Source organism: Rhodoluna sp. (assembly GCF_024639375.1).
In the GTDB taxonomy this organism is placed as follows: Bacteria; Actinomycetota; Actinomycetes; order Actinomycetales; family Microbacteriaceae; genus Rhodoluna.
Map to the genome: position 1 here is coordinate 1 of NZ_JAHEIM010000005.1, position 46751 is coordinate 46751.

Here is a 46751-nt window from a genome sequence, read left to right on the forward strand (position 1 = left end):
CCGCTCAGCCACTCCACCATGCTTTGCGAGGCTTACGCCCTACTGCGAGCGGATGACGAGATTCGAACTCGCGACCCCAACCTTGGCAAGGTTGTGCTCTACCAACTGAGCCACATCCGCATGTTCTGCAAAACAGAACTTGGCTACTCTAACCGAAATTATCGACCTTCGCAAACTTATCCGCAGGCGCGTTATCCCTTCCAACTCCAACGTGGATCAACCTCTGAGTACGCGTTCTCGCCATGCAAGGTGTTGTCGACTCCAGCAATTTCATCGGTGCTGGTCACTCTAAATCCGATGGTTTTTTGAATACCCCAGCCGATGGCATAAGAGATTACGAAGGCGTAGACCAACACTGCGGTGGCACCAATTAGCTGCTTCAGTAACTGATCGCCACCAAAACCAAATAGCAATCCAACGTTGTCACCAAGCAAGCCAATGTATAGCGTGCCCACAATGCCACCCACCAGGTGAATGCCAACCACGTCTAGTGAGTCATCGAAGCCCCAGCGATATTTGAGTTCAATCGCCATGGCACAAACCACACCAACGATTAGGCCCAGCAGCAGCGCCCAAATCGGCTCCAAATATGCACAGGATGGCGTAATCGCCACGAGGCCTGCGATGGCTCCAGAGCCGGCGCCTACCGAGGTTGGCTTGCCGTGAACGAGCTTCTCGTAGACGACCCAACTGATCATCGCGCCAACCGGAGCAGCGAGAGTGTTGATGAACGCAAGCGAGGCAATGCCATCCGCGGCAAGTTCAGAACCCGCGTTAAAGCCGAACCAACCAAACCAAAGAATTGCTGCGCCAATAAGTGTGAGCGGCACATTATGTGGAGCGTGCATTCCCTTGGTAAAACCAAAGCGTTTGCCGAGCACAAGGGCCAGGGCCAAAGCAGAGGCGCCAGAGGCAATTTCAACCACGGTTCCGCCAGCAAAATCGAGCACGCCAACTTCGTGAACCAACCAACCACCGGCAACAATTTTTCCATTTACAACTTGAAAGTTAAAGACCCAACTGGCCACTGGAAAATAAACCAACGTCGCCCAAATCGCAGCAAAAATCATCCATGATCCGAAACGAGCGCGGTCTGCAATTGCACCTGAAATCAGCGCCACGGTGATGACCGCAAAAGTTCCTTGGAATCCGGCAAAAGCGAGACCGAAGCCATCCCCAGCTTTAGCGAGTGCAACCACATCGGTTAGGAACAACTTGTTTAGATCGATGCCAACCACGCCATCAATACCTAAGAAATTTCCTTGACCCGATGAGTGAAACGTCATGGCATAACCAAAGACAACCCACATCATGCCAACTAGGCCGAGTGAACCGAAACTCATCATCATCATTGATACGACGCTTGACGCACGCACCAAGCCGCCATAAAAAAACGCCAAACCCGGCGTCATAAAGAGAACTAACGCCGAGCAGATGATTAAGAACATCGTGGTGTTTTGATGAACCATGAATTGCCTTTCTTTTGAACGCACCAAAAGGAGAGGCCCTTACGGACCTCTCCCCTTGGCTAATACTTTTTTAGTTAGCCGCGGTCTGCACCGAATGCATAAGCCTCTTCACCGTGAACTACGGTGTCGATGCCTGCAATTTCGTCTTGAGCCTTGACTCGGAATCCAATTGTCTTTTCAACAATGAAACCAATGATCAAAGCCATTACGAAGCTGTAAACCAGAACCGCAACTGCACCAAGTGCCTGCATTGCGAATTGGTGCCAGCCGAAACCAAACGCTGCACCCACACCGTTTCCGAAGATACCGATGTAAAGGGTTCCAACGATTCCACCAACTAGGTGGATGCCAACTACGTCAAGTGAGTCATCGAAGCCAAGTGCAAACTTCAAGTCAATCGCAAGTGCACACAACATACCGGCAACAAGGCCAAGCACGATTGCCCAAACTGGATCTAGTGACGCACAGGCTGGGGTAATCGCTACCAAACCAGCTACGGCACCAGAACCGGCACCAATTGAAGTTGCCTTGCCGTGCTTGATCTTCTCAACCAGAATCCAACCGAGCATCGCTGCTGCAGGTGCGGCCAGCGTGTTGATGAACGCGATTGACGCAATGCCATCAGCTGCAAGTTCTGAACCCGCGTTGAAGCCGAACCAACCGAACCAAAGCAGTGCAACACCTAGCAAAGTAAGTGGCACGTTGTGAGGCTGGGTGATGCCCTTGCTGAAGCCGAAGCGCTTGCCAAGAACAATAGCTAGAGCTAGACCCGCGGCACCTGCGTTGATGTGAACCGCGGTTCCACCAGCGAAGTCGATAACGCCAAGGCCGTAAACGATCCAGCCGCCATCGACAACTTTGCCGTCGGCAAGGGTGAAGTTGAACACCCAGTTTGCAACCGGGAAGTAAACGATGGTTGCCCAGAGGCCTGCGAAAACCATCCAGCCGCCAAACTTGGCACGGTCTGCGATAGCACCCGAAATAAGAGCCACGGTGATGATTGCGAATGTGGCCTGGAAGGCTACGAACGCCATGGTTGGGAACGCACCGGCCGGAGCTGCTGCATCGGCCACCTGAGCCGAAAGGCCTAGGAAGGACGTATCGATACCGAACCAGCCATCGACTCCAACGAAGGTGGATGTGCCACCGTTTGAGAATGAAATGGCATAGCCGTAGAGCACCCAAAGCACTGCGATTAGACCGAGTGATCCGAAGCTGAGCATCATCATGCTGACAACGCTCTTGGCCTTAACCATTCCTCCATAGAAGAATGCAAGGCCGGGGGTCATTAGCAACACAAGGGCTGCTGAAATTAGAACAAAGGCGGTGTTTCCCTGATCCATTTGTTTACCTCTCTCTAAGAAAACAAATCGAAGCCAACCGCGTGTTGGCTATAGAGAGAGTTTGCGGTACCAAAGTTTCAGTTCGACACCCGAAATGTTTCGTGTTTGTAAAACGTTAAAATTGGCCACTATACAGTCATGGCGCCAAGGCGAGATACCGCACGCAGATACTTTTTTCTGAAACCGCCGCCCAGGTACTCCGGCGAGAACACGTCGGTCAGCGAGGTACCGGTGCCACGCATGTGAATTTGAGCCTCGTAGGCGCGGTCTACAAATGCCACAAAACGTAAGGCATCGACCTGGTCGTTGAGTTGGTAAACGTGCTTGAAGGCAACGCGATTGACCCCCTGAAGCAGGCGGCCATAGCGTGAAGGGTGAATGGTCGAAAGGTGCATCAAAAAACGTTCGAAATCATCCACGGTGGTATTTGATACGTCACCCTGCTGCAGCCACTCTTCGAGTTGGGCCTCAGTTAGGGGGCGACTTTCGAAATCCACTGGGCGATGGCGATAGTCCTCGCCGTCGATGCGCAACATGTCGAACCGGTCTGAAATGCCGTGAATTTCGCGCTGAAAATCCGAAGCCGCGAAACGTCCTTCACCAAGTGCGTTGGGCGGAGTGTTGGAAGTTGCGGCGAAACGCACTCCCTTGGCTTCAAGTTCGTTCAACAATCGAGACATCATCATTGTGTCGCCCGGATCATCGAGCTCAAACTCATCGATGCAAATTAGTTCGAATTTTGCCAACGCGGTAACTGCCTGAGCAAAACCCAAAGCACCAATCAAACTTGTGTAAGCGATAAAACTGCCGAAGGCTTTTGGCCCTTTGAAGGCATGCCAAATTGATGCCAGTAAGTGAGTTTTACCAACTCCGAAGCCACCGTCCAGGTAAATGCCGGCAGCAACCGGTGCAGACTTGCCGAAAAGTTTGCGCTCTGTCTTGCCGCTGGCAAATTTCTGTGCCTTGAGCATGGCCTTGGCTTGGCTATCAAACTCAGCGTGCGGTTTATAAGTTTCAAAACTTGCTCCAACAAATTCACGAGGGGGCACTAAGTCGGCCAACAACTCAGAGACGGAACTCTTTGGGTTGTGAGCTATCAGTGAGCCGTATTTGCTGGTGTCGATGGCCAATTGTTACCTTGCGTTTGGGAATGCCTAGTGCGCGAAATAGGCTTATCAGAGATACAAGCAGTCTAATCAACCAGAAAGTGGCGACCCCGCAGATGACTATCGAGTTCGATTCAAATCCGAAATTCGCTGACTACGCCCACCCAGAAGTACTAGTTTCAACCGAATGGCTCGCTGCCAATCTTGGCCGCGAAGGCCTTGTAGTTGTTGAATCTGACGAAGATGTGCTTCTTTACGAAACCGGCCACATTGCCACTTCGGTCAAAATTGACTGGCACACCGACCTAAACGACCCAGTCACCCGCGACTATGTCTCTGACGAAGCTTTCGCCCAGCTGCTCTCAAGCAAAGGAATTTCACGAGACACCACCGTGGTGCTCTATGGCGACAAGAGCAACTGGTGGAGTTCTTATGCACTGTGGGTCTTCAAACTGTTTGGCCACGAAGATGTGCGCCTCTTGGATGGCGGCCGCGACAAGTGGATTGCCGAAGGACGCGAACTTACCAAAGAAGAGCCGACCATTACCCTTGCTGACTACCCAGTGGTAAAGCGCAATGACTCTCAATACCGCGCGTTCCGCGATGACATTTTGAAGCACTTTGGCAACCCAATGATCGATGTTCGTTCAACTGAGGAATACACCGGCGAGCGCACCCACATGCCGGCATATCCCGACGAAGGTGCATTGCGCGGCGGGCACATCCCAAGTGCAAAATCAGTGCCGTGGTCACGCGCGGTTGGCGAAGATCACGCATTTAAATCACGCGCCGAGCTCGAAGCCATTTATCTTGGCGAAGCCGGGCTGAAGCCTGGTGACAACGTGATTGCCTACTGCCGAATTGGTGAGCGTTCGAGCCACACCTGGTTTGCCCTCAACTTCTTGTTGGGCTTCACCAACGTGCGCAACTACGACGGTTCATGGACCGAGTGGGGCAGCTTGGTGGGCGTTCCGATTGTGAAGGGCATCGAGCCAGGCGTGGCTCCTGCAGTGGCTTAATTTTGAGCACAGCAAATAACTCAATCGAAGAGCTGATCGAAGATTTCAATGCAATCGGAATTAAAGATCGCTTGAGTCTTCTTCTCGAGTTTTCCGAGAAACTTCCTGAACTTCCAGAGCGCTACGCAGATCACCCTGACCTGCTTGAACGGGTCGAAGAATGCCAGTCCCCGGTGTTTCTATTTGTCGAGGTTGACGCCAGCGACAAGGTGCACCTGTTTTTCACCGCACCTGCAGAGGCACCAACTACCCGCGGGTTTGCCAGCATTTTGCAAGAAGCTTTGGATGGCCACAGCGCCGACGAGGTTCTTGGCGTAGATGATGATTTTCCTTCACGCATTGGCCTAGCCGAGGCGGTTTCACCACTGCGCATGCGTGGAATGCGAGCCATGCTTGGCAGAATCAAACGCCAGGTGCGCGAAAAGCGAGCATAGCCACTTGACCTCAACCCAGAGCAAATCACCTGTGCAGTTAGCGCCCGGCTGGAACGCAATGTTTGTGACCGATTGGGCTGGCAACTACGTTGATGCCACCGGCAGCTCTGGGCAGATTTCGAACGACGCAGATCGCGAACTATTTTTGCGATTGCGAAAGTCAGCCGATGCAATCGTCACCACTGGCGCAACTGTGCGCAATGAGAAATACACCAAGGTTTCCTATGCACCCATTTACATACTTAGTGCTTCTGGCGATGTTTCAAATACTCAACTAGGCACAGTGTTGCATTTCGCACCGCCAATCTTTGACGAACTTACCGAACGCCTCAAAATTGATGGTCATAAAATTTTCTTTTACGAGGGTGGCCCCCAGCTGTTAAAACACATCGAGCAAACCTCGCAACCAGCCACACTTTGGCTCACCATCGTCGGCGAGGAGCCATCCGAGGCTGACCCAAAAAAGGTGCAGCAGGCTTTGGGTTTTTCAGATGCATGGCAACTCGAAGCAACAGAGCCCGTGGGCAAGAATCTGCTCACCCGCTGGCGCAAGTGCTAAACGGCGTGGCAACTGGGGGCCAGACCCAGCGCCATTTAGCCTTATCTTCGATGATCGAGTTTGAGAACCCAGCAAACGCATCAGCCGAATTTCGGTTGGCGCTCGATTCGCTGCGGTCGGCAACGGTTCGCGAAGAACTGCTGCTCGAGCAAATCGATGCCCCAAGCAAGCTGGCCACCCATGCAATTGCGTTCTCCGCGAATGTTGACGCCGACACAAACGATGTCGCCTCGGATGCTGGAACCGGCCGCTTTGTTTTACTGTGGGAGCCGAACGAACCTGAGGCCTGGAACTCTCGCTTTCGCGTGATTTGTTTCGCCAAGTCTCCACTTGAAACAAACATTGGCGCCGATGAGCAAATATCTGATGTTGCCTGGGCCTGGCTCACCGAGGCACTTGCAAATCGCTCGGCCTCAAACACCGCGGCTGCCGGCACCGCCACCCGAATAATCTCTTCTGGCTATGGCTCGCTGAGCGGCCAAAGCGATCACGCAGAACTTGAAATCAGAGCATCCTGGTCTCCAACCAACACCGATGCCGCCGCCCATCTTGAGGCCTGGCAAGACTTGGTTTGCATCATGTCGGGGTTCCCTAATTTGCCAGCCGGGGTAACTGCGATTGGTTTGAATCAAAACCGATGAGTGAAGAAATTATCGAATTACCTCTTCTGGCAAAACCACGTGTCGAAGTTGTATTTGTAGACACCGCAGAGTCATTGGCTGACGCAGTCGCAACACTGGCAAAACTAAGTGGGCCATTTGCTCTAGACGCCGAACGTGCTTCGGGTTTCAAATATTCTCAGCGAGCATATTTGATTCAGGCCTATCGACTTGGATCACCTATTTATTTGATTGACCCAATTGCCATTTCACCAAATCACGATGTTGCAGCGTTTGCCGAACTAGCGAATTTGCTTGCCACAGACGAGTGGATTTTGCACGCTGCCAGCCAGGACATTCCTTGTTTGCGTGAATTGGGGATCACTCCAACAAAACTTTTCGACACCGAACTTGGCTCACGTATTGCAGGATTAGCGCGCGTGGGTTTGGGTGCTGTGACCGAACAACTTATGGGTGTAAAACTCGCGAAAGAGCACTCTGCTGTTGACTGGAGCACTCGCCCACTTCATGATGACTGGCTAACCTATGCAGCATTGGATGTTGACGTGCTCTTCGAATTGCGTGAACAAATGCTTGCATTGCTTACTGAGAAAAACAAGCTTGATTGGGCTGCCGAAGAATTTGCGGCAGTTGCCAACATGCAACCAAAGCCGCCAAAGATCGATCGCTGGCGAGGCCTCACTGGCATTCACGAAGTCAAAGACACTCGCGGCATGGCAATTGCTCGTGCACTTTGGACTGCCCGCGAAGCGCTCGCCGAAAAACTTGATGTGGCTCCAGGCCGTTTGGTGCCCGACACTTCGTTCACTCACCTTGCAAAGAACCCACCAAAAACCAAACCCGAACTTGCTTCGGATAAGGCTTTCGTTGGTCGCGCAAGCCGCAGCTACCTAGATACCTGGTGGGAAGCCCTGCAGGTGGGTTTGAAGGATCGCGACATGCCGCCGGTGAAGCTACCAATCGTTGGAATTCCAAACCACCGCATTTGGCCAAATAAGTATCCCGAGGCCGATGCTCGACTAAAGGCCGTGCGAGCGGCCCTCACCACTCAAGCAGAAGTGCTTGAACTGCCAATCGAAAATTTGATTACCCCAGATTATGTTCGTCAAATCTGCTGGTTGCCACCGGAGCCATTGACCACTGAAGAAATTGAAAAAGCTCTGGTTGCTGCCGGCGCCAGAAATTGGCAAGCCACGTTAACTGCGCCCGTGATTTATGGGGCGCTGCAAAAATCTACCGACGAACCTCAATAGTTGGGTTTTCGGCCAGCGGTCTTGCGTGTGGCACTTTAGAGCCAACCACTTGCGCAACAATGTCTCGAGCAATTGTTTGAGCCGTTAGTCCAACTCGCTCAAAAATCTCATTGCGGGTAGCGTGTTCCAAGAATTCATCAGGCAAGCCGATTTCGTTCAACGCGGTATCAACCTGAGCTTCGCGCATGTCTTGACGCACTCGAGTGCCAATGCCACCAACCTTGATGCCATCCTCGATGGTCACCACCAAGCGGTGCTGCTTGGCAAGTTCGATTACTGACTTAGGCACAGGCACAACCCAACGCGGGTCAATCACAGTGGCGCCGATGCCCTGCGCTGCCAGCAATTCGGCAACTTGCAAACCAATTGAAGCCATTGGTCCAACGGTTAGCACCAGCACATCCTTAGCCGGTGCATCACGCAACACGTCAACACCGTCAGCGGTTCGGCGCACGGCAACAATTTCACCAGCAGCTGTTCCCTTAGAAAAACGAACCACGGTTGGGGCGTTCTGCACGGCCACCGCTTCGTTTAATTCTTCGCGCAAGCGAGCGGCATCGCGCGGCGCACTGATGCGAATACCAGGAACAATTTGCAACAAGCTCAAATCCCACATGCCGTGGTGACTTGCACCGTCGGGGCCGGTCACGCCGGCGCGATCAAGCACAAAAGTTACGCCAGCTTTGTGCAGTGCAACATCCATCAGAACCTGGTCGAATGCTCGGTTCACAAATGTTGCATACAGCGCAACTACCGGGTGCAACCCACCAAATGCCATACCCGCTGCCGAAGTGACGGCGTGCTGCTCGGCGATGCCCACGTCGAAAACACGATCAGGGTATTTATCAGCGAACTTGTCTAGACCAACTGGGCGCAACATCGCGCCAGTGATGCCAATGATGTCTTTGCGACTATCGGCAATTTTTACAATCTCATCGCCAAAAACATCTGTCCAAGTTTGTGCTGGATTACTGTCTAGAGCCTCGCCTGTTTCTGGATCAATCTTGCCCACGGCGTGGAACTGGTCATCTTCATTAAGAATCGCAGGGTTAAAGCCTTTGCCCTTGGTGGTGATTGCATGCACGATTACCGGGCTCGCATATTTGCGGGCCTGTTGCAAAGCTTGCTCCATTGCCACGATGTCGTGGCCATCGATTGGGCCGATGTATTTAATGTCTAGGTTTGGAAACAATCCACGCGGTGCAAAAGTAGCCAACAAACCCTTGCCGGCGCCTCGAGCTGCAGAGTAAATCAAACGTCCAAGCAGGCCAAACTTATAGAACAACTTCTTGCTCAGTCGGTATAGGCGACGGTAGTTGTGATCGGTGCGAACGCCGTTCAAATATTTTGCGAGACCACCGATGGTTGGGGCGTACGAACGACCGTTGTCGTTGACCACAATTACTAGTCGACGATCGTTGTCATCAGAAATGTTGTTTAGCGCTTCCCAGGTCATTCCACCGGTGAGTGCTCCGTCACCAACAACCGCAACCACGTAGCGATCGATTTGATCGGTGAGTTTGAACGCCTTTGCAATGCCGTCGGCCCAAGAAATTGAAGAAGACGCGTGCGAGCTTTCAACAATGTCGTGCACAGATTCAGATCGCTGCGGATAACCAGCTAGACCATCCTTTTGACGAAGAGTGCTCAGGTCACTTCGGCCAGTGAGCATCTTGTGCACATAGGACTGATGACCGGTGTCAAAAATGATGGCGTCGGTTGGCGAGTGAAACACTCGGTGAATGGCTACCGTGGTTTCAACCACGCCTAGGTTCGGGCCAAGGTGTCCGCCGGTTTTTGCAACCGACCGAACCAAGGATTCGCGAATTTCACCGCAAAGGGTTTTTAGTTGCTCAGCGCTCAGCGAATCGAGGTCCCTCGGACCTTTGATTCCCTCTAGAAGAGTCATGCGATGTTGAACCAGAAATACCCCGAAGGTATTTCTGCCTAATTAACCAAACTGCGAAGCACGTACTGAAGAATTCCACCGTTGCGGTAGTAGTCGGCTTCTCCGGGGGTGTCGATGCGAACAACCGCGTCAAACTCAACCACTGGCTTGCCAGCTGCTGAGTGCGCCGAAGGCTTTGCAACTACGTGCACTGTCTTAGGTGTGGTGCCGTTGTTTAGTTCGTCAACTCCGGTGAAATCAAATTCCTCAGTGCCATCAAGGCCCAGAGAAGCAGCGTTTTGACCAGCCGGGAACTGCAAAGGCAGAACACCCATTCCAATCAAGTTGCTGCGGTGAATGCGCTCAAAGCTCTCGGTGATAACTGCGCGAACACCAAGCAAGCTGGTGCCCTTTGCAGCCCAGTCACGTGATGAACCTGAACCGTATTCCTTGCCACCAAGAATTACCAGTGGAATACCGGCAGCTTGGTAGTTGCTAGATGCGTCATAGATGAATGATTGCGGCGCATCATCCTTGGTGAAGTCGCGAGTGAAACCACCCTCTACCCCATCAAGAAGTTGGTTCTTCAAGCGAATGTTCGCAAAGGTTCCGCGAATCATTACTTCGTGGTTTCCGCGACGTGAGCCGTAGCTGTTGAAGTCAACGCGAGAGATGCCGTGTTCGGTCAAGTACTGACCTGCAGGTGAATCTGCCTTGATTGAACCAGCTGGGCTGATGTGGTCGGTGGTAACTGAGTCACCAAGTTTGGCAAGCACGCGAGCACCGGTGATGTTGCGAACCGCATCCGGGGTCTTCTTCATGCCTTCGAAGTAAGGCGGTTTGCGCACGTAGGTTGACTTTGCATCCCACTCGAAAACGGCACCCTCGGGTGTTGGCAGTGCCTTCCAGCGCTCGTCGCCGTCGAATACCCCAGCGTACTGAGTCTTAAACATTTCTGAGTTGATTGACTCATCGATGGTCTTCTGCACTTCTTCGGCGGTTGGCCAAATGTCGCGAAGGTAAACCGGCTCACCGTCTGAACCTTCACCAAGTGAGTCATTCTCAAAGTCGAAGTCCATGGTGCCGGCAAGTGCATATGCAATTACCAACGGAGGTGAAGCCAAATAGTTCATCTTCACGTCTGGGCTGATGCGACCTTCGAAGTTGCGGTTACCTGAAAGCACCGCAGTTACAGCGAGATCGTTTTGGTTAATGGCTTCAGAAATTTCATCTGACAACGGGCCCGAGTTACCGATGCACGTTGCGCAACCATAACCAACCAAGTTGAAACCAAGAGCGTCAAGGTCCTTAGTCAAACCAGCCTTGTTGTAGTACTCGGTTACAACTTTTGAACCAGGTGCCAACGAAGTCTTAACCCAAGGCTTTGCATTCAAGCCCTTGGCCACTGCCTTGCGAGCAACCAAACCGGCAGCGAGCATTACAGATGGGTTTGATGTGTTGGTGCATGAGGTGATCGAAGCAATTGCAACGTGACCGTTGTCGAGCGCGAACTCCTGGCCCTTCACAGCAGTTGGCTTTGAGACCTGTGCTGAATAGCTTGGGATGATCTGCTCGAAAGCTTCTTTCGCCTTGCTCAAGACAATGCGGTCTTGCGGGCGCTTAGGTCCGGCGATTGAAGGAACAACGGTTGAAAGGTCTAGCTCAAGGTATTCGCTGAAGCGAGGCTCGATGCTTGGGTCGTGCCATAGGCCCTGGGCCTTGGTGTACGCCTCAACCAAATCGATCTGCTCCTGTGAGCGACCGGTGATACGCAAGTAATCCAAAGTGACATCGTCAATTGGGAACATTGCAGCGGTTGAACCAAACTCTGGGCTCATGTTTCCGATGGTTGCACGGTTAGCAAGTGGAACAGATGAAACACCGGCGCCATAGAACTCAACGAACTTGCCAACCACGCCGTGCTTGCGCAACATTTCGGTGATGGTCAAAACAACGTCGGTAGCGGTAACTCCAGTTGCGATTGAACCGGTTAGCTTGAAACCAACAACTTTTGGAATCAACATTGAAACTGGCTGGCCAAGCATTGCTGCCTCGGCCTCGATGCCACCAACACCCCAACCAAGAACACCAAGACCGTTAACCATGGTGGTGTGCGAGTCGGTGCCCACGCAGCTGTCTGGGTAAGCCTGGAGTTCGCCGTTCACTTCGCGTGCCATAACAACGCGAGCTAGGTATTCGATGTTTACCTGGTGCACAATTCCGGTGCCAGGTGGAACAACCTTGAAGTCGTCAAAAGCGGTTTGGCCCCAACGCAAGAACTGGTAGCGCTCGCCGTTGCGGTTATATTCAAACTCAACGTTGCGCTCGAAGGCATCCGCAGAACCGGCAACGTCAATTTGAACAGAGTGGTCAATAACAAGTTCTGCTGGTGCAAGCGGGTTGATGCGCTTTGGGTCGCCGCCAAGTTCGGCAACTGCTTCACGCATGGTGGCAAGGTCAACGACACAAGGCACACCGGTGAAGTCCTGCATGATTACGCGAGCAGGAGTGAATTGAATTTCAACGTCTGGCTCAACGCTTGGATCCCAGTTGACCAATGCGTTGATGTGCTCTGCGGTGATGTTTGCGCCATCTTCGGTGCGAAGCAGGTTCTCCAGAAGAACCTTGAGGCTGTAAGGCAAAGTCTTTGAGTCAACCGAGTCCAGCTTGAAGATTCGGTACTCTTTCGAGCCAACCTTCAGGATGTCGGATGAAGCGAAACTGTTGACTTTAGACATGTGTCTCATTTCCTAACTGGTGGCAACGTTGCCCTACCAAAATACCACTAACGACGGGCCAGAATTATCGCTCTGGTGAGCAACCAGGTGAGCCACAGGCAAAGTGCATAGAGCGGTATTCCCATGGCGATTCTAAAAATGCCGAGCAACTCGGTTTGGTGGGAGAAATACAGTGGCAACTGCACAACTAGTCGCGCAGCAAATAAACCCACCCAAACTCCGGTGGCAGCCTGAAAACGACGCATCTGCGCCTTATCTTTGCGCCAGCTAGAGCCCTCGCCGGTTAGAAATCCAATCAAGACACCGATAATTGGCCAGCGCACAGCCATCGAAATCAACAAAACCGAGCCGTATCCGAGGTTCGTAAAGAAGCCCTGCACAAAGTAATCGGCAGGTTGACCGCCATCACGAAGTGGCAAAAAAGCCGATATGGCAATGCCCACCGCGCCCGCAATGGCATTGGTGAGTGGTTTTTTGCGCACGATCTGCAAAATCAAGAACGCCACGGATGCCGACACCGCAACGATTACGGCGGGCACAACCTGCTTGGTGATCGACAGCACGGTTACGAATAGTGTGGCCGGCAAAATCGACTCAATGATGCCTAGCCAACCACCTACGGCACCAAGCACCGATTGCTTGGTTAGCGAAAGATTGCCTTCATCATCGTGAATTGAAAGGCCAAGTTTTGCAGCTGCCGATTTTGCGCTTGGCTGCTTTGGGGCTGGTTCGTTTTCAGTCACTAGATTGACCTTGGCGGTGCCACTGTGCCACCAGGCAAAGTGAGGGTCAACAAGTCTTTTGGCGGCATTGGCACATCACCACGAACCACGATTACCGAACGGAACAAGTCGTCGATGTCAGCGCCAGCGCGGGCGTCGGTTAGAGCCGCGCCCCCTACTACTCCGCGAAGGAACCACTTTGGGCCATCCACGCCGATGAAGCGAGCCAATCTAAAACCTGATTTGTTGCCATGCTCGTCGAGCAGTGGAATCTTGGCGAGTAGCTCTGGCCCAAGCGAACCAACGCGTTCTTCGACTTCTCCACCCTGAGCCAAAATCGAATCTTTCATCTGGCCACGCACTTCGTGCCAAACGCCATCGGTGCGCGGTGCTGCAAAGGCCTGAAGTTGCAGGGTTGAACCCTGCCAGTCGAGGCTAACTGCAATTAGACGCTGGGTTGCTTCTTCAACTTCGAGGCGCATTTGCATGTCTTCACGAGCGGCAACGCGCAGTGCACCGAAATCGATATAAGGCGAAACGTCCGAGACTTCCGAAATGTCGAAAGGGCCGCCACTGCGACGGTCGGCCGGAGCCGACTTGGTTGCTGCATAAAGGTCATTGCTCATAATTAGTTCTTTCCGGTGGAGCCAAAGCCACCCTGACCGCGATCGCTCTCTGGCAATTTTTCAACCCGGATGAAGTGTGCAACCTCAACCTTTTGAATTACCAACTGCGCAATTCGGTCACCAACTTCAATTTTGAAGTCTTCTTTGGAGCTATTAAAGAGTGTCACGAGAATCTCGCCGCGGTAACCCGCGTCAACCGTGCCTGGCGCGTTGAGCACTGTGATGCCGTGTTTTGCGGCCAAACCTGAACGCGGGTGAACCAATCCAACAAAACCTGCAGGCAATGCAATCGAAACTCCGGTTGGCAAAAGTTTTCTTTCACCAGCGGGCAACACTGCCGCTTCTGTTGAACGAAGGTCGGCACCGGCATCGCCCGGTTGGGCATAAAGCGGCAAAAATTCGTCATGGCAGACGATCAGCACAGGCACTTGGTTGTTCACGGTAAGAGCGTAATCTAGAACGGTGAGCCCAGAGACTAAGAGCACCACCTACCACGAGCGGGTTTTGCCCAGTTTCGCCAGCTTTTTGCCCCTGCTGTTATTGCCACCAACTGGCTGGCTCACCCTGGCAATGATCAATCAAACCCTCGGATTAGTGATTGGTTCCCTGCTGGCAATTGGTGCCGGCACCGCGATGGTGGTCAACTCCCCCGTGATTGACCTGGATGCCCAGCAATTACGTGTTGGCAAGGCTCATATTCCCTTGAAGCAGCTGGGAAAAGCTGAATTTATCGCCAAGCGTGAGGCTTTCGCTGAACGCGGGCCGAAATTAGATATCCGGGCGTTTATTAGATTTCAAATGGGCGTATCAACCATGGTGAAAGTTGCCGTCAAAGATAAAAATGACCCGACGCCATACTGGTTGTTCTCAAGCCATCAGGCCGAATATGTAGCTGCCCTGCTAAATAAGCGGGCCAAATAAACCTTTTTTAGAGGTTTAGCTGTCGCACTCGATGCAAACTTTGCCGTGCTTGCCTTTGCGCGGAGACAGCAAAGAGTGGTGCTTCACGATGAAGCATTCAGAACAGGTGAATTCGTCGTCTTGCGGCGGCAAAACCAAAACATCTAGGTCTTCAGAAACTACGTCTGGAATAGCAAAGCCTTCGCCGTGCTCTTCGTCTACGTCGACAACACCAGATAGCTTGTCAGGAATTCGCTCCTTGATTGCCTCGATCGATTCTGAATCGTCGTCAGACTTTCTAGGTGCGTCGTAGTCGGTGGCCATGTGGCTGCCCTCTCGCTTTGTTCAATAGGCGTGCATAGTGTGCAACAAAATCTGCCTAATAGCAAACCTGCAACGCCGATTATAATCAGAAATCTTTTCCAGATCACAAACGGCACGCCTTGGGTCTAAACGAACATTTCGTGAACTGAATGGCAAACTTCTCTCAAAGGGAGGTTGGCATGGACGACATTCGATTGATTGAAACCGACGGCGACTATTTGGTGGTCGAAGCCAACGGCGGTCAAAAGTTTCGTCTGTTGATTGACGATTCTGTTCGCTCGGCGGTAAAGCGCGAAGCCCCTCAAGCCTTAGACGACCTCACTATGACCCCGCGTCAAATTCAAGATGCTGTGCGAGTGGGAACCACCATAGATGAACTAGTCAAACTTTCTGGCGCCACCTGGGCTTTCGTAGAGAAATTTGCTGCGCCGGTTATTGCCGAACTTGAACACATTATTGAAAGTGCCCTCTCGGTTCGAGTGACCACCGCCGGTGACCGCTACACCGCAACTCACCAAATTGAATTTGGCGAACTCGTTGCCAACCGCTTGGCTGCGAGTGGTGCCAGTGACATCACTTGGATTGCCCGCCGCAGCGAAACTGGTGGGTGGCATGTATCCGTGGCATACAAAATAAATGGCACCGAGGCAGTTGCTACTTGGGCTTTTGATCAACGCGCTTTGGCTTTGTCGCCAGAGAACGAAGCTGCAATTTCATTGTCAGCACATGAAGAAATTGGCTCAATTCCAATTCCGAAGCTTCGCCCGGTAGACGCAAGTACGAGTGAAGCGGTAACCGAAGTTATTCCGTCTACGCCAGCAGCATTCGCACACTTGGTGCCAAAAGTTGAAGAGCCGGCTGCCCAAGTTGAGGTTGAGGCGCCAATCGCTCCAGTTGTAAGCATCACTCCGATTGTTCAACCTGCACCTGTGGCAGCTGCAAAGCCGGTTGCCGACGTGACTCCGAGTGAACCGTTGAGCGCCACAGCCGATTTGCTTGAAGCACTCCGCCGCAAGCGCACCGAACGTGAAGAATCCGAAGCAAAGGTTGCAGTCGAAGATACTCAGGTGATCGAACCTGTGAAGGCTGCAGAACCCGCACCTGTGGTTAGCGAGCCGGTTGCCGAAACTCCTGCCGAAGCGCCAGCATCTGCGCCGGCTAAAAAGGGTCGAGCAAGCATGCCTAGTTGGGATGAAATCGTCTTTGGCACCAAAGCCGACGACTAAGCAAACGCTGCGAATCGCAACAGCGGAATAGTTAATTCCTCTGTCGAAAGCGCCCCGTGCTGCCCAATCATTTGCATGCTTTTGGTCTTTGCAAAATCACGGTGATAAAGCGCAGCCTCACCGTTGGCAATCAGAAATACATCCGGCAATCGCGTCGCATTCGTCTCGGTGATTTCTCCGTACCAGCCAGCGTCAATTACTCGCTGCTTGGCAGCCACAATCACTCGAGAGCCAAGCGCGGTTTGCAACTGCTCGAGCTGGTTTTCAGTTGGCACCGATTCGAAGTAAAGAAACAACACTCGAGGGTCTCCGCCAACAGAGATCAAACCTGGCAATAGGTCGCGATGCTCATCTAAATAAATCTGTCGGTCGTGGCGCACATCAATGATTCCGTGATCGGCGGTGAGCAAAACACCAGCATCTTTTGGTAACTCGGCAGTCAACTGTTTCACTGCGGCGTCAAGATCTTCGAGTTTTTCTAACCACTCAACAGACTTACTGCCGAAAGCGTGGGCTCGTTGATCGAGCTCTGGAAAATATAAGTAGACCAAGGCAGTGGAATTCGTACGCAGCAATTTTTGCGTGGCCGAAACACGCTCGTCAAAACTTTTTGCCCCGATATAGGTTGCCGAAGGCATAGTGGCCTCACTGAATGGCGACCCTTCATATTCTGGCGGGCCAACAACAAAAACCGGCACACCAGCTTCGATTGCAGCCTCTGTGACGGTTGACTGACTCTGCCAAGTGCGAGCTGGCTGATCGCCACCCAGTCCGGTCAAAAGGTTCAGTGGTTTCTGGCTATGGCGATCAAATACCTGATAGCCCACCATGCCATGCAAACCTGCGGCTGCCCCGGTTGCGAAACTTGAAATGCTCGTTGCTGTGGTTGAAGGAAATCCGCAGTGAATTGATTGGCCTTGTTTAAGGGCGTTGATCAGATGCGGTGCATGCCCGGCACGAAATTCAAGATTTTTAGTGCCCAAGCCATCAACCAAAATTACACAGGCGCGCTTGACTCGCTTTAGTTTGAGACGGTTGTCGACCCCAGTGATGGCCCCGAGTGCAGAGACGAACACATCGGATAGCCTCCCGAGAGATTTTGGAACCGAAGGTAGCATCGTAGGCATCAGAGCAAGTCTGCCACACTGGCATCCAAGCGCCTAGAGAGCTAATGAGTAAAGAAATTTCGAGCGAAGAACGCATCGTCGATATCGATGTTTCTACGGAGATGCAGGATTCATTCCTCGAATACTCCTACTCGGTTATTTATGCTCGCGCATTGCCTGACGCCCGCGATGGCCTAAAGCCGGTTCACCGTCGCATTGTTTATCAAATGGGTGAAATGGGCCTTCGCCCAGATCGCGGTCACGTTAAATCTGCACGTGTTGTTGGCGATGTAATGGGCAAGCTGCACCCCCACGGCGACAGCGCAATTTATGACGCCTTGGTGCGCATGGCGCAACCGTTTTCACTTCGTGTTCCACTGATAGACGGCCACGGAAACTTTGGAAGCCTAGACGATGGCCCGGCAGCGGCTCGATACACCGAGGCGCGTTTGTCACAGGCATCGATGTTGATGAATGAAGGTCTTGATGAAGACGTTATTGATTTCAAGCCCAATTACGACGCCCAGCTAACCGAACCAGAAGTTTTGCCAGCAGCATTTCCGAATCTGCTAGTGAATGGTGCCTCTGGCATTGCAGTCGGTATGGCAACCAACATGCCCCCGCACAATATGCGCGAAGTAATTGCCGGCGCTCGCTTCTTGTTGGCAAACCCAGATGCCACCACCAAGCAATTGATGAAGTACGTTCCGGGTCCAGACCTGCCAACCGGCGGCATAATCATGGGCCTAGATGGAATCATTGAGGCCTACGACACTGGTCGCGGTGTATTTAAGACTCGTGCCCGAGTATCGGTGGAGAGTGTTTCACCTCGCAAACTCGGCATCGTGGTTACCGAATTGCCTTATTTGGTTGGCCCAGAAAAAGTCATCGAAAAAATTAAAGATGGCGTCAACAATAAAAAACTTCAGGGCATCTCAGACGTAACCGATCTGACCGACCGCGCCAACGGCTTGCGATTGGTAATTGAAATCAAGACCGGCTTTGATCCACAAGCAGTGCTTGATCTTCTCTACCGCTTCACCCCGATGGAAGATTCGTTCGGAATCAACAACGTTGCACTTGTTGACGGCCGCCCGCAAACCTTGGGCTTGCGCGACATGTTGGGGGTCTATCTAGCGCACCGAATTACCGTCACCAAGCGCCGCAGTGAAAACCGTTTGGGCAAGCGTCAGGCTCGTTTGCACCTGGTTGAGGGTTTGCTAATTGCAATTCTCTCGATCGACGAAGTTATTCAAGTTATTCGAGCCAGCGACGAAGTAGATGAAGCGCGAACCAAATTGATGAAGGTCTTTGACCTTTCAGAGATTCAGGCCGAATACATTCTTGAATTGCGTTTGCGTCGCCTAACCAAGTTCTCAAAGATTGAACTTGAAAACGAGAAGTCGACTCTGCTGGCCGAAATCAAAGCTTTAAAGGCAATCCTTTCTTCAGATCAGGCACTTCGTGATTTGGTATCCAGCGAACTTGAAGAAGTTGCCAAGAAATACGGCGATGACCGCCGCACCAGCTTGGTTAGCAACTTTGAAGAAGTGAAACCGATCACTTCAGCGAAAGCCGCAGCAATGAGCGCCGAGTTGGCGGACACCCCTTGTGTGGTTATTTTGACCAGCTCAGGTCTAGTTGCTCGCACCAATCTGAGCGAAACCATCGCCCAACCTGCCGCCAAGCGCAAGAAGCATGATGCAATCAAGAAAGTCATCGTCACCACTACTCGATCTGACCTTGGATTCATCACCAGCAACGGCGTGATGCACCGCATTCACGTAGGTGATGTGCCAAACATCGGCGACACCTTTGATGCTGGAGCAGCGGTTGCAACTCGTGAAATTCTTGGCCTGCCAAAATCTGAGCAGGTGCTAAATGTGTTTGAACTCAACGACACCGACACCATTGCCATTGGCACTGCACAGGGAACCGTCAAGCGCCTTGCTCCTGACTACGCGCCTAAGGCCGAGTTTGAAGTGATTGCACTAAAGACCGGCGACAAGGTGATTGGCGCAGAGGTTGTCACCGACGATGACGAGATGATTTTTGTAACCAACGACGCACAACTGCTTCGCTTCGCCGCAAAGCCAGTGCGTGCCCAAGGTCGCGGCGCTGCCGGTGTAGCAGGCATCAACCTTTCTGACGGAGCTGAAGTAATTACCTTTGCTGTGGCTAAGGCCGGTGAAGAAACCTTTGTGCTAACCGCCGCAAATAGCTCAGCAGCACTTGCCGGCACCGATGCTGGTTCGATGAAGCTTTCGGCGCTTAGCGAGTTCCCACCAAAGGGCCGCGCTACTGGCGGTGTTCGTGCGCAAAAATTCACCCGAAGTGAAGATCAGCTTTATTTCGCTGGCATCGGCTCAGAAAAGATCATAGGTCTCGCTGCTGATGGTAAGCCGGTTGAAATTCCAAGCGAGCTGTCTAAACGTGATGCCTCGGGTTCAAAAGCCAGCGGAGCAATTGGCTCACTAGGCAACGTTCTAGATTAAAAATCTCGAAAACGAGTTAAGCGTCGATTCGATCGCGCTCAAGGCCATCGGCCGAATCAATGATGAAGTCACGGCGCGGAGCAACTTCGTTGCCCATCAAAAGTTCAAACACTGCCTCTGCCGCAGCGGCATCTTCAACTCGCACACGACGCAGCGTGCGGTGGCTGCGATCCATAGTGGTTTCTGCCAACTGATCGGCATCCATCTCACCAAGACCCTTGTAACGCTGAATTGGCTCTTTATAACGCTTGCCGGCTTTTTCAAGTTTCTTCAACAGCTCTTCGAGTTCAGCTTGGCTATAGGTATAAATCACTTCATTTGCCTTGCTGCCGGCATTGATAACTTCAACGCGGTGTAGCGGTGGAACGGCAGCGAAAACTCGGCCAGCCTCAACCAGAGGGCGCATGTACCTGAAGAACAGGGTTAGCAGCAGAGTTCGAATGTGTGCGCCATCAACATCGGCATCGCTCATCAAAATCACTTTGCCATAGCGAGCAGATTCGAGATCAAAAGATCTTCCCGAACCGGCACCAAGAACCTGAATGATTGACGCACATTCAGAGTTAGAAAGCATGTCGCTGACCGAAGCCTTCTGCACGTTTAAGATTTTTCCGCGGATAGGCAACAGCGCCTGGAACTCTGAGTTGCGAGCAAGTTTTGCAGTGCCCAGCGCAGAGTCACCCTCAACAATAAAGAGCTCTGAGCTGGCGGTATCTTGAGTTCGACAGTCAACCAACTTGGTTGGCAGTGAACTGCTTTCGAGCGCATTCTTGCGACGCTGAGTTTCTTTGTGAGCTCGCGCAGAAACACGAGATTTCATTTCGGCAACTACTTTTTCAAGAAGTAGCGAAGCTTGAGTCTTGTCATCACGCTTTGTGCTGCCGAAGCGATCGTTTAGAGCCTTGGTGACAACGTTGGCAACAATATTGCGAACTGCTGGGGTGCCAAGAATCTCCTTGGTCTGACCTTCAAACTGAGGTTCGGCTAGACGAACTGTTACAATCGCCGTCAAGCCAGCAAGAATGTCTTCTTTTTCAATCTTGTCGTTGCCAAGTTTGAGTTTGCGGGCCTGGGCATCTACCTGTGCGCGAATGGTTTTCAACAATGCTTGTTCGAAGCCTGAGATGTGGGTTCCACCCTTAGGCGTTGCAATGATGTTCACAAAAGACTTGATCTCGGTGTCATAGCCGGTGCCCCAGCGAACGGCAATTTCAACTTCGCAATTGCGTTCAACTTCTTTAGAAACCATGTTGCCCGACTCATCGAGCACTGGCACGGTCTCTAGAAAGTTAGCCGAACCAGCAAGACGCCAAGTTGAAGTGAGCGCAGAATCTTTTGCCAAGAAGTTTGCAAACTCAACAATGCCACCATCAAATTTGAATTCTTGTTTAACCGGCTGCTTTTCACGCAGATCACTAATTGAAAGCGCCAGGCCCGGCACCAAGAAAGCAGTTTGTCGTGCACGAGCAACAAGTTCATCAAGAGAGAAAACTGCATCCTTGATGAAAATCTGAGGGTCGGCCCAGTAGCGCACTCGAGTGCCCGATGCATTCTTGGCTACCTTGCCAATTTCTCGAAGCACCGACGCATCTTCAAAAGGCTTAAACGGGTTGTTTGGTGCAATACCTTTTTTGTCATCGAACACACCAGGCTCACCGCGTCTGAACGACATTGCATAGGTCTTGCCGTTGCGATCAACTTCAACATCTAGGCGTTCTGAAAGAGCATTCACCACGGATGCGCCAACGCCGTGCAAACCACCCGAAGCTGCATATGAACCCGAACCAAACTTTCCACCGGCGTGCAACTTGGTGAAAACCACTTCAACGCCTGATAGGCCCGTTTTAGGCTCAATGTCCACTGGAATTCCGCGAGCCTTGTCGGCTACGGAAACGCTGCCATCTTGGTACAGCTCAATTTCAATGCGATTTCCGTGTCCGGCCAAAGCTTCATCCACCGAGTTATCGATGATTTCCCAAAGGCAGTGCATCAATCCGCGGCTATCGGTTGAACCGATATACATGCCCGGGCGCTTGCGAACAGCCTCGAGCCCCTCTAGAACAGAGAGATGGCGGGCGGAGTATTCAGACTGGGACACCTTGAAATGCTAACCGCCAGGTGCCCGTGGGCTGGTTCTGACACTCCAACCCCCAAGAAACGAACTATTCGCAGTTAGCGAAATGCGGGTGAACTTGGGACTTTTTTGCAGATTCGTGTGTTGATATGGAGCGAACGAAAGGTAGACCCATGCAACCACTAGAAGAAACCACCACAGAGAACGAAATCACTGAGGTTGGCGCACTCAAGGCAACTGACCGTTGCGACGTTTGCGGTGCACAGGCCTACATTCGCGTTGAGTTGGCAACCGGTGAATTGATTTTCTGTTCACACCACGGCAACGAGAAGCGCGCCAAGCTTGAGCCAATTGCAATCTCTTGGCACGACGAGAGCGACAAACTACTCGCTCGCTAGATCTTTCTCTAGCTTCCAAACTTCAGCAACTAAGCCGTCTGCGTAGGCGGCTTTTTTGTTGCTCAAAATCTCGGCATTCATGCCGTGCGCCTGCAATAAATCACTCAGGATAGCGTCTGCCAGCTGTGAGTTTTTGGCAAGCACTGGCCCGTGCAGATTGATCGCCAAAATCGAACCGTGGCGAGCAACTACCGGCAGGTCAGCTTCAGAGTTGAGATAGCCAAGCAATTCGTGGCCTTCAAACTCAACCACTTCAAATTTAGAAACTCGATCTAGCAAATCAAGTTCACCCGAAAGCAAGCCAACGCCAGCTTCACCGACAGCGGTTTGTTCAAATAGCATTTCGTAGCCGGTTGCAATTGCAAGAAGCTTCACGCCTCGACTAATGAATGATTCCAACTCACTTTTACGCGCAATCAAATCAGCACGAATTGCGTTCCAAGCGGCAATCGAACCGTGGCCGATGATTATGAAATCGGCATCGGCATCAATTGGTTGACCGGCTTCTACAACCTGAATGCTCGAAGGAACACCTGCCCAATCGAGGCGACGACGCAACACCTTGATGTTGGCGAGATCACCATTTAGATTCAGGTGGCCAGGGTAAAGGACTGCAAATTTAATGCTCATCGCTCTACCGCCTCTGGGTCAGTGAAGCCAAGCATTCTTCGAGTGCGGCGCATGGCATCCGCAGAAAAAATCACAGTTCTAATTGAATTGGTTGGCGCCGGCAGAGCAAAGAATTTATCTAGTGCGGTCTGCAAATCTTCTTCAATGTCATCCATCGGAATATTGTCGTAAGCCAGTCGCAAAGCAATCTCGGCAAAGTTATAACCGGCTACCACATCCACGCGCTTGATCGCCGACATGTCAACTGTCCACAGCCATGAAGGATCGTGTACATCGCGGCCAATTGCAACCATCAGCCGTTCTGGCTGACCAACTAGGTTGTCTAGGTTCAACTGCATGCTCATTGGGTTTTGCACCAAGATGAATTCAACGTCTTCGCCATTTACCTTGGCAATCTCGCCTCGGGCAAAAACGGGTGGCAACTCATCCAAAGTCTTTGCGGCAAGTTGAGCGTCGAACATATCGCCCAAATAACGCCTTGCGCTTTCGAGTGCAGCTGAGGCATCTAATGCAAAGTGCACTCCGCGGTTTGGCAGCGCAAAATTCACCGGATAGTTGCCAACTCGACCACTCGCCTGCTTGCCATTCAAGCGATCAATTTGAGTGTCTGCTTGAGGGCGAGGCAACACGGCCTGATAAGTAGGTGCATTGCCAAGGCCATGCTTTGAAGCTGAGATGAGCGCGCCTTCTAAACCAAACCAAGAAGTTTTAGAGCTTTGCACTTCTTTGTTGATAAGCAGAATGTTTTGGTCGTCGGCATTCAAGATCAAAGCGCCGGTGCAGCGCTGCGCAACATCACGAAGTTTTTCACGCACCACAGCTGGGTCAATGAATCGATCGAGTTGATCTTCAAGCACATTCAGAATGGTCACCTGTCGTGGTGAAACTCGCTTAGTGATTTCGGCGGCGTGCCCTTCGTCCATTTCAAGAATCGCTACATCGCCCTTCAGATTTCCGAAGGCATCCGAGCTCTGAATTATCGAGGAGAAAAAACCTTGTTCGATGTTTGCAGTAGAAGGGTTGGTGAAAACCTCTTTGCCATGTGCGCGCGCAATGGCAACCAGCATCTTGGTGGTGGTTGACTTGCCAGCCGAGCCGGTGACGATTACTAAACCATCGGCAAAATGTGCCAAGGTTTTTGCCAGCAAGCCTGGCGCAATCTTTGACAACACCAAACCTGGCAAGGCAGAGCCTCCACCGGGCCTAACCACTCGAACCAGCTTGCGAACAATTCGGCCAATAAGAATGGCTGGCAGATAGAACATGAACTAGTTCTCTAGATAGTCGCGCAGCATCTGTGAACGTGAAGGGTGACGAAGCTTTGACATGGTCTTTGATTCGATCTGTCGAATGCGCTCGCGGGTCACGCCAAACTCTTCTCCAATTTGGTCGAGAGTCTTTTGCACGCCGTCACCCAAACCAAAGCGGCTGCGAATAACGCCAGCTTCGCGTGGGTGCAATGAATCTAGGATGCGCTCAAGCTCACGCTGCAGCATGGTGAAACCAACTGCGTCAGCAGGAACAACTGCTTCGGTGTCTTCAATCAAGTCACCGAACTCGCTGTCGCCATCTTCACCAAGCGGTGTTGAAAGTGAGATTGGTTCGCGGCCGTACTTCTGAACTTCAACAACCTTTTCAGGTGTCATGTCTAGTTCACGAGCAAGCTCTTCTGGGGTCGGTTCGCGACCAAGATCTTGAAGCAACTGACGCTGCACACGAGCGAGTTTGTTAATAACTTCAACCATGTGAACGGGAATACGGATGGTACGAGCCTGGTCTGCCATTGCGCGGGTAATTGCCTGGCGAATCCACCAGGTTGCATAAGTCGAGAACTTGTAGCCCTTGGTGTAGTCGAACTTTTCAACCGCACGAATTAGACCAAGGTTTCCCTCTTGAATCAAGTCAAGAAACTGCATTCCGCGACCGGTGTAGCGCTTTGCCAACGAAACAACCAAACGAAGGTTGGCTTCTAGCAAGTGACTCTTGGCGCGCTGGCCGTCTTTTACAACCCACTTCAGGTCGCGTTCCATTTCTTTTGAAATGCGCTTGTCGGTGGCAAGTTTTTCTTCAGCAAATAGACCAGCTTCGATGCGCTTTGCCAACTCAACTTCGAGCTCTGCGTTTAGCAACGCAACCTTACCGATTTGCTTTAGGTAGTCCTTAACCGGGTCAGCGGTTGCACCGGTGATGGTGGTTGACTGCGCCGGGATGTCCTCTTCTTCACGGTTTGACAAAACCAAGGCGCCTTCAGGCACAACAATTTTGTCTCCGTCTTCAGGCTCTTCTTCAGGAAGTTCTTCTTCAACAGCTGTGATGTCAACCAGGGCCGCTGCCTCAGCAACGATCTCTTCTGGCGATTCAAGCTCTAGTTCTTCATCGTCTTCGTCATCTGCCAAACCCTTTGGCAACTTTGAAGCCTTCTCTGGCTTGGCTTTTGCAGCCGGGCCGGCAGACTTTGCTGCAGCTTTGGTTGCAGTCTTGGTGGCTGGTTTGGCCGCAGCCTTGGCAACTGGCTTAGCCGCAGCCTTCGCGGCCGGTTTTGCATCAGCCTTAGCAACAGGTTTAGCTGCCGCTTTGGCGGCAGGCTTAGCGGCTGGTTTGGCCGCAGCCTTGGCAACTGGCTTAGCCGCAGCCTTGGCAACTGGCTTAGCCGCAACCTTAGCCGGAGCCTTTGCAACTGGCTTGGCTAGGGTCTTGGTGGCTGGCTTCGCAGCCGGCTTTGCGGCAGGTTTAGCCGCAGCCTTGGCAACAGGCTTAGCTGCAGGCTTTGACGCGGCCTTCACTGCTGTCTTGGCAACAGGCTTGGCGGCAGCTTTTGCAGGGGCTTTTGCCACTGGCTTTGAAATTTTAGGGGCTGGGGCAGCCGATTTTGCTGGTGTTGAAATTTTCTTGGGTTCCTTACTTGCTTTAGTTTTGTCCCCCGAAGACTTTTCATTAGAGCGCAACAGTGCACCCAAGAAGCCACGCTTCTTGCCGGTTGCCTGTTCTTTAGCCATGTTTTCCTCTTGACTCCCCCGCCAAGCGATGTGTCGCTCAGCCCATTTCGGGCATTACTAAGACCCATGTCAAGTCGGAAAATTCTCCGAATGACTGGGTCTTGTTGGCAATTATAGCCTGCGTTCGGCTCTAAAAAGGCTATTTAGGGCGTTTTGCATATAATCGTTCTCTAGCCACAACATGCAATGGCCTAAGGATTATTCCCTGCTCTTCTTCTTTTTTCTTGCGAGTCTTGCGGCGTTCGATGCTGAAAAAGGTGATGCCAATCGCCAGGGCGACAAACTCAACACTCATGGCCCAGCGAAATCCCTCGAGACTGTAAAGCGAGACCTGATTTCCAATCGAAGCCTGATAGCTCTTGTAAACGTCAAGAATCATTCCGGCAAAAAACATCATGATGAAAGTTGCGCTGAAACCGCCAACGTTGATGAATCCATTCGCTGTGCCAAGGCGGTTCTTATCAACAAACGATTTCGAATAATCAAAAGCGATCATCGAAGCTGGCCCGCTTGCGGCCAACACAACGACCAAGAGAATAATCATCCAGAACGGTGCGCGTCCAGGCATCGCCACTATCAGACCCCAAGCCAATGCAATTAGCGAGATGAATAGGTACACCAAATTCGATCGACGGTGCGGATGAGAGTGGGCAAACTTTGCAATCTGGGGGCTGACAAAAAAGCCGATCACGGTAAAGAGGCTTAGCAAGAGTGAAGCGTTGGCCGGGCTGATTCCTTGGCCCTGCACCAAAAACGGATATCCCCAAAGGAGCAAGAAAACCGACGGTGCTGATTGCAAACAGAAGTGAGTCCAAAACGCTAAACGCACACCGGGGTGTCGAATGTTTTCGCCCAACAATTTGAATGCGTGCCGAAGTGTTTCAGGTCGCGCCCCAGCATGACTACCCTCACGGTCGTCAACCACGAGAGCGAAACTCACGAACACCAAAATCAGAGTGATTACTGCCAGCCACATAAACGAAAGGTTCCATCCGAGGTGAACCAAAACAAATGCGAATGGAATTGCAGAAACAGCTTGGCCCAATTGCCCAACGTTGGTTAGTAGCCCCTGCATGCGCGTTGCCTGCTTACCCACGTACCAACCGTTGACCAAACGAATCATCGAAATAAAGACAAAAGCATCGCCCGCGCCAACCAGCAGGCGGCCAATCACAGCGGGAGTAATTGACTCAGAAAATGCCACGATAAGTTGCCCGATGCTCATCAACACTGCACCAGAAATCAAAAGTTTTTTAGCACCGAATCGATCCAACAAAATTCCCACTGGAATTTGCATCACGGCATAGGCAATCAATTGCACCACCGCAAGGGTTGAAAGTGCAGCGGCGGTTACGTCAAAACGTTCGGTTGCAGCAAGTGATGCAATACCCATGCTGCTGCGGTTTGTTACCGCAACCAGATACGCGAATGCTCCGGCAATCATTACAAGTGTTGCGGAGCGATTCTTCACGATTATTGTTCGTCGGCTTCGTTGCGGCGACGGTTCGCCAAATAGCTTTCAAGTTCTTCAGCAATTTCTTCGGCCGATGGCATCTTTGAACGCGGCTTGCTAATTGGGGCGAGCATCATGTTTGAGCGCGAGTTGGCATAGCCCTGCTCAAGCGAGGTAACCACCTTGGCTAGTTCTTCGTTCTTCTCGATTTGCTCGTTGAGTTTGGTCAAGAAAACCACCCCCTCATCGCGAAGCGAATCGGTCTCAAAAACCAAACCGGTTGCAGCCGAAACTTGCTCAAGTGCCGCAACTGCAGCCTGAGGGAATTCGCTGTCGCTCAGATAGTGCGGAACCAACATGACGAAACCGACGGTGTTGATTCCGGCTCGGGTGAGGTTGTATTCAATCAAGTGCAAAATGTTGCCCGGCACTTGGGTCTGTGGCTTCCACTCCGAAACAGCTTCGATGATGTCTTGGCGATTTCCAGAAACTGTGATGCCAACCGGGCGTGAGTGTGGAATTGGAAAAGGAATTGCGTGAACCCAAGTGAGGTCACGAACTTCTAGCACTTCAAAAATCTCAGCAAAGGCCTCTGCAAATGCTTCCCATTTGAAATCAGGTTCGTAGCCGTGCAAGTACAGAAAAGGTTGATTGGCTTCGTCGTGAACCAAGTAGATTCCGAGCACGGCAGGTTCGTAGTGTTCAATGTGGTCGCGCTCAAAGAAGAACACTGGGCGACGAGAACGGTAATCAAGCAACTCATCGTTGCTGAACTGAACAATCAACTCATGCTCAAAGTTGGCAAAAATGTTGTCAGCAATTTGACTGTGGGTTCCGCCGGCATCGGTGAAGCCGCTCAAACCAGCAAGCATGTGCAAACCGCGTGGTGCAGTGTCGAAACCATCTAGGTATTCAAACAACTCATCCGACATAGCCATATCCTAACTTCCGCCGATTACGATTGGCTCATGATCAAGCTCACTGCAACCGCAAAAGTCGCCGCATTCACAAAAAACCAAGCCATCGTTATCGGTGTCAAATCTGTTTCTAAGAAACTTCAACTTGTTGAACACACAATTGATTCCGCTTGGTTGAGCGAACTAAACCTCGAAGCACTCGGTGCCAGTGCAAAGGCCGAATCAATCATCCGAGTTTCAGCTCCAAACGGATCAGTGGTGGCCTTGATCGGGGTCGGCAACGACGAACTTGACGAAGACAACCTGCGCGAACTTGCCGGTGCCGCAGCTCGAGCCCTTGGCTCAATTGAAAACATCGTTTTTGATCTACCTACCTCGGATGCGCGCGACGCAGCCGCAATCCTTGAAGGAGCAGCCTTAGGTCAGTATGAATTGACCACATATAAAGGAACAGATTCAACCGGCTCAATAAAGACCAAATCGGTGACTGTGGTTTCTGCCCACAAGGTTTCGGCTGCTGCCATTGCCAAGGTCAACATCGTGGTTGAAAGCATCCGAGCCACTCGTGACTTGGTAAACACCCCGCCAAATGTTCTATTTCCGGCAGCCTTTGCCAACATTGTTGCCAAGCGCGTGAAGCCGCTCAACCTTGAAGTTCAGGTTTGGGATGAAAAGGCTTTGGCAAAAGACGGCTTCGGCGGAATTCTTGCCGTGGGTGGCGGATCTTCTCGCCCACCTCGCCTAGTGAAGATCGATTACCGACCAAAGGGCGCCAAAAAGCACCTGGCCCTAGTTGGCAAAGGCATCACCTTTGATTCGGGAGGCCTCTCCCTTAAGCCAGCCGAAGGCATGGTTGGTATGAAGTACGACATGACCGGTGCTGCCACGGTTTTCGAAGCTTTAGTCACGATCGCAAAGCTTGCCTTGCCGGTGCATGTCACAGCTTGGCTTTGCCTAGCCGAAAACATGCCTTCGGGCACCGCCCAGCGACCAAACGACATCATCAAGGTTCGCAATGGCAAAACCATTGAAGTGCTCAACACTGATGCCGAGGGTCGCCTAGTTCTTGCCGACGGCCTTTCAGCTGCCAGCGAAGAGAAGCCAGACCTAATCATCGACGTGGCAACTCTTACCGGCGCCGCCACCATCGCACTGGGCAACCGATACGCCGGGCTGATGGGCACATCCGAAGCAATTTCGGCAGTTGAGGCTGCCGCATTCGACACCGGCGAGCTAGTTTGGCACATGCCACTGCCTGCCGAACTGCGCAGTCTGCTCAACTCAGACCTAGCCGACATTGCCAACGTGAAGATTGGCAATCGCGCTGGTGGCATGCTGATTGCGGGTCTTTTCTTGCGTGAATTCATTGGCTTCGCCGACAAGCGCAACGAGAAGAAAATCGAGTGGGCACACCTGGATATTGCCGGCCCGGCCAACAACGACGCTGCCCCTTATGGCCACACCACGAAGGGTGGCACGGGCGTGATGTTGCGCACACTTGTGTCGGTTGCCGAGGGCATGGCTCGCTAAATCTGGCTTCAGAGAGTAGTAAAGTTTGAAGTGATTGCGAACCTCTAACGAAAGAAAAATAAGTGGCTGACCACAACTTTGACGTTGTAATTCTCGGAGGCGGAAGTGGCGGCTATGCAGCAGCACTTCGCTCAGCACAGCTTGGTAAGAGCGTTGCTCTTATCGAAAAATACAAACTTGGTGGCACCTGCTTGCACCGCGGATGTATTCCAACCAAGGCGCTGCTTCACTCAGCAGAAGTAGCAGACAGCGTTAAAGATGCTGGCCACTATGGCGTAAACGCCACCTTTGGTTCAATCGACATGCCAGCGGTCAACCAATACCGCGATTCAATCGTTGACCGACTATTCAAAGGCCTAACCGGCCTAGTTGGTTCAAAGAACATCACCGTGGTTCAGGGCGAAGGCCGTTTGGCTGGCCCAAAGACCGTCCAGGTTGGCGGCGACTACTACAACGGCCAAAACCTAGTGCTTGCATCTGGTTCATACAGCCGCTCACTACCAGGCCTAGAAATCGGTGGCCGCGTAATTACTTCTGAGCACGCACTGCAGCTTAACTTTGTGCCTAACAAAGTCATCGTTCTTGGCGGCGGTGTTATCGGTGTTGAGTTCGCTTCTATCTGGCGTTCATTCGGCGCCGAGGTAACCATCGTTGAAGGCCTACCAAGCTTGGTGCCAAACGAAGACCCAGCGGTTAGCAAGGCTCTTGAGCGCGCGTTCCGCAAGCGCGGCATTGACTTTAAGACAGGCGTTCGTTTCTCTGGCGTGCAGCAACATGAAAACGGTGTTGTGGTCAGTCTTGAAACTGGCGAAACCCTAGAAGCTGAATTGATGCTTGTTGCTGTTGGTCGCGGCCCAAACACAGCTGGTCTTGGCTACGAAGAACAAGGCATCACCATGGATCGCGGTTACGTTCTAACCAACGACCGTTTGCAAACCAACATCCCGGGTGTTTATGCAGCTGGCGACATCGTGCCTGGTTTGCAGTTGGCTCACCGAGGATTCCAGCAGGGCATTTTCATTGCCGAAGAAATCGCTGGACTAAAGCCTGCGGTTATCGACGAAAACGGAATTCCTAAGGTGACTTACTGCGAGCCTGAAATTGCATCGGTTGGTTTGACCGAAGCAAAGGCCAAAGAGCAATACGGCGCCGACAACGTTTCAACTTATGAATACAACCTTGGCGGCAACGGCAAGAGCCAAATTCTTGGCACTGCTGGTTTCATCAAGTTGGTTCGCAAGAACAACGGCCCAGTTCTTGGTGTTCACATGATCGGTTCTCGCGTTGGCGAGCAGATTGGTGAAGCACAGCTAATCGTTAACTGGGAAGCCTACCCAGAAGATGTTGCAACACTTATTCACGCACACCCAACCATGAACGAAGCTATCGGCGAAGCACACCTAGCACTTGCCGGCAAGCCACTTCACGCACACGCATAATTCCCACAAGGAGCAAATACAAATGAGCGAATCAGTAGTTCTTCCAGCGCTAGGCGAAAGCGTAACCGAAGGCACAGTAACCCGTTGGCTAAAAAAAGTTGGCGACACTGTTGCCGTCGACGAGCCACTAGTTGAGGTTTCAACCGACAAGGTTGACACCGAGATTCCTTCACCGATTGCCGGTGTTATCGAACAAATTTTGGTTCAAGAAGACGAGACCGTTCAGGTTGGCGCAGTGCTTGCAATCGTTGGTTCAGGTTCTGGCGCTGCTGCTCCAGCAGCTGCACCGGTTGCCGCACCAGTAGTTGAGGCTCCTGCCCCAGTTGCCGCCCCTGTGGCTCCACCGGCTCCAGTTGCAGCGCCAGTGGTTGCCGCACCGGTTGCTCCAGTGGTTGCCGCACCAGTTCAGACTTCAACTCCAGCAGGCACCGTTGATGCAGGTTATGTCACTCCTTTGGTTCGCAAGCTTGCTCAAGAAGCTGGCATCGACCTAACTCAGGTGCTTGGCACCGGTGTTGGTGGCCGCATTCGCAAGGATGACGTTTTGGCAGCAAACTCTGCCCCAGCTCAAACTTTTGCGTCAGCACCTGCCGCTGCCAAGCCAGCTGCTGCTCCATTTGTTCCAGGCGCTGCATCACCACTTCGCGGCACTACCGAGCCAATGTCACGTTTGCGCAAGGTTCTTGCCGAGCGTGCCGTTGCTTCGATGGTCTCAACTGCACAGTTGACCACCGTGGTTGAAGTTGACGTCACCAAGATTGCCCAGCTTCGTCAGCGCGTTCAGCAGCAGTTTGTTGCCAAGACCGGCGGCAAGTTGAACTTCATGCCGTTCTTTGCACTTGCTGCAGCCGAGGCACTTCGCGTGCACCCAAAGCTAAACGCAACCATCGATGGCGAGAACATTGTTTACCACGGCACCGAGAACATCTCGTTTGCAGTTGACACCGAAAAGGGTCTGCTAACTCCGGTTATTCGCGATGCTTCGACTTTGAACATTGCGCAGATTGCACAGCAGATTGCAGATCTTGCAGCTCGCACTCGCGCCAACCAGTTGAAGCCAGACGAGCTTGGTGGTGGCACATTCACTTTGACCAACACTGGTTCACGTGGTGCGCTATTTGACACCCCAGTGGTGTTCTTGCCACAGGTTGCAATTCTTGGAACCGGAATCGTGAGCAAGCGCCCAGTAGTTGTGACCGACGCTGATGGACAAGAGTCAATCGCGATTCGCAGCATGGTTTACCTAGCATTGTCTTATGACCACCGCTTGGTAGACGGCGCTGACGCAAGTCGCTTCTTGGTTGACGTCAAGTCACGCCTAGAAGATGCAAACTTTGATTCAGTTCTAGGTCTATAAAGTTTCAAAAGATTGACCCGGTTAGTTTTCTAACCGGGTCAATTTCTTTAAGTTCCACTTTTTGTCGGCCAGATATTCCGTTGCCGTGAATGCAAAAATCTGATTTTCACATTCAACTGTTATCGAGCGATTTCGAAAGCCGCCCAGTTGTTGCGTTGAATTCACATTGACACTCATTGAACCAGGCAAAGCTTGATTCGCCATAAGTCGAGCTTCAATTGCCGCGGCGCTGCAACCTGGCGCAAGGGCATCCGAGGTGAATTTGACCGAGCTCTTTGATGGTTCAACGGCTTTTGAGCTGGGCCAAAATGCCAGGGCTAGCAACACCAAAACCGCCGGTACAAAAAACGCATATAGCGGCATTTTTTTGCGCTCGCGCATTTGCAAACCGGCTATTACCCGGTAGCGACTGCCACCGAATTTTGCGATGCTGGGCTCAAGCCCGGCGGCCTGCATGCGGCGATAGCGCACCGGCCAACTCTGCATCATTGGCTAATCCAACCAATCTGAGTTGCCGGAAATAACGTCGGCCAGCTTTGTGTTGATAACTCAGTTCGAACCATTAGCAAAGCGATTGTTTAGACTTAACCAATGCCTGAATTCCTAATCAAGGGCCTGGCGCCGAATTTCATCGGCTACGAGGCCGCCTGGGATTTTCAGCGCACCATTCACGCCGAGGTAGCTGCCGGCACTCGCCCAGACACCGTGATTCTGCTGGAGCACGAGAGCGTCTTCACGGCTGGCAAGCGCACCGAAGACAGCGAGCGACCAACCGACGGCACCCCCGTAATCGATGTTGACCGCGGCGGCAAAATCACTTGGCACGGCCCGGGTCAGCTGGTGGGCTACCCAATCATGAAGCTTCCCCAGCCAATTGATGTGGTTGGTTACGTGCGCTGGCTAGAACAAGTGCTAATCGATTCGATCGCCGAATTTGGTCTAAAAACTGAGCGCGTTGAAGGCCGCAGCGGAGTTTGGGCGCCAATTGGCGACACCCACGTGAAAGTAGCCGCCATTGGAATTCGAGTGGCCGACCACACCACGATGCATGGCTTTGCACTCAACTGCAACAACTCGCTAGACCCGTATGACACGATTATCGCCTGCGGCATTCGCGATGCTAAAACCAGCACACTCAGCGAACTGCTGGGCAAAGAAATCACTCCGCAAATGGCCGCGGTTGTTATTCAGAAACACCTAAAAGAGATTGGCAAGGTTCAACTGTGACCGAACAGAAACCAGAGCGCAAACTGCTTCGCATCGAGGCGCGAAACACCGCGGTGCCAATCGAAAAGAAACCTGAGTGGATCAAAACCACCGCCAAGATGGGCCCTGAGTACCAGGCGCTACAAACTTTGGTCAAGGGTGAAAACCTGCACACCGTTTGCCAAGAGGCCGGCTGCCCAAACATTTTTGAATGCTGGGAAGACCGCGAAGCTACATTCTTGATTGGTGGCTCACAGTGCACCCGTCGCTGTGACTTCTGCCAAATTGACACCGGTAAACCAGACGACTTTGATGCCGATGAACCGCGCCGCGTGGGCGACTCAGTGAAGCGCATGAACCTGCGCTACGCAACGGTCACCGGAGTAGCCCGTGATGATTTGCCTGACGAAGGCGCCTGGCTTTACGCCGAGACTATCCGCCAGATTCACCAGCAATCAACTGGCACCGGCGTTGAAATCTTGGTGCCTGACTTTTCTGGCAACCCAGATTTGCTGCGCCTGGTCTTCGATGCCAAGCCCGAAGTCTTTGCCCACAACGTTGAAACCGTGCCTCGCATTTTCAAAGAGATTCGCCCAGCATTCCGGTATGACCGCTCTTTGGATGTCATCACCCAAGCTCGCGACTATGGCTTGGTCACCAAGAGCAATTTGATTCTTGGCATGGGCGAAACCCACGAAGAAATTTCGCAGGCGCTGCAAGATTTGCACGATGCCGGCACCGATATCATCACCATCACCCAGTACCTTCGCCCAACCCCGAAGCACCACCCGGTTTCGCGCTGGGTGAAGCCTCAAGAGTTTGTTGAGATGAAAGAAGAAGCCGAGGAGATTGGCTTCTTGGGTGTGCTTTCTGGTCCGTTGGTTCGCAGTTCATACCGAGCCGGTCGTCTTTGGGCGCAGTCTATGCAGAAGAAGGGGTTGGAGATTCCGAGTCAACTTCAGCACCTTGCCGATGCTGCCGCCGCGCAGGGCTTTGGCCAAGCGGTTCACTAAGGTTTAGAGCTCTTTCCAAGCGATAAACTCTTCCAATGGCAAAAAACGACGCAAAACCAAAAACCCAAAAAGCTCCTGGCCAGTTTCGCCAACTTTGGAGCATGTACAAGCTGACAGCTAAGAGCGACCGCACCTCGGTTGTCTACGCAGCGGTTGCGTTGGTTATTCCAGTAATTATTGGCCTGGCGCTAAGTTTCATCACCGCCCCGGGCAACGTTCTAAACCTCGTCATAACCCTCATCACCAGCCTCATGCTGGGTGTTTTGTTGGCAATGGTGGTCATGTCTCGTCGCGCCGAGCGCGCCGCCTATACCCGCATTGAGGGTCAGGCCGGTGCCGTTGGCGCTGTGCTTTCTTCTGGCCTGCGCCGCAACTGGCGCGGTGCCGAAATGCCGGTGGCATTCAACCCACGCACCCGTGAAGCCGTTTATCGCGCAATTGGCCCTGGTGGCGTTGTGTTGATTGGTGAGGGCACCCGCAAGGGGCTGACTACCCTGCTTGAAGACGAAAAAAAGAAGATCGGCCGAGTTTTGCCAGGCGTGAACATTGAGGTTCTGCTGGTCAACACTGAACCGGGTGGCGTGCGCATTTTTGAACTAACCAGGACTCTTTACAAGCTCAAGAAGGTATTGAACCGCAGCGAGGTTTCTCTGATCTCCAAGCGCCTTGCCGCACTGGGCATCAACATTCCAGTTCCTAAGGGAATTGACCCAACCAAGGTGCGCATGCAGCGCCGCTAGGCAAAAACTAGCGCAACACCAGAACCGTGCCGGCAGCCTTGTCGTGCAAACCACGATTGTCGTTATCCCAAACCACGGCTGGAATAACCAGCAAAATCAAGGCAATCCGCAGCAGCGAACGCCATGGGCCAACCCACTTGCCGTCAAGCCTTGCTACCCGCAGGCGCATTACGGTATGGCCAATGCCGGCACCAAGAGTCGCCACCAAAATCCACTGCTGCAGCCCATAAATCAGCAGCGTTGCGGTTGGGTCACCACCAAAAAATGCTTGGGATACCAGCATCGACAGACCCCAATCAATCAAGATGGCCAGTGTGCGCTTGCCCATCTTGGCCAGGCTGCCGGGGCCCGATTCGGGCAATCCGAGGCGTTTGCCAGCCCAGTTGGAAGCGGGTTTTGAAGAAGTCATTTTGCCAGCCTAGGCGAAAGATTTACATCGCCGAAACATTGCGTGAACACCAGGGCAACCAAGGCTGGATAGACTTTGTTGGATGGCCTAAAGACGCGCCAGTCTCCTTATTTCCGAAATTTGAAGGGATCCCCCCTATGTTCAAATCTGCCTCCGAGGTAGTGAAGTACATCAAGGACAACAACGTTGAATTCCTTGACGTACGTTTCACCGACCTACCAGGTGTACAGCAGCACTTCAACCTTCCAGCTCAGCAGATCGACGAGCAGTTCTTCGTTGACGGCCAGCTGTTCGATGGCTCATCAATCCGCGGTTTCGCATCGATCAACGAATCAGACATGCAGTTGATTCCAGATGTGACCACTGCTTACATCGACGCATTCCGCGTTCGCAAGACTCTTTGCATGGTGTTTGACGTTTACAACCCACGTAATGGCGAGATCTACGGTCGTGACCCACGTCAGACCGCTAAGAAGGCTCAGGCTTACCTAGCCACCACCGGCATTGCCGACACCGCATTCTTTGCTCCAGAAGCTGAATTCTTCATCTTCGATGACGTTCGCTACGAATACAAGCAGAACGGCTCAATGCACTTCATCGACTCAGACGAAGCTGCTTGGAACTCAGGCCGCGAAGAAATGGGCGGAAACCTAGCAAACAAGACCCCTTACAAGGGTGGCTACTTCCCGGTTTCACCAACCGACAAGCACGCTGACATGCGCGACGACATCGTTGCCGAGTTGCTAGCTGTTGGCCTAGAGGTTGAGCGCAGCCACCACGAAGTGGGTACTGCTGGCCAGGGCGAGATCAACTACAAGTTCGACACCCTGCTTTCATCAGCAGACGACATCCTGAAGTTCAAGTACATCGTTAAGAACGTGGCAGAGCGTTGGGGCAAGACCGCAACCTTCATGCCAAAGCCCCTTTTCGGCGACAACGGTTCAGGCATGCACGTTCACATGTCATTGTGGAAGGAAGGCAAGCCTTTGTTCTACGACGAGTCAGGCTACGGCGGTCTTTCAGACATCGCTCGTTGGTACATCGGTGGAATCTTGAAGCACGCTCCATCGCTTCTAGCATTCACCAACCCAACCGTAAACAGCTACCACCGTCTAGTTCCAGGCTTCGAAGCTCCAGTAAACCTTGTTTACTCAGCTGGTAACCGTTCGGCTGCTATCCGCATCCCAATGACTGGAACCAACCCGAAGGCAAAGCGCATTGAGTTCCGTGCGCCAGATGCCTCTGCAAATCCATACCTAGCCTTCGCAGCAATGCTTATGGCTGGTCTTGACGGAATCAAGAACCGCATCGAGCCACACGCTCCGGTTGACAAGGACCTATACGAGTTGCCACCAGAGGAAGCAAAGCTTATTCCTCAGGTTCCTGGCAACCTAGAGGACTGCCTAAAGGCTCTTGAGGCCGACCACGACTACCTATTGCAGGGCGACGTGTTCACCAAGGACCTAATCGAGAACTGGATCGACTACAAGCGTGAGAAGGAAATCAAGCCTCTGGCTCTTCGTCCTCACCCTTACGAGTTCGAGCTTTACTACGGCGTGTAATACAGGCTGTAATTGCAAAGGGGTCGGCGAAAGCCGGCCCCTTTCTTTATACCCGGTTTCAGACTTGTCAATCGATTCCGCGGGTAAGGAAAAACCCACCATCGCTGGTGGGTTTTTTATTTAGATCTTTTAGTGAGCGTATTGGCCACGGTGGTGTTCGAATACGAAACCAATTAGCGCAACCAATGCAAGTGGAAGGGCAATGAAGAACATCCACCAGCCAACAGCAAGCGATGCAAAAGTCATGGCACCGAATAGACCCAAGAAGAATGGCCACCAGCTCCATGGAGCGAAGAAACCGATCTCTGAGTCACCATCTTCGATGTTGGCATCGAAACGGTCTTCAGGCAGCTGACCTTGGTGCTTGGCGGTGTTCTGCATGAAGAAGCCGAGGAAAATCGACATCAAAGAAAGCATCGAGATGGCTGCTGTGCCAATTGGCTCAACAGTCTCCCAGTTGTTGGTTAGACCAAACCACACGGCATAACCCACAGCGTCAACGCCGTAGAAAACACTTAGCCACCAAAAAAATGCAGCATTGAACTTCATGTGACTAGCCCTTCTTGCTTACTTTTGCCTTTGCAGGAGCAACAACCTGAAGCTCCTCGTGGGCAAAGTCTGGGTGGTGCAGATCAAAGGCCGGAGACTCTGAACGAACGCGTGGAATAGAGGTGAAGTTGTGACGAGGGAACGGTGTTGCAGTTGCCCACTCGAGTGAACGACCGTAACCCCATGGGTCATCAAGGGTGGTCTTTTCGCCCTTGCGAGCTGTGATGTAGATGTTCCACAAGAAAGGAATCATCGACAACGCCAGCAATACTGCACCAGCGGTAGAAACGCCGTTCATCCAAGTAAAGCCATCTTCAGGCAGGTAGGTTGCGTAACGACGTGGCATGCCGATGACACCCAACCAGTGCTGAATTAGGAAGGTCATGTGGAAGCCAAGGAACAACAACCAGAACTGAATCTTGCCAAGACGCTCGTTTAGCATCTTGCCTGTCATCTTTGGGTACCAGAAGTAGATTCCGGCAAACATTGCGAACACAACGGTTCCGAACACCACGTAGTGGAAGTGAGCAACCACAAAGTAGCTGTCTGACAGCTGGAAGTCGAGAACTGGAGAAGCCAAGATCACACCGGTTAGACCGCCGAAGATGAATGTGGTCAAGAAACCTAGTGAGTAAAGCATTGGGGTCTCAAAAGTTACAGAGCCCTTCCACATGGTTCCAATCCAGTTGAAGATCTTCACACCGGTAGGCACTGCAATCAACATGGTGGTGAACGCGAAGAACGGCAACAGAACCGAACCGGTGACGTACATGTGGTGAGCCCACACGGTCATCGAAAGCGCAGCAATTGCGATGGTTGCATAAATCAAAGTCTTGTAACCAAAGATTGGCTTGCGGCTAAACACCGGGAAGATTTCTGAAACGATGCCAAAGAATGGCAAGGCCAAAATGTAAACCTCTGGGTGACCGAAGAACCAGAACAGGTGCTGCCAAAGCATTGGGCCACCGTTGGCTGGGTCAAAGATGTGAGCATCGAAACGACGGTCTGCACCAAGTGCGAACAGCGCTGCTGCAAGTGGCGGGAAACACATGATTACCAAGATTGAGGTAACCAAGGTGTTCCAAGTGAAGATCGGCATGCGGAACATAGTCATACCAGGCGCACGCATAGTGATGATTGTGGTGATGAAGTTCACACCACCCATGATGGTTCCGAAACCGCTGAGTGCCAGACCGAAGACCCACAGGTCTCCACCGAGCCCTGGCGAGAATGTGCTGTTAGAAAGTGGCGCATAAGCGAACCAACCGAAGCTTGCTGCACCCTGAGGAGTGAAGAAACCGGCTACCGCAACGAATGAACCGAAGAAGTAGAACCAGTAGGCAATTGCGTTTAGACGCGGGAACGCCACATCTGGGGCACCAATTTGAACTGGCATCAAGATGTTTGCGAACGCAGCGAACAACGGGGTTGCGAACATCAGCAACATGATTGTGCCGTGCATGGTGAACAACTGGTTGTACTGCTCTTTGGTTTCAACAATGTTCAACCCAGGTGCTGCCAGCTGTGCGCGGATGACCAATGCCATTACTCCACCAATTAGGAAGTAAAGGAATGAGGTAATGAGGTAAAGGTAACCGATCTTTTTGTGGTCGGTTGTGGTGAGCCAGTCGACCAGAATCTGGCCCTTGGTTTTCTTAACAGCGGTAGCCATTTGCTTATCCTCTGATCTCTGGGTTGTCGCCAGGAAGGTTCTGGTTGCGGTCATAGTTGCTGTCTAGCTGACCCTGGTTGCCGGCTGCTGCTAGCTCTGCCATGTGGGCATCGTATTCAGCCTGAGGTACGACCTTGACGTTGAACAACATCATTGAGTGGAACTCTCCACAAAGCTCGGCACACTTGCCCTTGTAGGTGCCAACAACCTGTGGAGTGAAGTACATGTGGTTCACGCGACCAGGGAACATATCCTTCTTGTACAAGAAGTCGATTACCCAGAATGAGTGAATTACGTCGCGTGAGGTCAGGTCTACGGTTACGCTCTTGCCAACTGGCAAGTAAAGCACTGGCAAAGTGGCTTCGCTGCCTTCTTGGCCTTCGAACTGTGACTGAATTCCGCTGTCATAAACGTTGTTGTTTACGTAGTTGAAGTCCCAGCTCCACTGCTTTCCAATAACTTGGATGGTGTAATCGCTAGCAACCGGCTTTTCGATTTCTGCTATGTCGCGCGCGGTGAAAGCAAAGAAGCCCACCACAAGAATTAGTGGAACCACGGTGAACATGGTTTCGATTGGGTTGTTGTAACGAAGTTGAGGCGGCGTGTGTGTGTCGCCCTTGCGACGGCGGTAAACAATGATTGCGTAAATCATTAGACCCCAGGCAATGATGCCAACGCCCCAAAGAACGATCCAAGAGGTGGTCCAAAGACCAACAATTCGATCGGTGTGGTTGGTTACCCCAGGAACACCTGGCTCAAGACCTCGTTGGAACTCCTGCGGGGTACATCCGCTTAGGACCAGCATCAGTGAAGCTAACGCCGGAATGGCTGCCCACTTTAAAACACGCATTTTATGCACAATCGACCCTTCAAATATCGAATCGTTACGGCTCCTATCCTATGCGCTGTGAATCGCCTGAGATGCCATAAAACGCGGGGTTGGCGCTGTTTTAAATCAAAAAAATCCCGCCGACCACTCGGTCGACGGGACTATTTGTAAAAAGATTTTTAGTTGAATGAATCGCCACAGGCACATGAGCCAGCAGCGTTTGGGTTGTCGATAACGAAACCCTGCTTCTGAATGGTGTCTTCGAAGTCGATGGTTGCGCCATCTAGGTAAGGCACGCTCATCTTGTCGACAACCACTTCAACCCCGTTGAACTCGGTAACCTTGTCGGTCTCCTGCAAGGTCTCGTCGAAGAACAACTGGTAGATCAATCCTGAGCAGCCGCCCGGCTCAACAGCCACGCGCAGGCGCAGGTCATCGCGACCTTCGGCTTCAATCAGGGTGCGAACCTTTACCTGAGCTTGCTCGGTAAGTGAGATTCCAGATTCGATTGTTTGAGTCATTTTCAGGCCTTTTTTATAGACGGGCTGGTGTTGTCAATGATAACTCAGGGCAGCCTTTTAACATTCCCACCGAGCAACAAAAGAGTCTCGGCAATCATGGCGCGTTTGAGCGATTCAAGGTGCACCGACTCGTTTGGGCTATGCGCACGGCTGTCTGGGTCCTCGACTCCGGTTACCAGAATCTGGGCCTCGGTGAAAACCTCGGTTAGGTCGGCAATAAAGGGAATCGAGCCGCCGATGCCGATATTCACCGATTCGGCCTTCCAAGCCGCGGCCAATGCCCGACCGGCCAGTTGACTCGCCCATTTTGAAAGGTCGGCCTCAAATGGCTTGCCCAATTCCACCTCGCCAAAGCTGATTTTCGCTCCAAATGGCACATTTTGCGCCAAATGCTGCTGCAGCAGGTGCAATGCCTCGGATGGGTCTTGACCCGGTGCGATTCTTAGGCTGATTTTGGCTTTCGCTGTTGGTAGCAGGGTGTTTGAAGACAGGGCCACGGATTGGCCGTCAATGCCAATTACGGTGATAGCCGGCTTAGTCCAGATGCGATCCAGGATCGCTCCCTCGCCAATTTGGTCAACCCCGTCCAAAAGGCCCGAATCCTTGCGCAAATCGGCCTCTGAATAGTCAATTGGGGCGGCCTGGCCCGAAATCAGGCCTTTCACAGCCACATTGCCGCGGTCATCGTGCAAGCTGGCCAGCAGTTGCACCAGCGCGAGCATCGCGTCGGGCACTGCTCCCCCATACATGCCCGAGTGCAGCGCGTGGTCAAGGGTTTGCACCTCGACGACCAATGAAACTAGGCCACGCAAGGTGGTGGTTAGCGACGGAGTCTCGGTGGTGAGGTTGCCTGAGTCGGCCACCACGATCACATCTGCGGCCAGATCGGCGCGGTTCTCTTCGAGAAAATTGCGGAAGGTGGGCGAACCGGCTTCTTCTTCGCCCTCGATGAACATGGTGATGCCAAGGTCAAAGTCGTCGTTCAGCAAAGTTTTCAACGCACGGATAGCCGCGAGGTGCACGACGATGCCAGCTTTGTCGTCGGCAGCCCCGCGACCGAATAGTCGACCAGCTTTTTGCACCGGCTCGAACGGCGGGGTCTGCCACTGATTGGCATCGCCGGGTGGTTGCACATCGTGGTGGGCGTAAAGCAAAAAGGTTGGCTTGCCATTTTTGGCAGCGCGTTTGGCCAACACTGCGGGTGCGCCGTCTTTTCCGTTGACTGCCGAGCGACGAACGTCGACAAAATCAAAGACACCGGTGGCCTCAAAAAGTCTGGCCACGGCTTGAGCGCTTAATTCAAGGTTGTTGGCGTCGAAAGCATCCCAAGCAATGCCTTCGATTTTTACCAGCTCAATTAATTCGGCGAGTGTGCCGTCAAAACTTTGAGCAATAAGTTGCTCGACGTTGGGAGTTTGATCGGCGATGACTTGGAATTCAGTTTGGGTCATGAGAGTAATCTATAAGTCAAACGTAAAGGACCCACATGTCAGAGCAAGAAACTTCAGGCAAGGCAAGCGGCAAAGGCCGCCCAACTCCATCTCGCAAGCAACAAGAAGCCGCACACAAGCGTCCTCTGATTGGCGAGCGAACTCCTGAGGCCCGAAAGGCTGCGAAGGCGGCGGCGGCAGAAGAACGTCGCAAGGCTCGAGTTGGCATGGCATCTGGTGAAGAAAAGTACCTGCCGATGCGCGACCGTGGTGCCCAAAAGAAGTTTGTTCGCGACTTCATCGATTCACGTTTCACCATTGGTGAAATTGTTTTGCCATTTATGTTCTTGGTGATTTTGATTTCTGGACTCAACGACAAAATTGTTCAGTTAGCCGTTTTGGTCTCAATGTGGGTCGTTATGTTTGCAGTGGCAATCAACGCTTTTATTCTTGGCCGCATGGTTTCAAAGCGCCTAGCCGAAAAATATGGCGAAGAAAAAGTTGAAGCAGGCGTCAAGTGGTACGCGGCAATGCGCTCGATTCAGATGCGCCCAATGCGCATGCCAAAGCCGCAGGTTAAGCGCGGCTTCAAACTCTAACGGCTAAGGGTTCGGTTGATTTTTCTAGCCCAACCCGGCCCTTGATAAATAAACCCGGTGTAGCCCTGCACCAAAGTTGCGCCGTTTAGCAATCGTTCGCGAACTTCATCCGCAGTTTCAACTCCACCAACCGAAATAATCGCAACGCGGCCATTTAGTCGGGCGTGCAGAATTCGCAACACTTCAAGCGACCTAGCCTTTAGCGGCGCGCCAGAAAGCCCGCCGGCACCAGCGGCTTCAACCGCAGCTTTTGAAGTCTTTAGATCTTCGCGCGAGATTGTGGTGTTGGTTGCAATCACGCCGGCGAGGTTTATTTCGCGGGCCAAGTCGGCAACTGCCAAGATGTCTTCGTCGGCCAGGTCTGGCGCGATTTTTACCAGCACAGGCTTGCCGAGTGCCTCATCGAGCACGGCATTCAAAATTGGGCGCAGTGCATCTACATCTTGCAGTGAACGCAAGCCCGGAGTGTTTGGTGACGAGACGTTCACCGCGATGTAATCGGCAACCGGTGCCAGAAGTCTCGCGCTAGCACGGTAATCGGCCTCGGCTTCTTCAACTGCGACGGCACGACTCTTGCCGATGTTTACGCCAATTACTGGCAAACGATTTGGGTGGTTTGAGCGAAGTGTCTCGAGGCGCTTGGCAACTAACTGGGCACCATCGTTATTGAACCCCATGCGGTTAATCAGTGCACGATCTGGAATCAAACGAAAGAGTCTTGGCTTTTCGTTGCCGGGTTGCGGCAGTGCAGTGACCGTGCCCACTTCAATGTGAGAAAAACCTAGTTCACCCAGAGCCCTAATTGCCACGGCGTTTTTATCGAACCCAGCAGCCAAACCAAACGGAGCATCAAAGTGCAAACCGAAAGCTTGCACCGCTCCTTTGCCACTCGGCTTTAATTTTGCAAATTTAGTGATTCCCAATGCGCCTGCGAGGCGAATGGCAAACATACCCAGGTGGTGTGCCGCTTCCGCATCCACGCGGGTGAAAAATAATTTGAAAATCAAACGATAAAGCATTGTTCAAGGTTACCCTTCTGGTTGCGAGTGGAGCCTTTAAAGCCCAAAAGGGCCAGCGCCTAAGCAGCTGGCCCCTCCGGAGCTAGTGTTGCGTTTGCGATTTAGCTGCAACCGCTAGTTGATCCACAGCCTTCACACACGTGGCATGAACCCGATGGGCGCATCTTGATTCCACAGCTGAAGCAAAGTGGTGCGTCTGACTCGGTGCCCTGCAGCATTTCAAAAAGTTCTGCTGATGAGTGAACTTCTTTCTTGCTGGTGATTTCAACTGACTGAACAGTTGTAGCCGCTGCTACTGGTGCAACCGGTGCAACTGGAGCTGATGTTGCCTCAACAACATCGGCTGCCGCTACTGCGGTTGCCGGTGCAGCAACAACTGCATCAACTGAACCGTATGAACCAGATGCATCCAACGCTGCTGAACGCTCAGCTGCGGTGTAGATGCCAAGGTAGCTGCGGGTTTCTGCAGGCAGGTGGTCAAGGGCAATACGACGGAAGATGTAGTCCATCAATGACTTAGCCATGCGGATGTCTGCGTCATCGGTTAGACCAGACGGCTCGAATGTCGAGTTGGTGAACTTCTGCACGAATGTCTCTAGTGGAACACCGTACTGAAGGCCAATCGAAACTGAGATTGAGAATGCATCCATAACACCGGCAAGAGTTGAACCCTGCTTGCCTAGCTTGATGAACACTTCGCCAACGCCACCATCTGGGTATGAACCAACGGTTAGGTAACCTTCAGCGCCACCAACGGTGAACGAAGTGGTTGATGAAGGGCGTGACTTTGGCAGACGCTTGCGCACTGGGTGAGACATTGGCACAGCAGCAGCTGGAGCTTCTGCAGTCTTGGTCTTGGTCTCAGTCTTTGCCTTTGCATCTGAAAGTGGCTGGCCAACCTTGCAGTTGTCGCGGTAGATAGCCAAGGCCTTCAGGCCCATCTTCCAACCCTGGAAGTAAACGTCGGCAATCTCTTCACGAGTTGCAGTTTCTGGCATGTTCACTGTCTTAGAAATTGCACCAGACAAGAACGGCTGAACTGCAGCCATCATGCGCACGTGACCCATTGGCTCAATTGCGCGGATGCCCACTGCTGTGTCGAAGATTGCGTAGTGCTCGGTCTTTAGACCAGGTGCGTCAACGATGTGACCGTGGGTGCTGATGTGATCGATGATCGCTTCGATGGTCTCTTGTGAGTAACCAAGACGGTGCAAAGCAAACGGAATGGTCTGGTTCACGATCTGCATCGAACCACCGGTTGACAACTTCTTGTACTTAACCAATGAGAAGTCAGGCTCGATACCGGTGGTGTCACAGTCCATCATGAAACCGATGGTGCCGGTAGGTGCAAGCAATGATGCTTGCGAGTTGCGCCAACCGTTGCGTGAACCAATTTCGGTGTTCAGTGCCCACTGCTGCTGAGCAGCTGCGTTTACCTGACGGTCAATATCAGACACTGCACGAACCTGGTGCGCAGCAGTTTCGTGCTTTGCCATTACGCGGTCGTGACCGGCCTTGTTCTTTGCATAACCTGCGTATTGACCAACAACACCGGCGAGCTCTGCTGAACGACGGTATGCGCTAGCGGTCATCAGTGAGGTGATGCCAGCTGCAAGAGCAAAGCCCTCTTCGCTGTCATAAGGAACACCGATTGCCATTAGCAATGCGCCAAGGTTTGCATAACCAATGCCTAGCTGACGGAATGCGCGGGTGGTCTCACCAATCGCTTCGGTTGGGAAGTCTGCGAAACAGATTGAGATATCCATCGCGGTGAAGATCAACTCGTTTGCCTTGATGAAGGTCTCGGTGTCAAATGAACCGTCAGGAAGCAAGAACTTCAAAAGGTTTAGCGAAGCCAAGTTACAGCTTGAGTTGTCAAGGTGCATGTACTCAGAGCAAGGGTTTGAACCAGTGATGCGACCTGACTCTGGGCTGGTGTGCCAGTCGTTGATGATGTCGTCATACTGGATGCCTGGGTCGGCACACTGCCAAGCAGCGTCTGCAATCTTGCCCCATAGCTCGCGAGCGTCAACTTCTTCAATAACTTCACCGGTGGTGCGCGCACGCAAACCGAATGAAGTGCCGTGCTCAACAGCCTGCATGAACTCTGCGTTTACACGAACTGAGTTGTTGGCGTTCTGGTACTGAACAGAGTTGATGTCCTTGCCACCAAGCTCCATGTTGTAGCCAGCGTCGCGCAGAACGCGAATCTTGTCTTCTTCGCGAGCCTTGGTCTCGATGAATTCTTCGATGTCTGGGTGGTCAACATCAAGCACAACCATCTTTGCTGCGCGGCGGGTTGCGCCACCTGACTTGATGGTTCCTGCAGATGCATCGGCACCACGCATGAATGAAACCGGGCCAGAAGCTGAACCGCCTGAGCTTTTTAGAAGCTCCTTTGAAGAGCGGATGCGTGAAAGGTTTAGACCTGCACCTGAACCGCCCTTGAAGATCATTCCTTCTTCGCGATACCAGTTAAGGATTGAATCCATTGTGTCGTCAACTGACAGGATGAAACATGCCGACACTTGCTGAGGACTCTTGGTTCCAACGTTGAACCAAACTGGAGAGTTGAAGCTG

General features: G+C 52.3%; 42 protein-coding genes and 1 tRNA gene. 17 read left to right on the plus strand and 26 right to left on the minus strand.

Translation table 11 applies throughout. The annotated features are described in order from the left end of the window. Nucleotides 1–47 precede the first annotated feature (47 nt). The 4 genes from Q0L28_RS02705 to zapE all read right to left on the minus strand — a co-directional run bounded on the left by Q0L28_RS02705 (nucleotide 48) and on the right by zapE (nucleotide 3942). A tRNA-Gly gene (locus tag Q0L28_RS02705) sits at nucleotides 48–120 on the minus strand. Nucleotides 121–191: 71 nt separating this feature from the next. Further along, on the minus strand, nucleotides 192–1469 hold the full coding sequence (locus Q0L28_RS02710; RefSeq protein ID WP_296631242.1) for an ammonium transporter: 1278 nt from the start codon (nucleotides 1467–1469) through the stop codon (nucleotides 192–194). 74 nt (nucleotides 1470–1543) lie between these two features. Beyond that, nucleotides 1544–2812 (minus strand): ammonium transporter, encoded by a 1269-nt coding sequence (locus Q0L28_RS02715; RefSeq protein WP_296631245.1) that lies wholly within the window; start codon nucleotides 2810–2812, stop codon nucleotides 1544–1546. A 128-nt stretch (nucleotides 2813–2940) separates the two neighbouring features. Continuing rightward, nucleotides 2941–3942, minus strand: a complete 1002-nt coding sequence (gene zapE, locus Q0L28_RS02720; RefSeq protein WP_296631248.1) for a cell division protein ZapE — start codon at nucleotides 3940–3942, stop codon at nucleotides 2941–2943. A 92-nt stretch (nucleotides 3943–4034) separates the two neighbouring features. On the opposite strand from zapE, the gene Q0L28_RS02725 reads away from it, so the two are divergent. The 5 genes from Q0L28_RS02725 to Q0L28_RS02745 are packed head-to-tail and all read left to right on the plus strand — an operon-like array spanning nucleotide 4035 to nucleotide 7803. Further along, a complete protein-coding gene (locus tag Q0L28_RS02725) occupies nucleotides 4035–4937 on the plus strand; it encodes a sulfurtransferase (RefSeq protein WP_296631252.1) in 903 nt (300 codons plus the stop codon). A 2-nt stretch (nucleotides 4938–4939) separates the two neighbouring features. Further along, nucleotides 4940–5371: a SufE family protein gene (locus tag Q0L28_RS02730; protein ID WP_296631255.1), complete on the plus strand. Its 432-nt coding sequence runs from the start codon at nucleotides 4940–4942 to the stop codon at nucleotides 5369–5371. A 4-nt stretch (nucleotides 5372–5375) separates the two neighbouring features. Beyond that, nucleotides 5376–5930 carry a hypothetical protein gene (locus Q0L28_RS02735; protein WP_296631261.1) on the plus strand — a complete coding sequence of 185 codons (555 nt, stop codon included), beginning with the start codon at nucleotides 5376–5378 and terminating at the stop codon, nucleotides 5928–5930. 50 nt (nucleotides 5931–5980) lie between these two features. Then, nucleotides 5981–6571 carry a DUF3000 domain-containing protein gene (locus Q0L28_RS02740; RefSeq protein WP_296631264.1) on the plus strand — a complete coding sequence of 197 codons (591 nt, stop codon included), beginning with the start codon at nucleotides 5981–5983 and terminating at the stop codon, nucleotides 6569–6571. Then, nucleotides 6568–7803 (plus strand): HRDC domain-containing protein, encoded by a 1236-nt coding sequence (locus Q0L28_RS02745; RefSeq protein WP_296631266.1) that lies wholly within the window; start codon nucleotides 6568–6570, stop codon nucleotides 7801–7803. The genes Q0L28_RS02740 and Q0L28_RS02745 overlap by 4 nt, the downstream gene beginning before the upstream one ends. Here the strand turns inward: Q0L28_RS02745 and dxs are convergent. The 5 genes from dxs to dut are packed head-to-tail and all read right to left on the minus strand — an operon-like array spanning nucleotide 7784 to nucleotide 14217. Continuing rightward, complete coding sequence (gene dxs, locus Q0L28_RS02750; RefSeq protein WP_296631269.1) at nucleotides 7784–9712, minus strand: 1-deoxy-D-xylulose-5-phosphate synthase; 1929 nt, start codon at nucleotides 9710–9712, stop codon at nucleotides 7784–7786. The genes Q0L28_RS02745 and dxs overlap by 20 nt on opposite strands. Nucleotides 9713–9750: 38 nt before the next feature. Beyond that, complete coding sequence (gene acnA, locus Q0L28_RS02755; RefSeq protein ID WP_296631272.1) at nucleotides 9751–12429, minus strand: aconitate hydratase AcnA; 2679 nt, start codon at nucleotides 12427–12429, stop codon at nucleotides 9751–9753. Nucleotides 12430–12476: 47 nt separating this feature from the next. Then, nucleotides 12477–13172 (minus strand): DUF3159 domain-containing protein, encoded by a 696-nt coding sequence (locus Q0L28_RS02760; RefSeq protein WP_296631274.1) that lies wholly within the window; start codon nucleotides 13170–13172, stop codon nucleotides 12477–12479. Beyond that, nucleotides 13172–13777, minus strand: a complete 606-nt coding sequence (locus tag Q0L28_RS02765; RefSeq protein ID WP_296631276.1) for a DUF3710 domain-containing protein — start codon at nucleotides 13775–13777, stop codon at nucleotides 13172–13174. The genes Q0L28_RS02760 and Q0L28_RS02765 overlap by 1 nt, the downstream gene beginning before the upstream one ends. A gap of 2 nt (nucleotides 13778–13779) precedes the next feature. After that, nucleotides 13780–14217: a dUTP diphosphatase gene (dut, locus tag Q0L28_RS02770; protein WP_296631279.1), complete on the minus strand. Its 438-nt coding sequence runs from the start codon at nucleotides 14215–14217 to the stop codon at nucleotides 13780–13782. A 22-nt stretch (nucleotides 14218–14239) separates the two neighbouring features. Between dut and Q0L28_RS02775 the strand changes: the two genes are divergently transcribed. Then, complete coding sequence (locus Q0L28_RS02775) at nucleotides 14240–14698, plus strand: DUF3093 domain-containing protein (protein WP_296631282.1); 459 nt, start codon at nucleotides 14240–14242, stop codon at nucleotides 14696–14698. Nucleotides 14699–14713: 15 nt separating this feature from the next. Here Q0L28_RS02775 and Q0L28_RS02780 read toward each other — a convergent pair whose 3' ends face one another. Continuing rightward, nucleotides 14714–15001 carry a DUF4193 family protein gene (locus Q0L28_RS02780; protein ID WP_296631284.1) on the minus strand — a complete coding sequence of 96 codons (288 nt, stop codon included), beginning with the start codon at nucleotides 14999–15001 and terminating at the stop codon, nucleotides 14714–14716. 179 nt (nucleotides 15002–15180) lie between these two features. Between Q0L28_RS02780 and sepH the strand changes: the two genes are divergently transcribed. Further along, nucleotides 15181–16227, plus strand: coding sequence for a septation protein SepH (gene sepH / locus Q0L28_RS02785; protein ID WP_296631287.1), 1047 nt, complete (start codon nucleotides 15181–15183; stop codon nucleotides 16225–16227). On the opposite strand, the gene Q0L28_RS02790 is transcribed toward sepH, so the two are convergent. Continuing rightward, the gene (locus Q0L28_RS02790) at nucleotides 16224–17354 is read right to left on the minus strand and encodes a nucleotide pyrophosphatase/phosphodiesterase family protein (protein ID WP_296631291.1); all 1131 of its coding nucleotides are present in this window, start codon (nucleotides 17352–17354) and stop codon (nucleotides 16224–16226) included. The genes sepH and Q0L28_RS02790 overlap by 4 nt on opposite strands. Nucleotides 17355–17398: 44 nt before the next feature. On the opposite strand from Q0L28_RS02790, the gene Q0L28_RS02795 reads away from it, so the two are divergent. Further along, nucleotides 17399–19828, plus strand: coding sequence for a DNA topoisomerase IV subunit A (locus Q0L28_RS02795; RefSeq protein WP_296631294.1), 2430 nt, complete (start codon nucleotides 17399–17401; stop codon nucleotides 19826–19828). A 16-nt stretch (nucleotides 19829–19844) separates the two neighbouring features. Here Q0L28_RS02795 and Q0L28_RS02800 read toward each other — a convergent pair whose 3' ends face one another. Next, on the minus strand, nucleotides 19845–21926 hold the full coding sequence (locus Q0L28_RS02800) for a DNA topoisomerase IV subunit B (protein WP_296631297.1): 2082 nt from the start codon (nucleotides 21924–21926) through the stop codon (nucleotides 19845–19847). A 149-nt stretch (nucleotides 21927–22075) separates the two neighbouring features. On the opposite strand from Q0L28_RS02800, the gene Q0L28_RS02805 reads away from it, so the two are divergent. Beyond that, entirely contained in the window at nucleotides 22076–22300 is a 225-nt protein-coding gene (locus Q0L28_RS02805) for a hypothetical protein (RefSeq protein ID WP_296631300.1), read from the plus strand. Here the strand turns inward: Q0L28_RS02805 and Q0L28_RS02810 are convergent. From Q0L28_RS02810 to Q0L28_RS02830, 5 genes are all read right to left on the minus strand, one after another. Continuing rightward, nucleotides 22286–22930 (minus strand): hypothetical protein, encoded by a 645-nt coding sequence (locus tag Q0L28_RS02810; RefSeq protein ID WP_296631302.1) that lies wholly within the window; start codon nucleotides 22928–22930, stop codon nucleotides 22286–22288. The two genes, Q0L28_RS02805 and Q0L28_RS02810, sit on opposite strands and share 15 nt — an antisense overlap. Beyond that, nucleotides 22927–24195 (minus strand): MurT ligase domain-containing protein, encoded by a 1269-nt coding sequence (locus Q0L28_RS02815; RefSeq protein WP_296631304.1) that lies wholly within the window; start codon nucleotides 24193–24195, stop codon nucleotides 22927–22929. Before Q0L28_RS02815 ends, Q0L28_RS02810 begins: the two co-directional genes overlap by 4 nt. Before the next feature lie 3 nt (nucleotides 24196–24198). After that, nucleotides 24199–25926 carry an RNA polymerase sigma factor gene (locus tag Q0L28_RS02820; protein ID WP_296631307.1) on the minus strand — a complete coding sequence of 576 codons (1728 nt, stop codon included), beginning with the start codon at nucleotides 25924–25926 and terminating at the stop codon, nucleotides 24199–24201. A 139-nt stretch (nucleotides 25927–26065) separates the two neighbouring features. After that, on the minus strand, nucleotides 26066–27397 hold the full coding sequence (locus Q0L28_RS02825) for an MFS transporter (RefSeq protein ID WP_296631309.1): 1332 nt from the start codon (nucleotides 27395–27397) through the stop codon (nucleotides 26066–26068). A 2-nt stretch (nucleotides 27398–27399) separates the two neighbouring features. Next, on the minus strand, nucleotides 27400–28311 hold the full coding sequence (locus tag Q0L28_RS02830) for a PAC2 family protein (RefSeq protein WP_296631311.1): 912 nt from the start codon (nucleotides 28309–28311) through the stop codon (nucleotides 27400–27402). Nucleotides 28312–28347: 36 nt separating this feature from the next. On the opposite strand from Q0L28_RS02830, the gene Q0L28_RS02835 reads away from it, so the two are divergent. The 3 genes from Q0L28_RS02835 (at nucleotide 28348) to sucB (ending at nucleotide 32622) form a co-directional block, all read left to right on the plus strand. Further along, nucleotides 28348–29826, plus strand: a complete 1479-nt coding sequence (locus tag Q0L28_RS02835; protein ID WP_296631313.1) for a leucyl aminopeptidase — start codon at nucleotides 28348–28350, stop codon at nucleotides 29824–29826. Between the two features lie 62 nt (nucleotides 29827–29888). Beyond that, complete coding sequence (gene lpdA / locus Q0L28_RS02840) at nucleotides 29889–31265, plus strand: dihydrolipoyl dehydrogenase (RefSeq protein WP_296631315.1); 1377 nt, start codon at nucleotides 29889–29891, stop codon at nucleotides 31263–31265. A 22-nt stretch (nucleotides 31266–31287) separates the two neighbouring features. Continuing rightward, nucleotides 31288–32622, plus strand: a complete 1335-nt coding sequence (gene sucB / locus Q0L28_RS02845) for a 2-oxoglutarate dehydrogenase, E2 component, dihydrolipoamide succinyltransferase (RefSeq protein WP_296631318.1) — start codon at nucleotides 31288–31290, stop codon at nucleotides 32620–32622. A gap of 21 nt (nucleotides 32623–32643) precedes the next feature. On the opposite strand, the gene Q0L28_RS02850 is transcribed toward sucB, so the two are convergent. Next, nucleotides 32644–33111 carry a hypothetical protein gene (locus tag Q0L28_RS02850; protein ID WP_296631321.1) on the minus strand — a complete coding sequence of 156 codons (468 nt, stop codon included), beginning with the start codon at nucleotides 33109–33111 and terminating at the stop codon, nucleotides 32644–32646. Between the two features lie 102 nt (nucleotides 33112–33213). On the opposite strand from Q0L28_RS02850, the gene lipB reads away from it, so the two are divergent. Genes lipB through Q0L28_RS02865 form a run of 3 tightly spaced genes read left to right on the plus strand, consistent with a single transcriptional unit; the run spans nucleotide 33214 to nucleotide 35581 of the window. Continuing rightward, nucleotides 33214–33849, plus strand: a complete 636-nt coding sequence (lipB, locus tag Q0L28_RS02855; RefSeq protein ID WP_296631322.1) for a lipoyl(octanoyl) transferase LipB — start codon at nucleotides 33214–33216, stop codon at nucleotides 33847–33849. Beyond that, nucleotides 33846–34841 carry a lipoyl synthase gene (lipA, locus tag Q0L28_RS02860; RefSeq protein ID WP_296631325.1) on the plus strand — a complete coding sequence of 332 codons (996 nt, stop codon included), beginning with the start codon at nucleotides 33846–33848 and terminating at the stop codon, nucleotides 34839–34841. Before lipB ends, lipA begins: the two co-directional genes overlap by 4 nt. A gap of 35 nt (nucleotides 34842–34876) precedes the next feature. Next, nucleotides 34877–35581 (plus strand): DUF4191 domain-containing protein, encoded by a 705-nt coding sequence (locus Q0L28_RS02865; RefSeq protein WP_296631328.1) that lies wholly within the window; start codon nucleotides 34877–34879, stop codon nucleotides 35579–35581. 7 nt (nucleotides 35582–35588) lie between these two features. Here Q0L28_RS02865 and Q0L28_RS02870 read toward each other — a convergent pair whose 3' ends face one another. After that, complete coding sequence (locus Q0L28_RS02870) at nucleotides 35589–35990, minus strand: RDD family protein (protein WP_296631330.1); 402 nt, start codon at nucleotides 35988–35990, stop codon at nucleotides 35589–35591. A 137-nt stretch (nucleotides 35991–36127) separates the two neighbouring features. Here Q0L28_RS02870 and glnA point away from each other — a divergent pair, with 137 nt between their 5' ends. Continuing rightward, entirely contained in the window at nucleotides 36128–37552 is a 1425-nt protein-coding gene (gene glnA / locus Q0L28_RS02875) for a type I glutamate--ammonia ligase (protein ID WP_296631332.1), read from the plus strand. A gap of 129 nt (nucleotides 37553–37681) precedes the next feature. On the opposite strand, the gene Q0L28_RS02880 is transcribed toward glnA, so the two are convergent. The 5 genes from Q0L28_RS02880 to Q0L28_RS02900 form a co-directional block, all read right to left on the minus strand. Further along, nucleotides 37682–38101 carry a cytochrome c oxidase subunit 4 gene (locus Q0L28_RS02880; protein WP_296631335.1) on the minus strand — a complete coding sequence of 140 codons (420 nt, stop codon included), beginning with the start codon at nucleotides 38099–38101 and terminating at the stop codon, nucleotides 37682–37684. Between the two features lie 4 nt (nucleotides 38102–38105). Beyond that, a complete protein-coding gene (ctaD, locus tag Q0L28_RS02885) occupies nucleotides 38106–39773 on the minus strand; it encodes a cytochrome c oxidase subunit I (protein ID WP_296631338.1) in 1668 nt (555 codons plus the stop codon). Nucleotides 39774–39777: 4 nt separating this feature from the next. Continuing rightward, complete coding sequence (gene coxB / locus Q0L28_RS02890; RefSeq protein ID WP_296631340.1) at nucleotides 39778–40623, minus strand: cytochrome c oxidase subunit II; 846 nt, start codon at nucleotides 40621–40623, stop codon at nucleotides 39778–39780. A 158-nt stretch (nucleotides 40624–40781) separates the two neighbouring features. Then, nucleotides 40782–41123: an iron-sulfur cluster insertion protein ErpA gene (erpA, locus tag Q0L28_RS02895; RefSeq protein ID WP_296631342.1), complete on the minus strand. Its 342-nt coding sequence runs from the start codon at nucleotides 41121–41123 to the stop codon at nucleotides 40782–40784. A 44-nt stretch (nucleotides 41124–41167) separates the two neighbouring features. Further along, nucleotides 41168–42574 carry a dipeptidase gene (locus Q0L28_RS02900; RefSeq protein ID WP_296631345.1) on the minus strand — a complete coding sequence of 469 codons (1407 nt, stop codon included), beginning with the start codon at nucleotides 42572–42574 and terminating at the stop codon, nucleotides 41168–41170. A 35-nt stretch (nucleotides 42575–42609) separates the two neighbouring features. On the opposite strand from Q0L28_RS02900, the gene Q0L28_RS02905 reads away from it, so the two are divergent. Beyond that, entirely contained in the window at nucleotides 42610–43152 is a 543-nt protein-coding gene (locus Q0L28_RS02905) for a DUF3043 domain-containing protein (protein ID WP_296631348.1), read from the plus strand. On the opposite strand, the gene Q0L28_RS02910 is transcribed toward Q0L28_RS02905, so the two are convergent. Together Q0L28_RS02910 and Q0L28_RS02915 are read right to left on the minus strand one after the other, a co-directional pair. After that, nucleotides 43149–44171, minus strand: a complete 1023-nt coding sequence (locus Q0L28_RS02910) for a quinone-dependent dihydroorotate dehydrogenase (protein WP_296631350.1) — start codon at nucleotides 44169–44171, stop codon at nucleotides 43149–43151. The two genes, Q0L28_RS02905 and Q0L28_RS02910, sit on opposite strands and share 4 nt — an antisense overlap. A 101-nt stretch (nucleotides 44172–44272) precedes the next feature. Further along, nucleotides 44273–46751: vitamin B12-dependent ribonucleotide reductase (locus tag Q0L28_RS02915; protein WP_296631353.1), on the minus strand; the 2479-nt coding region annotated here is incomplete at its 5' end.

Coding starts and splice junctions, on each gene's coding strand:
- Q0L28_RS02710 (WP_296631242.1), bottom strand. CDS start 1,469: ATGGTTCATCAAAACACCACGATGTTCTTAATCATCTGCTCGGCGTTA.
- Q0L28_RS02715 (WP_296631245.1), bottom strand. CDS start 2,812: ATGGATCAGGGAAACACCGCCTTTGTTCTAATTTCAGCAGCCCTTGTG.
- Q0L28_RS02725 (WP_296631252.1), top strand. CDS start 4,035: ATGACTATCGAGTTCGATTCAAATCCGAAATTCGCTGACTACGCCCAC.
- Q0L28_RS02740 (WP_296631264.1), top strand. CDS start 5,981: ATGATCGAGTTTGAGAACCCAGCAAACGCATCAGCCGAATTTCGGTTG.
- Q0L28_RS02745 (WP_296631266.1), top strand. CDS start 6,568: ATGAGTGAAGAAATTATCGAATTACCTCTTCTGGCAAAACCACGTGTC.
- dxs (WP_296631269.1), bottom strand. CDS start 9,712: ATGACTCTTCTAGAGGGAATCAAAGGTCCGAGGGACCTCGATTCGCTG.
- acnA (WP_296631272.1), bottom strand. CDS start 12,429: ATGTCTAAAGTCAACAGTTTCGCTTCATCCGACATCCTGAAGGTTGGC.
- Q0L28_RS02765 (WP_296631276.1), bottom strand. CDS start 13,777: ATGAGCAATGACCTTTATGCAGCAACCAAGTCGGCTCCGGCCGACCGT.
- Q0L28_RS02780 (WP_296631284.1), bottom strand. CDS start 15,001: ATGGCCACCGACTACGACGCACCTAGAAAGTCTGACGACGATTCAGAA.
- sepH (WP_296631287.1), top strand. CDS start 15,181: ATGGACGACATTCGATTGATTGAAACCGACGGCGACTATTTGGTGGTC.
- Q0L28_RS02790 (WP_296631291.1), bottom strand. CDS start 17,354: ATGCCTACGATGCTACCTTCGGTTCCAAAATCTCTCGGGAGGCTATCC.
- Q0L28_RS02795 (WP_296631294.1), top strand. CDS start 17,399: ATGAGTAAAGAAATTTCGAGCGAAGAACGCATCGTCGATATCGATGTT.
- Q0L28_RS02805 (WP_296631300.1), top strand. CDS start 22,076: ATGCAACCACTAGAAGAAACCACCACAGAGAACGAAATCACTGAGGTT.
- Q0L28_RS02810 (WP_296631302.1), bottom strand. CDS start 22,930: ATGAGCATTAAATTTGCAGTCCTTTACCCTGGCCACCTGAATCTAAAT.
- Q0L28_RS02815 (WP_296631304.1), bottom strand. CDS start 24,195: ATGTTCTATCTGCCAGCCATTCTTATTGGCCGAATTGTTCGCAAGCTG.
- Q0L28_RS02820 (WP_296631307.1), bottom strand. CDS start 25,926: ATGGCTAAAGAACAGGCAACCGGCAAGAAGCGTGGCTTCTTGGGTGCA.
- Q0L28_RS02830 (WP_296631311.1), bottom strand. CDS start 28,311: ATGTCGGATGAGTTGTTTGAATACCTAGATGGTTTCGACACTGCACCA.
- Q0L28_RS02835 (WP_296631313.1), top strand. CDS start 28,348: ATGATCAAGCTCACTGCAACCGCAAAAGTCGCCGCATTCACAAAAAAC.
- sucB (WP_296631318.1), top strand. CDS start 31,288: ATGAGCGAATCAGTAGTTCTTCCAGCGCTAGGCGAAAGCGTAACCGAA.
- Q0L28_RS02850 (WP_296631321.1), bottom strand. CDS start 33,111: ATGATGCAGAGTTGGCCGGTGCGCTATCGCCGCATGCAGGCCGCCGGG.
- lipB (WP_296631322.1), top strand. CDS start 33,214: ATGCCTGAATTCCTAATCAAGGGCCTGGCGCCGAATTTCATCGGCTAC.
- Q0L28_RS02865 (WP_296631328.1), top strand. CDS start 34,877: ATGGCAAAAAACGACGCAAAACCAAAAACCCAAAAAGCTCCTGGCCAG.
- Q0L28_RS02870 (WP_296631330.1), bottom strand. CDS start 35,990: ATGACTTCTTCAAAACCCGCTTCCAACTGGGCTGGCAAACGCCTCGGA.
- glnA (WP_296631332.1), top strand. CDS start 36,128: ATGTTCAAATCTGCCTCCGAGGTAGTGAAGTACATCAAGGACAACAAC.
- Q0L28_RS02880 (WP_296631335.1), bottom strand. CDS start 38,101: ATGAAGTTCAATGCTGCATTTTTTTGGTGGCTAAGTGTTTTCTACGGC.
- ctaD (WP_296631338.1), bottom strand. CDS start 39,773: ATGGCTACCGCTGTTAAGAAAACCAAGGGCCAGATTCTGGTCGACTGG.
- coxB (WP_296631340.1), bottom strand. CDS start 40,623: ATGCGTGTTTTAAAGTGGGCAGCCATTCCGGCGTTAGCTTCACTGATG.
- erpA (WP_296631342.1), bottom strand. CDS start 41,123: ATGACTCAAACAATCGAATCTGGAATCTCACTTACCGAGCAAGCTCAG.
- Q0L28_RS02900 (WP_296631345.1), bottom strand. CDS start 42,574: ATGACCCAAACTGAATTCCAAGTCATCGCCGATCAAACTCCCAACGTC.
- Q0L28_RS02905 (WP_296631348.1), top strand. CDS start 42,610: ATGTCAGAGCAAGAAACTTCAGGCAAGGCAAGCGGCAAAGGCCGCCCA.
- Q0L28_RS02910 (WP_296631350.1), bottom strand. CDS start 44,171: ATGCTTTATCGTTTGATTTTCAAATTATTTTTCACCCGCGTGGATGCG.